Below are 56,995 nucleotides of genomic sequence, written 5' to 3' on the forward strand. Positions count from 1 at the left end.
TCGTATAGACGCGGGTGATGCAGCCGACGCCGGTCAGCGGGAAGGTGCAGCGCTCGACGAGCTTTGGCTTGCCGTCCTTTGTCACATGTTCGGTGATGACGACGACCTGTTTGGCGCCATGTACCAGATCCATCGCGCCGCCGACGGCGGGAACGCCCTTGGAGCCGACGCGCCAGTTGGCGAGGTCACCGTTTTCAGCCACCTGATAGGCGCCGAGGATCGCGACATCGAGATGGCCGCCGCGCACCATCGCGAAACTGTCGGCATGGTGGAAGAAAGCCGCACCCGGCTTCAGCGTGATCGCCTTCTTGCCGGCATTGATCAGGTCCCAGTCTTCCTCGCCGGCGGGCGGAGCTTCGCCGAAGTTCAGCACGCCGTTCTCCGTGTGGAAGATCGCCTCGCGGCCGGGCGGCTGAAACTTGGCCACCATTTCCGGAAAGCCGATCCCGAGGTTCACATAGGCGCCGTCCTCGATGTCCTGGGCGGCACGCCAGGCGATCTGGGCGTTGGAGAGCTTGATGTCTTCGCGGGTGTCGATTGCAGATGTCTCGGTCATGCGTAGGCCACTCCGGCTCGGATGAGCTCTTCTTCCTGTTGCGGCTTGGCGACTTCAACGACGCCGTCGACAAAGATGCCGGGGGTGATCACCTGCTCGGGATCGATCTCGCCGGGCTTCACAATCTTCGAGACCTGGGCGATGGTCTTGGCGGCGGCCATGCACATCAGCGGATTGAAGTTGCGGCCGGCCATCCGGTAGGTCAGGTTGCCCATGGTGTCGCCGAGATGCGCCTTGACGATGGCGAAGTCGGCCTTCAGCCAGCGTTCCTGCACGTATTTGCGACCATCGAACTCGGCAATCACCTTGCCGTTCGCCAGTTCCGTGCCGAAGCTGGTGGGCGTGTAGAAGGCCGGGATGCCTGCGCCGCCGGCACGGATACGCTCCGCCAGCGTGCCCTGGGGCACGAGTTCCAGCTCGATCTCACCGGCGAGATAGCGGTCGGTAAAGGCGCGGGGGTCGGAGGAGCGCGGGAAGGAGCAGATCATCTTCTTGACCATGCCGGCGTCGATCATCGCGGCAATGCCGATGCGACCATTGCCGGCATTGTTGTTGATGACCGTCAGACCCTTCGGGCCCTTGTCGATCAGGGCGTGGATGAGCTCGATCGGCGCGCCGGAGCCGCCGAAGCCGCCGATCATGACGGTTGCGCCATCGCCGATCCCGGCCACGGCATCCGCCAGGCTTGCAATTCTCTTGTCCATGGGAACTCCCGTTTCCTCAGACGGCATTTCAGCCGCCTCCTTGTGCTGACAAATACGTTCGCCTCAGCATCGACAGCAAGCATTTTGTGCGATAATTGATATTTATTCGATAATCGCACATTGAGGATTGCCGTATGGCTGTAGGTGAACGCGATCTGATGGGTGGTTTTGCCAAGGGGTTGAGGGTGCTCGAAGCCTTTGGACCAGAGCGTCAGCGGCTGAGCATCACCGATGCGGCCGAGCTCAGCGGACTAGACCGGGCAACCGCCCGGCGCTGCCTGCTGACGCTCGCGGAGCTCGGTTATGCCGACTATGACGGGAAGTTCTTCTCGCTGACGCCGAAGATCCTACGGATCGGCCATGCCTGGCTCTCCGCAACGCCGTTGCCTGTGCTGCTGCAGCCGCATCTCGATCAGCTGTCGGAGCGTGTGGGGCATAGCGCCTCGGCCTCCATCCTCGACGGTACCGAAATCGTCTACATCGCCCGCGCCGCGCAGAAGCGGGTTATGTCGATCAATCTGATGCCGGGATCGCGGCTGCCGGCCTACAGCGCGTCCATGGGCCGGGTGCTGCTGGCCGCCCTTTCGGATGCAGAGGTGGATGCGATACTCGCCGCCTCGCAGTTGAAGGCGCATACGCCCCGGACGCTGACCGATCCTCGTTTGCTGAAGGAGGAGATCGGCAAGGTCCGGCAGCAGGGCTATGCGGTGATCGACCAGGAGTTGGAGATCGGTCTCTGTTCGATTGCGGTTCCCATCCGCAACGACCGGGGCCGTGTGGTGGCTGCGATCAATGTCGGCGCGCCGGCTGCCATTCTGCCCGCCGCCGATCTGCCGGCCCATTGTTTGCCCGCGATGCTGGAGATGCAGGCCCGGTTGAAACCGCTGCTGCCCTGACCGTCAGGCTCTCGCAGCTTCCGCAGCGGCTTCACGGATCGTGCGCATCAGAAGGGCCAGCGGCATGGAGGGAACGGCGTCTGCCCGAACCGTCAGGCCGACAGGGCCCTTGGTTTCGCTGGTGTCAATCGGCAGGGCCGCCAGCGTACCGTCGGCAAGGTCCGCCGCCACGACGCCTGCGGAGATGATCCAGATCGCATCCGTCTGGCGCACAAAGGCACGGCCGAAGCTGTCGGAGACCGTCTCGATCTGGGTGGGCAGGCCGGAGATGCCGTTTGCAATCAGGAAACGCTCGACAAAGGGGCGGATGATCGACGCCCGCGTCGGCATCAGCACTGGATAGCGTTCGAGTTCTCCGAACAGGTCGGAGCCGGCTGACAGCAGAGGATGGCCTGCGCGCACGCAGAAGATCACCTGCTCGGAATAGAGATGCTCGAAGGAAAAGCCGGTCATCTGCTCGGGGGCTGCCAGGCGGCCGACGACGAGATCGAGGTCGCCGACCCGCAGCTGTTCCAGCAGCACGGCGTTTTCCCCGGTCACAATCTTGATGCGGGCGGGCACGTCTTCCTTCAGAAACAAGGTCATGGCCTGCGGAATGATCCGCGTAGAAACTGTCGGCAGGGCGCCGATGCGGATCGGCGGTGCATCGGCATGCAGGGCGTGGGACACGGAATCGAAGCCCTGGCGCAGCGCCGTCAGCGCCGCTCCCGCATGCTTCAGGAAGGCCTCGCCGTAGCGGGTGATGCGGATGCCGCGACCATCCTTTTCGAAGACGGCGACGCCCAGCACTTCCTCAAGTTCGCGGATGGTCTTGGTCACCGCTGGCTGGCTGACATGCAGGAGCTCTGCCGCCTTCATCACGCTTTTCTGGCGGGCCACCTCGACGAATGTCTGCAGATGGCGAAACTTGACGCGATTGTCGATCATGAAAGCATAACCTTACGGTTAGGTGTTTCGTGGAAAACATCATTTTACCTAACCAAATCGTATGAGCAATATGGGGTCAACGGAGGAGGAACCCGTGCAGTTCGTTCAGGTCAACGGCGTCAGCCTGCATCACCAGATCATCGGTGGGCCGGGCAACAAGCCGGTCATCGTCTTCATCAATTCGCTGGGAACCGATTTTCGCATCTGGCGTGATGTGATCGTCCGACTTGCGGGCGCCTATCCGCTGCTGACCTATGACAAGCGCGGCCATGGTCTCTCGGATGTCGGTCAGGCTCCCTATTCGATCGAAGACCATGTCGATGACCTTATCGGGCTGCTCGACCATTTGAAGGTCAGCGATGCCGTTGTCTGCGGGCTCTCCGTCGGCGGGCTGATCGCCCAGGCGCTTTATGTCCGCCGGCCGGATCTAGTGAAGGCGCTGATCCTTTGCGATACGGCCCACAAGATCGGTACGGCAGAGATGTGGGCAGCCCGCATCAAGGCCATCGAAGAAGGCGGGCTTGTCGGCATTGTCGACGGTGTCATGGAGCGCTGGTTCACGCCTGCCTTCCGCAACAGCGATCCTGCCTTTCCGGGCTATCGCAACATGATGCTCCGCCAGCCGGTGGAGGGCTACATTGGCACCTGTGCCGCGATCCGCGACGCTGATTATGTAGGTGCCGCTGGGCGGATTGGGGTTCCCACGCTCTGCGTTGTCGGCGACCAGGACGGTGCGACGCCGCCCGATCTCGTGCTGTCGCTTGCCAAGCTCGTCCCGGGCGCGCGCTACGAAGTCATCAAGGATGCCGGCCATATTCCCTGTGTGGAGCAGCCGGAGATGCTTACCACCATCATCGAGGCCTTTCTTGCGCCCGTCATTTCAGGAGAGGCAGCCCATGGCTGATGCCCGCAGTCCATCTGATCGCTATCGGCAGGGTATGGTCACCCGCCGCCGCGTGCTGGGCGATGCCCATGTCGATCGAGCCTCGGCCTCGGCCACATCTTTCGATCAGCCGTTTCAGGAGATGATCACCGAGGGCGCCTGGGGCACCGTCTGGTCGCGGCCCAACATCAGCCCGCGCGAACGCTCGATGATCACGATCGCGCTCTTGGCCGCACTCGGCCATGACGAAGAGGTTGCCATGCATGTGCGTGCCACCGCCAATACCGGGGCGAGCCGCGAGGACATCACCGAAGCCTTGCTGCATGTGGCCATCTATGCCGGCGTTCCCGCTGCCAACAGGGCTTTCAAGATTGCCAAACACGTGTTTGAACAGATGGATGCCGGTGAGGCCGGGGGAGGGAGCCATGACTGATCTGCCGAACAAGAAACCGGAGACCGGCGCCTTCTTTCCGCGCGACCGTGCCTGGCATCCGCCGGCCTACACTCCGACCTACAAGACCTCCGTCCTGCGCTCGCCGCAGAAGGCGCTTCTGTCACTCGATGGCACCAAATCCGAGATCACAGGTCCGGTCTTCGGCCATTCCATATTGGGTGAACTCGACAACGACCTGATTCACAATTTCGCCAAGCCCGGAGAGAGCGCGATCGGCGAGCGCATCATCGTGCATGGCCGCGTGCTTGATGAGCGCGGACGGCCGGTTCCGGGAGCTCTCGTTGAATTCTGGCAGGCCAATGCCGGGGGACGCTATCGCCATAAGAAGGAAAGCTATCTGGCAGCGCTCGATCCGAATTTCGGAGGGTGTGGGCGGACCATAACCGACGAGAACGGTTATTACGCCTTCCGAACCATCAAGCCAGGCCCCTATCCCTGGCCGAATGGGGTCAACGACTGGCGCCCTGCTCATATCCACTTCTCGATCTTCGGCCACGGCTTCTCGCAGCGGCTGATCACCCAGATGTATTTCGAGGGCGATCCGATGATCTGGAAGTGTCCGATCGTGCTGACGATCCCGGATCGCAACGCGATCGAGCAGCTTGTGGCCGCCCTCGACTGGTCGGCAACCATTCCGATGGATGCGCGGGCCTACAAGTTCGACATCGTCCTGCGTGGTCGTCGCTCGACGCTGTTTGAAAACCGGATGGAGGGGAACTGATGGTCCAGTCTCTCGGCTACCTCAAGGAAAGTGCCAGCCAAACGGCCGGCCCTTACGTTCATATCGGCCTGACCCCGAACTTCGCCGAGATCAAGGGTGTCTATCCCGTCGATCTCGGGACCAGCATGGTCAACGACAAGACGCGCGGCGAGCGCATCACGATCACCGGCCGTGTCATCGACGGCTCCGGCACGCCGCTCAAGGATGCGCTGATCGAGATCTGGCAGGCGGATGCCGACGGGTTTTACAACAGCCCATCCGAGACGCGTGGCAGCGCCGATCCCAATTTCACAGGCTGGGGACGCTGCCCTTGCGATCTCACGACGGGCGAATACCGCTTCGAAACGATCAAGCCGGGCCGTGTGCCCTTCCGGGATGGTCGCCTGATGGCGCCGCATATCTCCTTCTGGATCGTCGCGCGCGGCATCAATCTCGGCCTCAACACCCGCCTCTATTTCGCCGACGAAGAGGCGGCCAATGCCGAGGATCCGATCCTCGCCCGCGTCGAGCATCGCGTACGTGTACCGACGCTGATTGCACAGCGTGAAGGTTCGACCTATCACTTCGACATCCACCTGCAGGGGGAGAAGGAGACGGTCTTCTTCGACATCTGAGAAGGGCCTCGAGATCAGCATGACCGCATCCGTCTTCGACCATCCGATCCTGTCTGGCCTGCTGGGCGATGACGAGGTCGGTGCGCAGTTCTCGGCCGCAGCCGAGCTTTCGGCCATGCTGCAATTCGAGGCGGCGCTTGCCGAGGCGGAGGCTGCGGAGGGGCTGATCCCCGGCGAAGCTGTCGCCGCCATTGCGCTCCTTCAGGAACAGTTCGTCGCCGATCTCGATGCGCTCAAACTGTCGATCGGGCGTGACGGCGTGGTGATCCCGGATCTGGTTCGCCAATGGCGGTCGGCGCTCGGCGAACAGGGCAAACACCTGCATCTCGGCGCCACCAGCCAGGATGCCATCGACACGGGTCTGATGCTCAGGCTCGCCGGCGTGCTGTTGATCATCGATCAACGGCTCGCTGCGATCATCTCGGCCCTCGATGCTCTGAACAGTCGCTTCGGGCCCCAGCCTCTGATGGGGCGCACGCGTATGCAGGCGGCAATCCCGATCACGGTGTCGGATCGCATCGAAAGCTGGAAGCAGCCAATTGTTACGCACCGTGCTGCCGTGCAGGATATGCTCTCGGGCGGCCTTCCGCTGCAATTCGGCGGCGCCGCAGGCACGCTGGAGAAGCTTGGCGACAAAGGCCCTGCCGTACGGGCTCGCCTTGCAGGGCTCTTGCAGCTCTCGGACAGGCCGCAATGGCACAGCCAGCGGGCGGTGATCGCCGAGATCGGCGGTTTGCTGTCCCAGATCACCGGCAGCCTCGGCAAGATCGGCCAGGATCTGGCACTGATGGCGGACAATGCGTCAGCCATCATCGGCGGTGGCGGAGCCTCCTCCGCCATGCCGCACAAGCGCAATCCGGTGAAAGCGGAAGTGCTGGTGACGCTGGCGCGGTTCAATGCCGTGCAGATCTCAGGGCTTCACCAGTCGCTGGTGCATGAGCAGGAACGCTCGGGCTCTGCCTGGACGCTGGAATGGATGATCCTGCCGCAGATGACGATCGCGGCGGGTGCTGCGACACGGCTTGCCGCTGATCTCCTGACATCAATCGAGCAACTCGGCGACCGTTGATCAGGTCTCGTTGGGATCAGATGCATCGGTTGCAACGTAGCGCCGCGTCGCCTTGCGCATGATTCCGATCTGCCGGACAAATCCCGAGCAGGCGTCACAGCCGAAGAGATGCAGCCGTAGCCGCAAGGTCTCGCCGAGTGAGAGGCTTCGATCGAGCTCGTCCGAGGCGAGTTTCGTGGCGTTTTCGCACATCATGACTGTTTCTCCTCCGGCGCAAACCAATGTCCTTCGAGGCAATTGCGCAGTCGAAGGCGGGCGCGATGCATCAGAACATGCATGTTGGTGGTGGTGATGCCGACCTCTGCGCAGATGTCTGATGTCTCCATCTCGACGAATTCGCGCATCATGAAAACGCGGCCCTGATCCGGCGGCAGATGGTCGAGGCAGGCCTCGAAGACCCGCCAGAAATCCTTGCCCAGAAGTTCGACCTCCGGATTGCCCCAGTCGCTCGGCCTGTTTTCCGGCACCCAGTGGCCCTTGGCGTCGAAATAGCGAGGTTCGTCTTCGTCAGGAAAATGCCCGAGCGGCATGGCGATCATCTGCGATTGCTTGCGTTTGAAACGGATCTGGTCGGCGATCTTGTTGCGCAGGATGGCGAAGACCCAGGTGCGGAAGGCGGAGCGACCGGCAAAGGCCTTGGCGTTGCGCAGGGCGCCGGCCAGTGCCTCCTGCACGGCATCTTCGGCAAGGCCGGGATCGGCAAGTTGCAGGTTTGCAAATTTCAGCATGCGTTCGCGCAGTTGCGCCATATAGACCGCATCGGCAAGAAAGGGTGCCGCCGCACCGCTTCCGCCGTTCAAGTCATGCTCACCGGCATTCCTCATTCATGATCCCCCGGACTTCGTCCGCGCCTGCCAAACCCCTGCGCGCCGCATAGCACGCATTCGTTTGTCGCGGTTACCCGAGGGATCTTACAGCATGGAACAAAAAAATCTCATGTCAGGATCAAGACCACTGCATAGGCGGCGATCACCAGAAGCGTGACATTGCGGCGGAGCGTCAGATACCAGGCGGGTTGGCCGCCGGTTTTATGAATGCTGAGATCGGCGGCGAGCAAGGCGAGGAACACCGCCATATGCAGGACCATCGCCAGGCTCGGGATATCAGGGTGTAGCAGCAACGCGCCGATGGCTACGAGGGCCGCGACATTGCTGACGATGAGCATCCGCTGTGGTTTCTCTGCCTTTATCTGTGCCTGGCTCCACAGCGTGCCAGCCATGAAGCAGGCGATTCCCGTGCCGTAGGCGACAAATGCCTGAGCAGCCAGAGCGGGCTGATAGCCCAGCACCTGGGCAAGCCCCAGCGCCCAGAAGGGCAGCGCGCCGGAATAGGTTAGGAGTTTGGTGAGGGTCGGATCGCGATACATGGGTCAGGCTCCTTGCAGGCGGGTCATCAGCCGTTCCGAGAGGGCCGTGGCGCTTTCGACAGCGGCCTCGACGCGGTTGCCGAGGCACCAGTCGCCGCAGGCGCCGAGGCCGAGGGCTTCATCGAAGAGGAAAGACTGGCCCGCCGGCTTCTCGACATTCGCGTAGCGCCAGCGGTGCAGGTCGATCCAGGTGGCGGCAGAGAGGTCCTGGCCTAGAAGCCGCTTGAGGGACTGGAGCATCTCGGCCTGAACCTCGCTACGGTCACGCTCCAGATTGGCCTCGGCCCAATCGTTTCGGCTGTGGATGGTGAGTGCGGTCCTGTCGGATCGGCCCGGCTTGCTGGCCTCGACGGCAATCCAGCTGAGCACGGGATCTTCGATGCGCGCGGCCTCGAAGCCGAGGTCCAGCGGGTCATCAATGCCGATCATCAGGGTGAAGCAGCCGCTCATTTCGACGGTCTTCAGCGCGGCATGGCCGGCAAAGATTTCCGGCATCAGCCGGATGGTCTGCGGAGCGGGGGCGGTGGAGATGACGAGATCGAAGTGGCCAAGATCGTTGCCGTCGTGGTCGGTCAACGCCCATCCCTCCCCAGAGGCTGCAAGCCGCGCAACCGTGGTTTCCTTGCGGACATGGAGCCCATCGGCCAATCCATTGGCAAAAGCGCTCATGCCGGGAAGGCCGACATAGCGCGGCTCAGGCGGGCGAGTATCGGTCACAAGACCGTTTGCCTTGAGCCTGTGAACCGCCTTGGGCCATATGCCGGCATGCCCCTTTTCCACGGCCTGTTGCGCTGCCGCCATGAATACCGGCGAGCGGGCTGTGAAATATTGGGCGCCGTGGTCGAAGGCAAAGCCCTCCCGACGGCGATTGGCCATGCGGCCACCCAGCCCCCGGCTCTTTTCGAAGATGGTCACGTCGGCAGCCGGCGACATCGCCCGTGCGAGCGTGATGCCGGCGATGCCAGCCCCGATGATGGCAATGGAAATTTTCACGCAGTCCCTCTCTCAAGCGCTTGGCGCATCGAGCTTTACGCGGTTCAGCCATCGGTGGATTTGCCGTCTTCGCTCGCTTCCAGCAATGGCCGGATGAGCGGATTGGGAAAGCGGCGCTTCACGGTCACGGCAAAGAAGGATTCGATCATGCCGGGCAGGGCATCGAATTCCACAAGCGTGCCTGCCTCGAGCTCGCCCTTGACGACGATCGGCGGCAGAACGGCCAGGCCCGCACCTTCCCGGGCCAGAAGACGCATCATCGCCATGTCGTCGACTTCCGCCGCGATCTGCGGGGTGATGCCGAGGCGCGCGACCAGTGCTTCGAATTGCGAGCGCACACCGCTTTCGAGTGTCGGCAGGATCACCGGATGCTCGGTCAGCAGATCGCCAAGTGTGGCGCCCGGCTTGCCATAGGACGGCCTGCCGATCAGGCTGACGCGCTGCTGATAGACATGCTGGGCGATGAAGGGTGTCACCGAGTCGGCCATCGGGGCCTGGTTGAGTAGGACGATGTCGAGGTTCAATGCTTCGAGCGCGCCAAGAAGCTCGCTGGTGCTGCCGGAGCGGAGGATCATGTCGACGTCGGAGCGTCCCAGGATCGGGCGCAGGAACTCCATCTGGAAGTTGCGGGAGAGGGTGGCGAGCGCGCCGATGCGGATGGCGCGGCGGGTTCTGCCGGTCTCCTTCAAGGTTTCCACAAGTTCTTCGCCGGCTGAAAAGATCGTATCGGCATGGTCGAGCGCGATCCGGCCGGCTTCGGTGAGATAAAGCTGCCGTCCGCGACGCTCGAACAGGGAATGGCCTAGCCGTTCTTCCAGCTGCTTTATCTGAATGGAAAGCGCCGATTGCGAGAGATTTAAGCGTTCTGCCGTGCGCGTGAGGTTGCCGTCATGGGCGACGGCGCGGAAATAGCGGAGATGGTGATAGTTCAGCTCTGACATTCTTCTATTTTATAGAACGAATCTGCAGAAACAATGAATTTTTATTGCGGTCACGCCCCTGATAACAGGGTTGTGACATTGTCGCTGTCGCCTCCCAGACAGTGGCCCAGCCCGGAGACATCACGTGATCCACATGCTGCCGCTTCTCGCACCGCTGCTGCTTGCCGGTGCTTCGTTCTACGCCTTCAAGGCACCGGGCCTTCGCCCGCGTCAGGCGATCCGCATCGCTGAATTTGCCGCAATCGGCTCCATCCTCGTATCCGTCCTGTCAGGCCTGGTGCTTGTGCTGCAGGGCCCGGGCACAAGCCCGGCGATCGGTTACAGCTTCTTCGCCTTTTCCTCGCGGCTTGACCTGGTCAGCCTGGTCATGCTGCTGCTCGTTTCCTTCATCGGCTGGGTGGTGCTGCGTTATGCCGGCACCTTCCTTGATGGCGAGGAGCGGCAGGGACCGTTCACGGGATGGATGACGGCGACACTCGCCGCCGTGCTCCTGCTTGTCCAGTCCGGCACACTCCTGCAGCTCGTCGCCGGCTGGGTGGCAACGAGCCTCCTCCTGCACCAGCTGCTGCTCTTCTACCCCGAGCGGATCGCCGCCCAGCGGGCCGCGCGCAAGAAGTTCATCGTGTCGCGCATCGGCGATGCCGCGTTGATCGGCGGCGTCATCTTGCTCGCCATCTCCTTCGGGACCGGTGACATCGCAACGATCCTGGCCGAGGCGCGCGAGGGGGCCGGCCTGCCGCTGACCATCGCCGCCGCCGCCCTGCTTGCCATCGCGGCACTGCTCAAGTCTGCGCAGTTCCCGACGCATGGCTGGCTGACCGAAGTCATGGAAACGCCGACCCCTGTCTCGGCGCTGCTGCATGCCGGTGTCGTCAATGCCGGTGGCTTCCTCCTGATCCGCTTTGCCGACGTCCTGCTGCAGGCGCCTGTGGTGCTCGCGGTGCTGGTCATGGTCGGCGGCTTCACGGCGCTGTTCGGCAGTCTGGTGATGCTTACCCAGTCTGCGGTCAAGACCTCGCTCGCCTGGTCGACGGTTGCGCAGATGGGCTTCATGATCCTGCAATGCGGTCTGGCGCTCTTCCCGATCGCGCTTCTGCATATCGTCGCCCACTCGCTCTACAAGGCGCATGCCTTCCTCGCCTCCGGCTCGGCGATCGATGCCGTCGCCTCCATCCGGCGTCCTGGCCCGGTCGCAATCCCGAATGCCAAGGCTGTCGGCCGCGCCTTCCTGCTGGCCCTGACAATCTATGCGGTGATCGGTGTCCTCTTTGGCTTTGCCGACAAGCCGCCGCAGGCTCTCGCGCTTGGTGCGATCCTGATCTTCGGCGTCGCCTATCTGATCGCGCAGGGGCTCGCAGACGCGGCTCCCCGGGCGCTCACCTGGCGGACCTCGCTCTACTCCATCTCGGCAGCCACCGCCTACTTTGCCCTGCAGCGGCTTGCCGACAGCATGATGCTCGGCACCCTTCCGGCGACGCCGCAGCCAGGGCCGCTTGAATGGACGCTGATGCTGCTGACCGTGGTTACATTCGGCGTCGTCGCCGTCGCTCAGTCGCTCTTCCCGCTCTGGGCCTACCATCCGGCGGCGGCGGGCCTGCGCGTCCATCTCGCCAACGGCCTCTACGTCAATGCCATCTTCGATCGCCTGCTCGGAGGCTGGACCGTGTCCAGCTCCGCCACCGCAACCCCAGCTTCCATCAAGGAGTGAACCGATGACCGAGATGACCACGATCGACACACTTTATGGTGAAGCCCTCGCGCAAGCGGCAGACCAGGCCGTTCGGGCAATCCCGCCAGCCTGGCCGCTGACGGCCACCGTCGCAGTCAACCCCTTCCTCGGCCAAGTCACCGATACGCTGGACCAGACGGCGGCCCGGCTGGCCCGGATCAGCGGCGTGAGGCTCGCCCTGCCGCGCAAGCACTATGCCGACAAGATCGCCAAGGGCGAGATCACGGACGAGGATCTGGTGGCAGCACTCCAGTCCAGCGCGCTCTTCAACCGTGTTGATCTTCCGGCGCTGAAAGCTGCAGTCGCAGAAGAGCCGCAGCCGGTTGCAGCACTCCCGACGATTGCGGAACTTGCGGCCCGCGCCACGGGCAAGGACTGGCCCGGCCTCGTCTCCGAGCGGATTGGCACTTATGCCGCCGGCTTCTTTGATCAGGGCCAGGCGCTCTGGGCTGCGTCGCGGCGCAACGGCCTCTATGCCGCCTGGCGCGCTTTTGCGACCCATGATCTGACCCCCGAGATCCTCGGGCTGAAGGGCTTCAGCATTCATGTTGATGAAACCCCGGAGACCCCGCATGGCGCGATCGAACGGGCAGCTGTGTCTCTTGGCCTCGGAGCCGAACCCGGCACCTATTTCCACCAGCTCTTGCTGAGCCTGGGTGGCTGGGCGCAATATGCACGGCACATCCAGTTCAAGGCGGAGGTCGAAGGCCGCACGGACACGACAGCACTCGAATTGCTGGCGATCCGGCTTGTCTTCGAAGAGGCGCTTTACGCCCGCCACAAGTCGGCGATCGAGAGCGAATGGCAGCAGGTAAGGCGAACCCATGCCGAGCCCGTCATGGCGGATTTCGACACGGTGATCGATGGACTGCTGCAAATCGCTGCCGAACGGGCAGCGCAGCGGAAGCTGTCTGCGACGCTGGCTGCGCCCTCATCCGCCAAGGTTGCCGAATTGCGGCCCGTGCTGCAGGCAGCCTTCTGCATTGATGTGCGCTCGGAGGTGTTCCGGCGGTCGCTCGAACGTGTTGATCCAGGCGTCCGGACGCTGGGCTTTGCCGGCTTCTTCGGCCTTGGCGCCAGCCATAAGGGCTTTGCATCCGACGTTGCCGAACATCGTCTTCCGGTTCTCTTGAAGCCTTCCGTCTTCAGCTGCAGCGCTGTCGATCACGATCAGGATGCCGACCAGCAGGCGCGGTTCAGCGCGCGCGCCACGCGCGCCTGGGGCCGGTTCAAGCTTGCGGCGGTGTCCTCCTTCGCCTTTGTTGAGGCTATGGGACCGGTCTATGCCGGCAAGCTGATGCGGGACGGGTTGGGCTTCCACAAGAGCAAGTCACCGGATGCGGCCAAGCCGCGTTTCGCACCGAGCCTTGATCTCGACACGCGCGCCGTGGTCGCCGAAACGGTGCTGAAGGCCATGTCGCTGACCGAAGGTTTCGGCCGCTTCGTGCTGATTGCGGGTCATGGTGCCAATGTGGTCAACAACCCTTACGCCAGTGCGCTGCATTGCGGCGCCTGCGGTGGCTATGCCGGCGACGTCAATGCGCGTCTGCTTGCTGATCTCTTGAATGATCGTGCCGTGCGGGAAAAGCTGGCCGCCAACGGAATTAACATTCCAGCCGACACGATCTTCCTCGGAGGCCTGCACGACACGACAACGGACACGGTGACCCTGTTCGAGGACGATCTCGAAAAGGATATTGCGCCTCAGGATATCGTCCGCATCCGCCAGTGGCTGGCTCAGGCCGGTAGCCTGACGCGGGCGGAGCGCGCCCGGCGGCTGCCGCGGGCGACAGGGGACAGCATCATCGAGCGGAGCCGGGACTGGTCGGAAGTCCGGCCGGAGCTCGGGCTTGCGGGCTGCCGCGCCTTTATCGCGGCCCCGCGTGCCCGGACTGCCGGCCGCTCGCTGGAAGGTCAGGCCTTCCTGCACGACTATGTCTGGAGGAAGGACGAGGGCTTCAAGATCCTCGAACTCATCCTGACGGCTCCTGTTGTCGTTGCGAGCTGGATCAGCCTGCAATACTTCGGCTCTTCGGTCGCGCCGTCACTTTTCGGTGCCGGCAACAAGCTCCTCCACAATGTCGTCGGCGGCATCGGGGTGGTCGAGGGCAATGGGGGCAATCTGCGCGCCGGTCTTCCCTGGCAGTCGGTGCATGATGGCGAGGACTTCGTGCACGAGCCGCTGCGGTTGACCGTTGCCGTCGAGGCGCCAAAGGAGGCGATCATCGACATCCTGAAGCGGCATGCGCAGGTGCGCGCGCTCTTCGACAATGGCTGGCTCAGCCTCTTCACGCTCGACGAGCAGGGCCAGATGGCCTGGCGTTACGCCGGCAATCTAGGCTGGACGGACGTGCGGCAGGGGGCAGCTTCGGTTGTCGAGCAGAAGGTCGCAAGCTGACCGCAAGAAATGGAAACCGCCGGCCTGTTTGCCGGCGGTGTCGCCTTTGTCTCTCAGTCAGCGTCGACCGGCTGGAGCCGCGTCGGATCGGACGCGTCAGCGGAGGTTTTGCCCGTCGACAGCAGGTGCTCGGCCTCGGCCATCATCAGGGGGGCAACCCCTTTGATGTCATCGGGCCGGATGGCTTCGGTTAGGTAATAGGCGATGCTGCCGTCGCGGTAGATGCCCTGGAAGGGGCCGAGACCTGCGACGCAGCAGATATTCTGCAATTGACGCCGTCCCCCCTCGACGGGGCGCACTTCGAGTTCTGTCAGCGCCTTCAACGCCGATCGCCCGAGGTCCGCATGCCTGTCGATCCCCAGGCGTTCCGACTTTTGCAGCGCATAGGCGAACATGGCCGTTGCCGAGCTTTCTGCGTAATTGCCCTTCACGTCGGGTACATCGATAACCTGCAGCCAGCGATGGTCTTTCGTTACGAGGGCTGAAAGGCGCTCGTTGAGAGCGGCAAGCCTTCCCGACAGGTCGCTCCGTGGTCCGCCTTCGGGCAGACGCTCGATCACATCGACAAAGGCCATGGCCAGCCAGCCGATCGAGCGGGCCCAATGCGCAGGCGAGAGACCCGTATCCGGATCCGCCCAATCCTGCAGGCGTGACTCGTCGTAACCATGGCGATATAGGCCCGAGGCTTTGTCAAAGGTCAGGTCAAGAGCCGTCGTGAACTGTGCGATGGCGTCGTCCACGAGGGCCGGATCACCCAGGGCCTGACCCAGCTCGATCTTGAACGGCATGGCCATGTAAAGACCGTCCAGCCAGACCTGATGTGGGTAGCGCAGCTTGTGCCAATATGGGCCGCTGCGGATGCGCGGGTGGTGGGTGAGCTGTTGGCCGAGCTGTCTTGCCGCATCCACATAGCGGGACTGGCCGCTCAGACGGTGGAGATAAAGCAGCGCATGGCCGGGCTGAATGTTGTCGATGTTGAATTCCGTGATCCGATAGTCGGCAAGACCGCCATCGGCATCCACCTGGGCATCCACCAGACGTTTGAGATGATCGAGCCAGCGTCGATCACCGGTCGCCTCGTGCAGTGTGATGAGGCCGCGATATAGGCAGCCGTCCTCATAACACCAGGCGCCTGCCTTGTAGGGTTCATAATCGCGGGCGTAATCGTCGAAATAGGAAATCAGCATCGGTCTTCATGGGTCCGGGTGAATGGAAGCGGGTGACAGGCCGGAAAGCCGGCTGAATATTGTGTTCTCGGCGATGATGCCGGCATGGCGCAGTTCGGGCAGGTGGCAGGCCATTTCAGGTATCGCGGGTTTCGCATCGTCGCGATAGGCGATGCTCAAGCCATCGATCGACACGGCGTCGATCGTGGATTCCGGCAGTCCGTAAAAGACGGCGGCCGCGGTTTCGGCGCCCGAGACCTGCAGATTGCGGATATCGATCCCGTCGATCTTCGGGGTGGTGACGGAGACGGGCAGAGCGATGCGGGATTGCACGTAGTCCGAGCGACCATCGGCATCGCAGAAATAGAAGGCGTTGACGGCTATCGGGGTCGCGACATCCTCCATCCGGCAGTCCCGGACGCTGATGTTGGACACGGTGCCGCCCCGCCCGCGACGGGTCTTGATGCGCAGTCCGCGGTCGGTGCCGATGAAGTGGCAACGGCTGATGGCGACATCGCTGATGCCCTGGCTCATTTCACTGCCCATGACGACGGCCCCATGGCCGCGCTGCATCAGGCAATTGCGGATGGCGACATCGCGGGTGGGTCGGTCAGGACCGCCGCGCGGATCGCGCTTGCCAGCCTTGATCGCCACGCAGTCGTCGCCGACGGAAATGTCGAGGCCGATCAAACGGATGTTCTGGCTGGATTCGGGGTTCAACCCGTCAGTGTTGGGAGAATCAGGATGGTTGCGGATCGTCAGTCCGACCGCGAGCACGTCCTCGCAAAGGACGGGATGGACGGTCCAGGAGGGGGAGTTGCGGACCGTGATGCCGGCCAGTGTGAGCTGGCGGCAGCCGGACAGGAAGATGGTGCGTGGACGCCGGGCCCCGTCGCGGGTTTCCTTCGGCCAGGTCCACCAGTCGCCCCGGTCGCCGCCACCGTCCACGATCCCCTTGCCGCAGATGGTCAGGTTCTCGCAATCGATTGCGTTCAGGAGGCTTGCGAAGCAGGCTTCGGCCACGCCTTCCCAGGTTCCCAAAACGCGCCCATCGGCGTGCCGGGCGGGCAATATGCGCCGTCCCTCGCGGGTGCCGATGTCCTGAAGGACTGCGCCGTCTTCGAGCAGCAGCGTCATGTCACTCTTCAGGAAAAGCGGGCCTGAAGTCCAGGAGCCGGCGGGCAGCCGGAGTGTTCCACCCGCCGGCACCGCAGCGATCGCGGACTGGATCGCCGTGGTATTGTCGTTGCTGTCGATCCGAGCACCGTGATCACGGATGTCGACCACGCCCGTTTCGGACGCGGTTTTGAAGGTTGCCCCGCCGATCGCGGTCGAGAAGCGGTATTCGCGGTCCGGTTCGAGACCGTCGAGGGACAGCGCGACCGATGTCGCGCTACCTGTCTTGACCGCCGTGCCGTCATCCAGCTGCAGCACCCAGGGCAGCGCCCGGTCGAGAGCGAACAGATGTGCGTCCGCTTCGATCAGAAGGGTTGCCGTCCTTGATGACAGGTGCAGCAGCTGGATGGGGCCGTCGGTCAAGCTCGTCCCCCTCAGATGCCGGTCAGCGCGCTGTTGATGCCGTCGATGATCTCGGCGGCGGCATCCTCGGCCGAAGCCTGACCATAGGCGAAGGCTTCAAAGGTGCTGTCGAAGACATCCGTCACACGCGGATGTTCGTTGAGCGGCGAGACGCCGACGCCCGAGCTCTCCAGCACGATCTTGTTGGCCTCGACCTGCACCGGCTTGATCGCGCCGGCCTTGCTCAATTCCTCCAGCGCGATCTTGCTCGAGGGCACGCCACGGGATGCGCCGAGGATCTTGATTGCTTCCGGATCATTCAGCAGGCAGTTGATGATCTCGGCGGCGGCTTTCGGCTCCTTGCTGTTCTTGGAGATGGCGAACAGCATGGAGGGTTTGCGGTAGACGCCTTCGGTCTGGGCGCCCTCGACCTGCAGGAGCTTCACCGGAACGAGCTCCTGGCCGTCTTCCATCGGTCCGGAAATCTTGCCGTAGGTGCTATCCCACTGGTAGGTGCCGGCGATCTTGCCGCTGGCCCAGGCCGGGTTTTCATGCAGCGGCGCGTTGCCACCGGCGGCCACGTCCTTCCAGGACTTGATGACGCCCTTGTCGACCATGGTCTGGTAGAACTTCAGGCCGTCCGCCAGTTCCTCGACAGTCCAGGCGACCTGGTTGGTCGCGGGATCGATCAGGTCCTTACCCGTCTTCTGGGTGGTGCGCAGGATCACGACGAGACGTGCGTCAAGCGCCGTGCCTTCGAAGGGATAGTAATCCTGGCCGAGCTTTTCCTTCATCACCGGGGCTGCGGCGAGCAGTTCGTCCCAGGTGGTCGGGATGGCGAGGCCGGCCTTGTCATAGGTGGTCTTGTTGAACATGAAGACGCGACCGGTGGTCGAGACCGGCAACCCGTTCAGCTTGCCGTCAACGCTGCCGCTCTTCAGATCCGTCTCGGACCACTGGCTGAGGTCGATCACATCCTTGAACTGGTTGAGGTCAACGAAGCCTTCGCCGTTCTTCGAGAAGATCGGCAGCCACGGCCAGTTGATCTGCATGATGTCGGCTTCGGTCTTGCCGGCAAGCTGTGTGGTGATCTTCTCCTGGTGGCCGGTCCAGCCGGTGAATTCCGGCGAGATGGTGTGACCGTACTTGTCACCGCAGAGCTTCAGCGCTTCCTGCGTTGCCTTGTGACGGTCGTCGCTGCCCCACCAGGACATGCGAAGCTCCGCAGCATTGACACTCGTCAGGCTGGTTGCCGCAAGAAGTGCGGCGGTCATGATCAAGGTTCTCATTCTGGCTCCTCCCAAGTTAGAACGATGACGGCTTCAGTCGGCGAGCGAGATGTTCTCGCCCGTCATTCGGTTGAAGATATGCGTGGACCGGATATCCGGGCTGAGCCAGATACGGTCGTCACGGATGGCCGAACGGTCGTATTGGCTCGACGGTACGACGGCGATCACGCGTTCGCCGCCGATATTGATGTAAAGATAGACTTCGTGGCCCATGAACTCGACATGGCTCACACGCCCCGACAACGTCCCCGGCGTCTCGGGTGGCGCGATCTTGAGATGCTGCGGTCGGATGCCGATGGTCACGTCACGCGGTGCATTGCGCTCAAGCCTTTGCGCGAGGCCATCGGTGATCGAGATCGTCTGGCCGGCGGTCACCAGTTCGCCATTGCCGGTCAGTTCCGCGGCGATCAGGTTCATCTCGGGGCTGCCGATGAAGCCGGCGACGAAGGCGTTGGCCGGACGGTTGTAGAGGGTGACAGGGTCGGCCACCTGCATGATATGGCCGTCTTTCATGACGCAGATCCGGTCGCCCATGGTCATGGCTTCCGTCTGGTCATGCGTGACATAGACGACGGTTGCAGCCATGCCATCGGCCTTCAGCTGCTTGTGCAGATCGGTGATGCGCACACGCATCGAGGCGCGCAGCTTGGCGTCGAGGTTGGAGAGCGGCTCGTCGAAGAGGAAGACCTGCGGCTTCTTGATCAGCGCACGCCCGACGGCGACACGCTGGGCCTGACCGCCCGAGAGCTGTTTCGGCAACCGGTCGAGCAGGGCGCCGATCTCCAGCGTGCCCGCCACTTGGTCGGTCGCCTGGTCGATTTCATCCTGCGGCCGACGCTTCAGGCGCATCGAGAAGGACAGGTTCTTCTTCACCTTCATGTGCGGATAAAGCGCATAGTTCTGGAAGACCATGGAGATGCCGCGGTCCCCCGGTGCACGGTCGTTGACCAGTTCGCCGCCGATCCGGATCTCACCGCCTGATATCCGCTCAAGGCCCGCGATCATGCGCAGCGTCGTGGACTTGGCGCAGCCGGAGGGTCCGACCAGCACCATGAACTCCCCGTCGTCGACGTCGAGGTTGATGCCATGCACGGCACGGAAGGAACCGTAGTCTTTTTCGAGGTTTTTCAGTTGCAACCTTGCCATTGCATTATCCCTTGATGCCGCCGGCAGAGATGCCGTCGATGAAGTATTTCTGGGCGAGGAAGAAGACGGTCAGGGCCGGCAGCAGCGTCAGCACCGACATGGCGAGCACCCGGTTCCACTCGAAGGCTTCCGTCGTATCGATCGAGAGTTTCAGCGCCAGCGACACCGGGAACTTCTCGACCGAGGAGATGTAGATGAGGGGCCCCAGGAAGTCGTTCATCGTCCACATGAACTGGAAGAGGCAGACCGAGATCAGGGCCGGCATCAACAGGGGCACGACGATGAAGAGCAGGACCTGCCAGGTATTGGCGCCGTCCACCCGGGCCGCCTCTTCCATGTCACGCGGGATGGCGCGCAGGAACTGCACCAGCATGAAGACGAAGAAGGCATCACCGGCAAAGGCCGAGGGGACCCAGAGCGGCAGATAGGTATCGAGCCAGCCGAGATCGCGGAACAGCAGATATTGCGGAATGCGGGTGACCACGTTCGGCAGCAGCAGGGTTGCGATCAGGGTTGCGAAGAGCAGCTTCTTGTAGGGGAAGTCGAAGCGGGCAAAACCATAGGCGACTGCCGTGCAGGAGATCGCCGTGCCGATGATCTTCGGCAGCACGATCCACAGTGTGTTCAGGAAGAAGGTGCCGAAGGTGTAGGGCGTGGAGGTCTTCCAGCCATGGATATAGCCATCGATCGTCGGGTCATCCGGCAGAAAGCCGGGATTGGCGAAGATCTCGGAATTCGTCTTGAACGAGGCGCCGATCAGCCAGACCAGCGGATAGAGCATGATGAGGCCGACCACCGTAAGAAGGACGTAGCGGAAGACGGTCGTCATTTTCTGCCGGCGCCGATCCCGGCGATGGGCCTTGTCGACCTCGTCGATACCTGCGGCAAGTGGGGTGAGGGCGTGGTCGGTCATGATCAGCTCCGCTTGTCGCCGGCGTAGTAGACCCAATGGCGCGAGGACCAGAAGGCGATGAGGGTGAGGGCCATGATGATGACGAACAGCACCCAGGCGATGGCCGAGGCATAGCCCATGTCGAAGCGCAGGAAGGCCTCGTCATAGATGTAGATCGGCAGGAAATAGGTGGCCTTCAGCGGGCCGCCCTGCGTGATGATGTAGGGACCGTTGAACTCCTGGAATGCCTGGACCATCTGCATGATCAGGTTGAAGAAGATGACCGGCGTGATCAGCGGCAGGGTGATGTGGACGAAGCTCTTCCACTTGCCGGCACCGTCGATCGCGGCGGCCTCATAGAGGCTCTTGTCGATGCTCTGGAGGGCTGCCAGGAAGATCACCATCGCGGAGCCGAACTGCCAGACACGCAGGAGCGTGATGGTGAAGAGGGCGTTGGTCGGATCGCCGAACCAGTTGATCGGTTCAATGCCGATCGAGGCCAGGCCCATGTTGATCAGGCCGACATCGGCGAACATGTAGCGCCACAGCACCGCAATCGCGATCGATCCGCCCAGGATCGAGGGCACGTAGAAGGCCGTGCGGTAGAGATTGATGAATTTCAGCTTGTAATTCAGGATGACCGCGATGAAGAGCGCGAAACACAGTTCGAGCGGCACCGTCACGAAGACATAGAACAGGGTGACGCTGAGCGACTTGATGAAGGTCCGGTCGCTGGTGAACAGCCTGATATAATTGTCGAAGCCGGTGAAGATCGGCGCGCTCATCAGGTTGTAATCGGTGAAGCTCAGATAGAGCGACATGACGAAGGGCAGGGCCGTGAAGACCAGCAAGCCGACGATGTAGGGGGCGAGATAGAAGAGCCCTAGGTAGCGGCTGTCTCCGCTCATGCGGCACCTCCTGCACGCGCCAGTGCTTCGGGCAGGCGATGCTGGGTCGCCGTGACCATTTCGCCGAAGAGACGGTAGGCCTTGTCCTGCGGCAGGGTGGCGACCAGGGGGTCCGATACGAAGAGCGGCGGAAGAGCCTCAGCATCACCTGAAAGAACTGCCGCGACAAGTGCCGTCTGGCGCTCGGCATGAGGGCGAGCGAGAAGTTCGATGGCCAGCGGTAGGCGCCCCGCGACCACAGGCTGGACCCCGAGAGCGCTGAAACGCGTATTGGACTCGACGATCGTCCCGTCGGTAAAGCCCTCCAACTGCCCCCGGTTCGGGAGATTGACGTTGCTGACGTGTTCGGGGCCACCCATCAGCGCCTTGATCTGCTCGACGATCGCCTCGTCGGAAGCGCGCGGCGGGGGCAGGTCTGCTCCGTTGTCGAGCGCATTGGCATAATCGATCTTGGCCTTGCGCTCGCGCATGCGGAATTCGACCGGTGTGAGCCCAAATTTCCAGGCGGCATGGTCATCGAGATACCAGCTCTGGGGCAGGAACTCGACGAGATGACGGTCGCCGGCGGCAGCGGCGATGCCGAAGCGGAGCGACAGGTCGAACTTCACCCGGAAGCTGTCGGTGAAATAGCGGTCGTGTTCATTGGCAGGATCCAGCGGGGATTCCCGCCAGCCGGTCGCATGATGCTCGCGGGCAAATTCGAAATAGGCCGGCATCATGTCGACACCGCCGACGGCGGCGCGGTCCACGAAGGTGAAGTGGTTGATGCCGAGCACGTTCACCATGGCGTCGCGATAGCCGTAGATGACTTCGCCTGCCCGGCGATTTGCCAGATAGGCCATGATCTTGCGGGTCTTGATGACCTCGTGGCAGGAGCCCCATGCCCGGATCTCCGGAAAGACGGAATAGAGCGTAGCCGTCAGCACCGACATCGGGTTGGTGAGGTTGCAGACATAGGCTTCAGGGCAATGGCGGGCGATCGCGCGGCCGATCTCGGCGATCATCGGAATCGCCCGCATGGCACGGACAAAGCCGCCTGGGCCGACCGTGTCGCCGACCGACTGGCGGATACCGTAACGTTCGGGAATGGCGATGTCGTTGGCCATGTCCTCGAACGATCCCGGCAGGATCGAGATAATGACGACATCGGCGCCCGTCAGAGCGGCCTGAAGCGTCTTCTCCGCCGTATAGGTGACTGTTGCGCCGGCCCCGCTTCGGGCGGCATAGCGGGCACCGATCCGGGCATTGCGCTCGGCTGCCTCATGGTCGAGATCATAGAGCCGGACGGTCGCGGGCAGTGTGCCGTCCTGGGCGAGATCACCCATCAGTTTCGTCGCCCAGTTGAGCGAACCGCCGCCGATATAGGCGATGGTGACCGGGCGCATGTATTCCGTTTTCTGCATCGCAATATTTGGGGTCGACGAAGCCTTGACCGGCCACATGCGTGACCCGTCCCGCTGTCTACCCTACTCCTCCTGGTATCCTCCCCGGTCTTCCCAAGGAGACCGGTCCTGTGGCTAATATCTCGCCAGACGTCTCGCGCGGAAATCGACAAATAGGGGAAAAAGGATGGACAAAACTGAAGGTAGCGTGCTCGCCGGCATTCCGATGCAGGCACTGGCGCTCAACCTGACGCGCTCGACGATCCGCATGCAGCATTCGCAGACCTGGTCGATCGACAAGTCGAACCGGGTTCATGATCTCGTGATCTGCCTCAGTGGCCGCGGGATCTATGATGTCGAGGGCGAGACGGTGGAGATGGAGCCAGGAAGCGCCATGCTTCTGACCGCCGGAACCCGCTTCATCGGGCGATCTGCCTCAACGGAAGCCTATACAGGCATTGCCCAGCATTTCACGCTCGACCTTTTCGGGCGTCTCGACCTGATTTCGCAGATGGATCTGATGCGATCGATCCGGCTTGCCCGTTGGGACATGCTGGAAAAGGTCGTCATGCATTTTCGCGAAACGGCACCACCCTATTCGACGACGCTGCAGCAGCACCATGTCTTCATGTTCCTGCTGATCGAGTTCATCGAGCAGGCCTTTGTCGGCTGGCGAGAGCAGTCCGTCGGCACTGTCGCCAACCCCGATCAGCTGTCATTGGCGATCATGGTGGCCGCGAGCCAGATCGCGGCTGATCCCCTCAACGAAGGGATCACCGAGCAGGTTCTCGCTGCTGCCCCCTACAATCCGGACTATTTCAAGCGTGAGTTCCGCAAGCGCGTCGGCTGGACCATGGACAAGTTCCAGGAGTTCAAGCGCATGGAACGCGCCATGGGTCTTTTGGCCGGCGGCTGCACGGTAAAGCGGGCGGCGGCGCTCTCAGGCTATGCCGACGCCTATTACTTCTCCCGCATGTTCAAGCGCTATATCGGCATCAGTCCCCAGGGGTACCAGGAGGCGGAGCGGCGGAACCGGGAAGGGGCCTTCCCACGCGGAGAAGAGGACGGGCAGGTGGTCTACCCCTTGCCGCGTCAGTGAAAACCTGTCTTATGAGTTTCGCGCCTGAGCCATGGCTTCACGATAGGCAGCGCCTCAGTGAAAAGATTTTTTCAGCTTGTTGCTCGGTGAACAACATGTATGATAAGTTTATATAACATGTATGGGAGGAATGATGTCGCATACCGACTTCACCAATCGCTTCGCCATCGATCCATTGACCGCTGCCGGCTTTGGCACGGATGAATTGCGTTCGAATTTTTTGCTGCCGCCGCTCTTTGTGCCCGGTCGCATCCAGCTGCATTACACCAATTACGATCGGATGATCGTCGGTGGTGCGGTGCCGGTTTCGTCGACGCTGGCGCTTGAGACGATCAAGCCGGCGGGGACGCCCGAACTCCTGGCACGCCGTGAGCTGATCGCCGTCAACATCGGCGGCGCCGGTGTGGTGACGGTGGATGGTGAGAGCTTCCAGGCCGGCACCCGCGACATGGTCTATGCCGGTATGGGGTCTTCGGTCAGCTTCGCCTCCGTGTCGGCGGACCAGCCGGCCAAGTTCTATCTCTTGAGCGCGCCCGCCCACACCCGCTACCCGGCACGTCATATCGGCATCGGCGACGCCAAGCGGATTGATCTCGGCACGCAGGAGACCAGCAACGAGCGCTCGATCTTCCAATTCGTGCACCCCGAGGGCGTGAAGACCTGCCAGCTGGTGGTGGGCATGACGAGCCTTGCCAAGGGTTCCATCTGGAACACAATGCCCTGCCACATCCATGACCGTCGCATGGAGGTCTATCTCTATTTCGACATGGCGGAGAAGACCCGGGTCTTCCACCTGCTCGGTGAACCGGACGAGACGCGCCACATCATCATGAAGAACGAGGAAGCGGTTCTGTCTCCCGGCTGGTCGATCCATTCAGGTGCCGGTACGGCCAACTACTCGTTCATCTGGGCCATGGCTGGCGACAATGTCGACTATACCGATGTCGATGCGGTCGCCATTGAGGACATGCGCTGATATCCGCCCAAAGACGGATGGCGGAAACCACGTTTTAAACGACATGCGGGATTGTCCATCCCGTATGTATCGTTTGCATCATTGATTTTCAAATCAAGGTTGTAGATTTTAATTCGGCCCGACGGCGGTAAACGCTGCGGGCCGAAACTTTTTCAGGCACTGCCATTAAGTTCATCTTAGTCTTCCAGGCTCATGATCCGGTCGATTCATGCATGGACATCGGGAGACGCTAACTCGGCATCACCCGTGTCGAAGGAGACCTTTATCGTGTTTATCGATCGTATATTGTCCCGCTTTAACATCCAGACCAAGGTCCTGATCTTCATCCTGCCTTTTGTCATCAGCATCTCTGCCGTTGGCTTCACAGGTCTTTACGCCTCGGGTCTCCTGCAGGGTCGCATCGAGATCTCAAACAGCGTGCTGCAGTCTTTGAGCGGCTTCCGCGACGTGTCCGCGTCGATGACCAGCTTTCTGGCTGATACGACGGACGCCGCCAAGGCCGATCTGACAGGACGTCTGGAGCAGCAGAAGCGCGATCTGGACACGACGCTTTCGCAGCTTGCCCCCGATGCTGATGGTCGGTCGGAGCTGGAGGAAGCCGGCAAGTTGATCGATAAGGTCTTTATCCACATCGACGATCTATGGCGGCTGCATGCCAGCGAATCAACTCTTGTCGATACACTTCAGCAGGGCACAAAGCAGGTGGTTGTCGCCCAGGGGCGTGTGACGGCTGCGATGGCAACCATGGAACGCGCGGTGCAGGCAGATGATGCCGCTGCCAAGACCATGCTGCGCGACGCCGAGAGCATTCGCAGCACAGGCACCTTCCTGACCGAAACGAATTCTGCCTTTACCAAGGCCAAGACGCCGGACGAGAAGTTTGCTGTCATCACCGCCCGCGTCGATGAGATCATCGCGCGCCAGCAGGTTCTCGCCGCCGTACTGCCGAAGGCGAACCAGTCGGCTGCAAAGACGCTTGAGAAAATTGGTGGCGAACTGAAGGCGGCCGTGGCTGCTAACGACAAGTCGGAAGCAGTGATCACCGATTTGGCCGGAAAGCTCCGCAACTTTACCCAGCTCAACGCCTATCTCGGTCTGGCTGCCCAGCAGAAGATGAAGGAAGCGACGATCAAGTTCGGTGAACTCGATGCACCGCTTGCGAAGGCACAGGCCGTCATTGCCGACGGTCGTCAGGTCATGGCCGCTGGCTATGCGCTTCAGATCATGATGGCGCGCTTCCTGCTGGAGCCGACCGAGCAGAACCGCATGCTGCTTGAACAGCAGTTCAATGCCGTCAAGAAATTCCTGGCAGCGCTGGACAAGACGGCTGCCGACCAGCCGATCATGATGCAGGTGAAGAAGGAGCTGGGTCCGGCTGTGGATTCCATGATCGGTGCGAGTGCTGAGCTCGTGAAGGTCAGCCAGGAGCGCAAGGCTAGCTTCGAACAGGCGGGCGCCGATTTGAATGTCATCTGGAAGCAACTGACGACCTTTGCCGAAATGCAGAAGGTCTCGGCTGGCCAGGAGCGTCAGGAGGCGAACTCTATCTCCATCGGCGCGACCGCGCTCGGCATTCTGATCTCGATCTTCGCCGGTATCGGCCTGGTGCTGACCTTCAAAGGCCCGATCGGCCAGATCACCGGTGCCATGCGCCGCCTTGCGGAAGGCGTGCTGGACACGAAGATCAATGGCGAAGCCCGCGTTGATGAAATCGGCGAGATGGCGCGCGCGCTTGGTGTCTTCAAGCAGAACGCACTGTCGAAGATCGAAATCGAAAGCCGCAGCGAGGCCGAAAGGGCTCAGGCGGAGGAAGAGCGTCGCCGCAACGATCTCGAGAAGCAGGAGATCGACCGGCAGATCGATTTTGCCGTCAACGCACTGGCCTCCGGCCTCGGCCGTCTTGCGAAGGGCGATATCTCCGAGACCATCGACACGCCGTTCCACGGTCGCCTGGAGCAGCTGCGCAACGACTTCAACCAGTCGCTGGAGCATCTGCAGGATACGATGACGCAGATCCGCTCGAACACCTACATGATCCAGCGCAACGCCGCCGAGATGAGCAGTGCGGCCGACCAGCTCGCCAAACGCACCGAACAGCAGGCAGCTTCGCTCGAAGAAACAGCGGCTGCCGTCGATGAGATCACCGTGACAGTCAAGTCCTCTGCCGAGCGTGCCGAAGAAGCAAACAGCATCGTCGGCGAGACCAAGGGTCGTGCAGATACCTCGTCAACCGTGGTTGCCAGTGCCATTGACGCCATGGGCCGGATCGAGGATGCGTCGGGCCAGATCGTGCAGATCATCGACGTGATCGACGAAATCGCCTTCCAGACCAACCTTCTGGCCCTCAATGCCGGTATTGAAGCCGCCCGTGCGGGCGAGGCCGGAAAGGGTTTTGCCGTCGTCGCGCAGGAAGTGCGTGAGCTTGCCCAGCGTTCGGCCGGTGCCGCTCAGCAGATCAAGGACCTCATTCACAAGTCGAGCACGGAAGTTACCTCGGGCGCCAAGCTCGTGCAGCAGACAGGTGCGGTTCTGGCAGAGATTTCCGCCAGCATCATCACGGTCGCTGATCGGGTGTCGGTCATCGCCATGGCGAGCCGCGACCAGTCAAATGCGCTGGCGGGGGTCAACTCATCCGTCAACGAAATGGACCAGATGACCCAGCGCAACGCCGCCATGGTCGAGGAGACCAATGCCGCGACCCGCCAGCTGGCGGACGAGGCGGACGCGTTGATGCAGCTCGTCAACCAGTTCAAGCTCGCTCCGGAAGGACGACGCCAAGGTGGACACTCGCATAGTCGTGCCGCCTGACAGGGTCATGATGCCTCAAGCTGACGAGCCGCCGCCTTAACATGGTCGGCGGCTCTGTCGTATCCGCGCATTCGCATGCGAGAGCCGCTTGGAAAGCTTGCGACAGCCCGTTATCCTTGAACGCGGAGGAGCGAGCACTTGACGAGACCCATGGTACCCCCCGCGAGGCGATTGGCTGATGCCCGGCGCATGATCGTCGCGCTCGTCCTGGTTCTTCTGGCCGTCGTTGTGGCACTTGTCACGGTCGGCAATCGGCTTCTCACGCTGACTGTCATGGAAGAAGCCTCGCTGCAGGCGAACAGTGCCTTGCGTCTCGCAACCTCAGCTCTCACCGGTCATCTCAGCCGTTATGAGACCCTGCCCGCCCTGATTGCCGATCATGACGACATGAAGCAGCTGGTGCTCGACCCGAACAATCTGGAACTCCGAAACGCGGCAAATCTCTATCTGAAAGAGATCAACACGCTGCTCGAATCCTCGGACATCTATGTGATGACGATGGACGGGAACACGATTGCGGCGAGCAATTTCGACCGGCCGGCGACCTTCGTCGGCGAGAATTTCAGTTACCGTCCTTATTTCTACGAGGCGGCAGCGGGCCTGCAGTCACGGTTTTACGCGCTCGGCACGACGTCGGCGAAGCGTGGCTACTATTTCTCGTCGCCAATCGAGGTCGATGGCGTCGTTCGTGGTGTGATTGCCTTCAAGGTCGATATCGAGGGTATCGAAACATCCTGGCGGGGTGGCGAATACAAGATCCTCGTCCATGACCCCGAAGGCATCATCTTCATGACCGGCAATCCGGAATGGCTCTATGCCTCGGTCTTGCCACTGACATCGGAACGTCTGGAGCGTACTTCGGCATCCAGACGCTATTCCGATGCGGTGCTGCGGGAATTGCCGATCAAGCGCACGTCGTTTGACGATCACCTCCTTATGACGGTCAATCAGGACAGCGGCAAACGCGAGTATCTCGTGCTTGAGCAATACATGCCCGACGCCGATTGGACGGTGAAGGTTCTGTTTGATACCGGCACGATCCACGCTCAGGCGCGCACCATGCTCGTTGCCATCCTGCTGTTTCTCTGCCTGTTTGGATTGGGTCTCGCCGTGGTCATTCAGCGGCGCGCACGGCTGCAGGAGCGCATGCATATGCAGATCGAGGCGCAGGCCGAACTGGAGCGTCGTGTCGAGGAGCGCACGGCGGACCTGGCCCGGGTTAACCTGCAACTGCGCCAGACGCAGGCCGATCTCATCCAGGCCGGCAAGCTTGCCGGCCTTGGTCAGATGTCGGCGGCATTGTCGCACGAGTTCAACCAGCCGCTCGCTGCTGCCAAGACCTATGCCGACAGCGCGACGATGCTGATCGATCGCGACCGCATCTCGGAGGCACGCGACAATCTGGGCCGCATTTCCAATCTGATCGACAGGATGGCTTCCATTTCGCGGCATCTGCGCAATTTTGCCCGCAAACCCAACGAAAAGCTTGGCGCGATCTCCATCGAGGACGTGGTTGAGGAAACACTGGAGATCGTCTCCGCGCGATTGGGTACAGCCGATGCGACGCTTTCCCTGTCCTTCGAACCCGGCCTGCCGCCGGTGCAGGGCGGCTCGGTGCGTCTGCAGCAGGTGCTGGTCAACATTCTCACCAATGCCTGTGATGCCGTGGAAGGTCTCGAGGATCGCAAGATCGAGCTTGCGGCACGGCGGGACGAGGGGCGGGTGGTGATCGAGATCGCCGACCGTGGCCCCGGCGTGCCGCCGGCCATCGCCGAACGGATTTTCGATCCTTTCTTCACGACCAAGGGTGTGGGCAAGGGGCTTGGTCTCGGTTTGTCGATTTCCTACAATATCATCAAGGATTTTGGCGGCAGCTTGACGGTCGGGCCGCGTGAAGGCGGCGGTGCTCTGTTTCGCATCGAACTCCTGGAAGCGGAAGCTTTGAGCGAGGCGGCGGAATGAGTTCCGGACTGGTCTTGATCGTCGATGACGAGGAGGAGCTGCGTTTCTCCACCAGCCAGGCCCTCGAACTCCATGGTTTGCAGGTGAAGGCGTTTGCGACGGGCGAGGAGATCCTCTCGCGCGTTGGGTTCGGCTTCGATGGCGTCGTTGTCAGTGACATCCGCATGCCCGGCATGGACGGGATGACGCTGCTACATCGGATCCGCGAGCTCGACCACGAGATCCCGGTGATCCTTGTGACCGGTCATGGCGAGGTGCAGCTGGCGGTCAAGGCGATGCGCGAGGGCGCCTACGACTTCATCGAGAAGCCGTTTGCCAGCCAGGCGCTCGCCGGCGTGGTGCGCCATGCACTGGACCGCCGTTCCCTGGTGCTTGAGAACCGACGGCTGCGGGCCGTGGCCGGCAAGCGGGACGATATCGAGACACGTCTGCCCGGACGCACGCCCGTGATGGTCGATCTGCGCTACCGCGTTCGCGCCATCGGGGCGACGGAGGCAGATGCGCTGGTTATCGGGGAGACGGGAGTCGGCAAGGAGGTCGTGGCGCGCAGCCTGCATGACGTCAGTGCTAGGGCCAAGGGACCGTTCCTTGCGATCAACTGCGCTTCGCTGCCGGAAACATTGATCGAAAGCGAGCTCTTCGGGCATGAGGCCGGGGCTTTTCCAGGCGCGATCCGTGCCCGCTACGGGAAATTCGAACATGGCCGGGGCGGGACGATCCTGCTCGATGAGATTGGCTCGATGCCCTTCGACCTGCAGGCGAAGTTTCTAAGGGTCCTGCAGGAGCGGACCATCACCCGGCTCGGGTCGAATGAGACGGTGCCGCTCGACGTTCGTTTTCTGGCCACCAGCAAGGTGGATCTGGAAGGCGAAGTCGCGGCTGGCCGGTTCCGCGCCGATCTCTTTTACCGGCTGAATGTGGTTACGCTTCGCGTGCCCTCGCTGGCGCAACGTAGAGCGGACATCCCGCTTCTCTTCCTGCATCTGGTGCGGGAGGCCTGTGCGCGCTACGGGCGCGACGACATGGAGGTCGAGCCTGAGATCCTCTCGGAGATCGCCGAGCGGGACTGGCCGGGCAATGTGCGCGAATTACGCAATGCCGCCGATCGGCTGGTGCTTGGGCTTGAGACGGGGCTCGACAGTGCGGCGCAGCTGGAAGCTGCCAATACCCGCCTCGCGGACAAGGTTGCCGCCTATGAAAAGCAGCTGATCGCCAATGCCATCACCGCCCATGGCGGTGCGCTTCGACCGGTGTATGAACAGCTCGGCATCTCGCGGAAGACGCTTTACGAGAAGATGCAGAAGCACGGTCTCGATAAGAGCCTGGCCTTCGACACGCGTGATTGAGGCCCTATACTGCAGACCGTAGAGCGATGATGGGTGGAAATCCACACATCCGAAAAGCGTGTTGGGCGGGAATCTACCCATGGTGCGTTGCGGCAAGCCAGAAAACCTTAACACTCTCCGCCCTGGACGATTGTGACACGATCCCGCCTGACGAAGATCGGGCCATCCAATGCCGGGCGGGAGGAGCCGACCGGCAGGATCAATCAAACCGGGAGGCCTTTATGACTTTCTTCAAGTCGCTTTTCAGCGCAACCGCCATTGCGGCAACCTTCATCGCAGCAGCCGCATCGGCTCAGACCTATCCCGAGCGCTCGATCACCATGGTCGTTCCGTTCGCTGCCGGCGGCCCAACGGATACCGTGGCTCGTCTTGTTGCTGAATCCATGTCCAAGGATCTCGGCCAGCAGGTTCTCGTCGAGAATGTCGGCGGTGCTGGTGGCACGCTGGGTGCTGGCCGCGTCGCAAGCGCCGCGCCGGACGGTTATACCGTGCTGCTGCATCATATTGGCATGGCGACCAGCGCGACCCTCTATCGCAAGCTCGCCTATGATCCGCTCAATGCCTTCGACTATGTCGGTCTCGTCACAGATGTGCCGATGACCATCGTTGCCCGCAAGGACTTCGAGCCGACCGATCTCAAGGGCCTGGTTGAGTATGTGAAGGCGAACAAGGACAAGGTCACCGTTGCCAATGCCGGCATCGGTGCAGCCTCGCATCTTTGCGGCATGCTGTTCATGAGCCAGATCGAAACCCCGCTTGTGACCGTTCCCTACAAGGGCACCGGTCCGGCCATGACCGATCTGCTCGGCGGCCAGGTCGATATCATGTGCGACCAGACCACCAACACGACGAAGCAGATCCAGGGCGGCACGATCAAGGCTTATGCCGTGACCTCGGCTGAGCGTCTGCCGGTCCTTCCGGATGTACCGACCGCTGCCGAAGGTGGTCTGAACGACTTCCAGGTTGGCATCTGGCACGGTGTCTATGTTCCGAAGGGCACACCGACGGAAGCGATCGACAAGCTCAATGCCTCGCTCAACAAGGCACTCAAGGACGAGAATGTCATCGCCCGCTTCGCCGAACTCGGCACGGCGCCGTCGCCTGAAGCAGATGTCACCCCTGCGGCACTGAAGGCCAAGCTCGAAAGTGAAATCGCCCGCTGGAAGCCGGTGATTGAGGCTGCTGGCCAGTACGCCGACTGATCCTTTCACAGCTGCGCGTATCCGGTTTCCCGACCGGGTCCGCGACTTGTCGTGCCGGTCGGCGAGTGTCTCGCCGCCCGTGCTTTTTGTCGGGGGACAACATGAAATCCATACGCTTCGACACGGCCAATCTTCTCTGTGGCCTGCTGTTCATCGGGCTCGGCCTCTTCTTCGTCATTCAGTCGCTGTCGCTGGAACTCGGCACCGCCTTCCGCATGGGGCCGGGTTACTTTCCGCTGGTGCTGGCCGGTGTTCTGACCCTGCTTGGCGTCGTCATTCTCGTTCAGTCGGTGAAGGTCACCGGAGAGGTCATCGGTGCCATCGCCTGGCGCGGTATGCTTTTTATCCTGCCGGCGCCGATCGTCTTCGGCCTGCTGGTCCGTGGTGCCGGCTTCGTGCCCGCCCTCTTCGTCGCCGCCTTCATCGCGAGTTTTGCCTCTGAGCGCCTGAGGGTGCCGGCGGCGCTCGCGCTTGCGACCGGCATCACCTTCTTCTCGGTCCTCGTGTTCAGCTACGGCCTCGGCCTGCCGTTCGAACGCTTCGGCCCCTGGTTCCGTTGAGGAGGCGACCATGGATTTCATCAGCAATCTCGCCCTCGGCTTCTCGACAGCCGGTTCCATCGAGAACCTGTTCTTCTGCCTGGTCGGCGTCATCCTTGGCACGCTGATCGGCGTGCTTCCCGGCATCGGGGCGACAGCCACGATCGCCATGCTCTTGCCGATCACCTTCCAGCTCGAACCCGTCTCGTCGCTGATCATGCTCGCCGGCATCTATTACGGCGCGCAGTATGGCGGCTCGACCACGGCGATCCTGATCAATATGCCGGGTGAATCCTCCTCGGCAGTGACCGCGATCGACGGCTACCAGATGGCCCGCAAGGGAAGGGCAGGGGCAGCGCTTGCAATCGCCGCGATCGGCTCCTTCTTCGCCGGCACCGTCTCGACCTTCCTCGTCGCGATCTTTGCGCCGCCGCTCACCGCCATCGCGCTTGAGTTCGGTGCGGCCGAATACTTCTCCCTGATGATCGTCGGTCTGGTCTCGTCGATCGCGCTTGCCCACGGCTCGATCATCAAGGCGCTTGCCATGGTCGCACTCGGCCTGCTGCTCGGGCTTGTCGGCACGGACATCTATTCGGGCACGCCCCGCTTCACGATGGGCATCACCGAATATGCGGATGGTTTGAACTTCGTCGCGGTCGCTGTGGGCGTTTTCGGTGTTGCCGAAATCCTGCGCAACCTCGAAAGCGATCGCAATCGCACCGTGCTGATCACCAAAGTCAGCGGTCTGATGCCGACGCGCGACGATTTCAAGCGGATGATCGGCCCGGTGCTGCGCGGTACGGGCATTGGCTCGGCTCTCGGCATTCTGCCGGGCGGCGGCGCCATCCTCGCCTCGTTTGCCTCCTATACGGTTGAAAAGCGCATGGCCAAGAACCCGGAAGAGTTCGGCCATGGCGCGATCGAAGGTGTCGCCGGTCCTGAATCGGCCAACAATGCCGGTGCCCAGACTTCGTTCATTCCGCTGCTGACACTCGGCATTCCCGCCAATCCGGTCATGGCGCTGATGGTCGGGGCCATGATCATCCAGGGCATCGTGCCGGGTCCGAATGTTGCCACCGAGCAGCCGGCCCTCTTCTGGGGCATCATCGCCTCGATGTGGATCGGCAACTTGATGCTCTTGGTTCTGAACCTGCCGCTGATCGGGCTCTGGGTGAAGCTGCTGACGATCCCGTACTACGTGCTCTTCCCGATCATCATGGCCTTCTGCTCGATCGGGGTCTACAGCGTCAACGGCAACATCTACGACCTCTATGCCGTCGCCTTCTTCGGGCTCATCGGCTACGTGCTGGTCAAGCTGCGCTGCGAGCCGGCACCCCTGTTGCTCGGCTTCGTTCTCGGCCCGCTGCTGGAGGAAAACCTGCGCCGCGCCATGATCCTTTCGCGTGGCGACCCGTCGACCTTCGTCACCCGGCCGATCAGCGCGACACTGCTTCTGATCGCGCTTGCGGTGCTCATCATCGTCTTCCTCCCGAGCGTCAAGAAGAAGCGCGAGGAGGTTTTCCAGGACGAGGACTGATATCCCTCATCCTGTGATTTCGAGAGGCTGGCGGCGACGCCAGCCTTTTTTCATGGAAGGTTGGGGGAGAAGAGCGATGTCCAGTTGCGGATGAACTCTTCCCGCGTGGCCCTGTCCTGGGCGGCCAGCAGCGCCGGGCCGACCCTGATGGGGCGGCCGATGCCGGACTCGATCAGCGAGGCCGGCCCATCCACGCCGGGGGGCAGAGGTGCGTTTTCGGCAAAGTAGAAGGCCTTTTCGCGCGCCACCGTCTGGCCGCGCTCCGAAACGAGATAGTCGATGAAACGGGCTGCGAGATCCGGCTGCGGCGAATGCGTCGGGATCATCGCACCGCGGGTGAGGATCAGCGTATAGTCACGCGGTACGACGACCCGCATGTCGTTGTTGCGCAGGTAGCGCCCATAGGCATAGGAGCCGAGGATATTGTAGGCGATCTTCAGCCGGCCCTCCTCGATCAGGTCCAGCACTTCCTTGTTGCAGCAGCTTGTGACCACCTGGGCGCGGCTGAAGCTTTCCAGCAGGCGGCCATAGCTTGTCGGTGCCTGCTGGGCGTCGTGGAAGGCGAGCAGATAGCCAACGCCCGAGAGCTGGACATTGTAGGTGCCTATGCGGGTCCAGTATTCGTCCGGCTTGCGGCGCAGAAGTTCGGCGATCTCGACATGCGAGCGCGGCACGTCCTCGGGCGGGACCTGCGAGGCATCATAGACAATCACGGCTGGTTCGAAGGCGAAGCCGAAGATTTCGTCGCGCCAGTTGGCCCAGGCCGAGACCCGTTCGGTTTGCGCCGACCGGTGCGAACGGGCGCAGCCGTCATTGGCGAGTTTGACCAGATGATCGACGGAAGAGGATATCCAAAGGTCGCCATGGCTGCGTTGCTGGCGGCAGGCCAATTCGGCCTCGCGGAAAAGGTCGTTGCTGACATAGTCGTTGAACTCGACCGTCACGTCGCGTGCCGTCTCCTGGAAGTCGAGGATCAGCGGTGCGATTACATCGGCGTCTGTAACGCCATTAATGACCAGCCGTGTCCGCTCTTCCCCAGGCGCTGGAAAAACAGAGCGGTCGCCCTCCAGCGCAACAGCCGAAGTCGATGACAGAGCCGCTGCAACGAGCGTTGTTGTCATCCATTGCAGTGTCGTCGAAAGTCTCACGAGACGGACCTCTCCATCAGAGGAAGTTCGAGGAACACGGTGAAGCCGCTTTCCGGCGCGGGCTCGCGAAAGGCGAGGGCTCCGTTGAGTGTGGTTGCCACTTCAGACGCAATCGCAAAGCCGAGGCCGGAGCTGCCTTCACCCGTCTTCGAGGAAACGAAACGACGCGTAACCTGGGTCCAGTCCTGGGGCGGGATGCCCGGTCCATCGTCTTCGACTTCAATCAGCGCGAAATCGCCTCGCCTTACCACGCGCACGGCAAGGCTTGAAACCACGCCGTGCCGAAGAGAATTGTCGATGACGTTGACGATCGCTTCGCGCAGGCTCAGGCCATCGCCGAGCACCATCAACGGCTCAGGTGGAGCCTCGAAGGAAACCACGATGTCGGGATCGATGGTAATCGGCACGGCAGCGCGGAAGGCCTTGCGTGCGACATCGACAACATCGATCGGCGAGAGCTGAATGGAATCGAAGCGGTGGATCACCATGGCGTGGTTCAGTAGCTGTGTCGTGAAGCGCGCGAGTTCTGACGCTCTGTTGCGCACCCGGTCGAGATGGCGACGATCATTGTCTGAAAGCGCGTCTTCGTTGATCAGGCTTACCTGGGCCGAAAGGGCCGTCAGAGGTGTGCGGATCTGGTGGGCACTGTCGGCGATGAAGCGTTGCAACAGCTGCAGGCGATCGTCGAGGCGTCGCATGAAGTGGTTGATGGATTCCACGAATGGCGAGAGTTCGCGCGGCACGTCGACGGCGAGCGGTGTCAGGTCCTGGCTGTCGCGGCGGCGCAGCGTGTCGCCGAGAGCATCCAGCGGGCGCAGGGAATAGCGAACCGCAAGGATGGTGCCACCCAGTGCCAGCAGGCTCATCACGCCGACCAGTGCCAGCGCCCGCGTGGTCAATTCCGTCGTCAGTTGCTGTCTCGCCTCTGTCGTCTGGGCGATGAGAACATTTGCCCAGCCGCCGATGGCTGGATCGGCAATGGCACGGCTTGCAGCCACCATGCGAACAGGCTGTTCGCGGAAACTTGCGGTTTCAAACAGCGCTTCAGACCTGGCATTGGTGATATCAGCCGGGAAGTCCAGATCCTCGTAACCGGTCAGGGTCGAGCCGTCAGGGGCAACCACGCGGTAAAAGATCTTGTCGCGCGGTGCCAGCCCGAGCAGTTCAAAGGCGCTGGGAGGAAGGTTGACTGTGATGCGGCCCTCTTCGACCAGCAAACTATCGAGAATCTGGATTGCGGCCCCTTGCAGCAACCGGTCATAGGCTTCATCTGCCGCGGCGCGGGCATAGAACCAGGCGGCGGTCATCAGGACCGCAGCGCCGCCCGCGAGAACAACGGCGACGCGGATGACGAGGCGCGCAAAGAGGGAACGCCTAGTCCTCTGCATCGGACACCAGTTGATAGCCCACGCCGCGCACCGTCACGATCCGGGCACTTGCGCCCTCGAGCTTCTTTCTCAGTCGCCCGACATAGAGTTCGATCGCGTTCGGGCCGGCCGGCTCATCAAAACCGAAGAGCTGGTCGAGCAGCTGATCCTTGCTGAAGACGCGCCCTGGACGGCTTGCGAGGATTTCGAGCAGGGTCATCTCGCGACGCTTCAACTGCACCTCGCGATTGCCGACCTTGACGGTGCGCTGCGAGCGGTCGAGCAGGACGTCACCGCATGCAATCACATTCGTGGCTTCGCCGCCGGCGCGCCGACGCAACAGCACGCGGGCGCGGGCCTCCAACTCGCGGAAATCGAACGGTTTGACGAGATAGTCATCGGCCCCAAGGTCTAGCGCGCCGACACGATCGTCGATCTCGGAGCGCGCCGTGAGAACGAGGACGGGGACGGCACTTCCCTTGTCGCGCATGCGTTTCAGAATGGAGAAACCGTCCATCCCAGGGAGCATCACGTCGAGGATGACGAGATCGTATTCGGTGAAGTCAAGGATCTCCGCTGCCGCGCGGCCGTTCGTCTCCCAATCGACGGTGTGGCCGATGGTTTCAAAGCGACGAGAGATCGCTTCACCGACGTCGAGTGTATCTTCCACGAGCAAAATGCGCATGGCAGGACGCTCGCATGTCTGCCAACTTCGATCAAGCTGAAGACGGGCCGTCATCGCAGGCAAATGGTCTCGCGTTCACTGGCGCCACATGAACTTTGACATTGAACCCTCTGGGTTCCGGCCGCATCGTCACCATGAAAGCGGTCTGTCTGCCAGACGCGATTGACGGGGCAGGCCAGGTCTCAAGCCTGAACGTCGTTGACCATCCGCATGGCCGGAGGCGCCGCTTCCATAGCTTCGATCAGCGATGCCATGATCGCCGTCCGAAGGGCATAGGTATTGGCTGTGGTCTTCTTGTGGTCCAGTCTCTGCGCCGCGACGACCAGATTGGCACCCTGCTGCATGACGATCTGCTGAGCCCGGACCATCGCCCAGGTCTCGATATCGATCTGTTCCCTCATGTCCCGCATCCTCAGCTAAATCATTTAGCCCGCGAAGCCTTCTCGAATTGGCCTCGTATTCAAGGATATTCGATTACTTGAATTGGTTAAATCAGTTATCCAAAAAAGGTCATATGATTTGAGAGGCCCCGGTTGATTATTTGGGAAGCGCTTGCGTAGCAAACTTTCAGTCTTCTTTAAGTTCCATGATGCTTATGTGGAGGGATGGAATTTAGGAGGCACCATGAGCTGCAAGGGCTGCAAGAATGGGACGGCGTTCCAGTCTTCGTTTTCGATGGCATTCCAACCGATCATGGACATCCGTCGAGGCGAGATCTTTGCCCATGAAGCTCTCGTGCGAGGTGTAGACGGCAGCGGCGCTGGGCTGGTTTTGTCGCTGGTCGATCCGGACAATCGTTATGCGTTTGACCAGCAGTGTCGGGTCAAGGCCATCGAATTGGCGGCCAATCTCTTTCCCCGTCATGGCATGCCGCATCTGTCGATCAACTTCATGCCCAACGCTGTCTACGAGCCGAGGGCCTGTATTCGTCAGACGCTGGAGACGGCGAGGCGCACCGATTTTCCGCTCGACCGGATCATCTTCGAGTTCACTGAAGTCGAAAAGCTCGACACGGAGCATCTGCTCAACATCCTTCGAAGCTATCGAGAGATAGGCTTTAAAACCGCAATCGACGATTTCGGCGCCGGCTATTCGGGGCTCAACCTGCTCACGCGGTTCCAGCCCGATATCGTCAAGCTCGACATGGATCTGATCCGTGGCATCGACACCGATCCCATCAAACAGGTTGTCGTGCGGCGCACGCTGGATATGTTGCGGGACCTCGGGGTCACCGCCGTTTGCGAGGGCATCGAGACGGCTGGAGAATTTTCGGTTCTGACAGATTTCGGGGTCGATCTCATCCAGGGCTATTACATCGCCCGCCCCACCTTTGAAGGTCTCAGTGAGATCTCGCCATTGCTGGCGGCCTGATCGCTTCACATAGGAAGGGGCCACCTTCGACAGGCGGCCCCTGGCTTTTTTCTCTGAACGGCCCTCAGAAGTCCATGCCGCCGGCCGGCATCGCCGGGGCTGCTTCCTTCTTCGGCTTCTCGGCGATCATCGCTTCCGTGGTGATCAGGAGGCCAGCAACGGAGGCTGCATCCTGCAGCGCGGTGCGGACCACCTTGGCCGGGTCGATGACGCCCTGGGCGAAGAGGTCGCCATATTCGCCGGTCTGGGCGTTCCAGCCATAGGCGAATTCCGACTTCTCGCGCAGCTTGCCGACGATGATCGAGCCTTCTGCGCCGGCATTCTCGGCGATCTGGCGGACCGGGGCCTCGATGGCGCGACGGATGATGTCGATGCCGACGCGCTGGTCTTCATTGGCGGTCTTCAGGTTTTCGAGCGCCTTGACGGAACGCAGCAGTGCCACGCCGCCACCGGGCAGGATGCCTTCCTCGACGGCTGCACGGGTCGCATGCAGGGCGTCGTCGACGCGATCCTTCTTCTCCTTGACTTCGACTTCGGTCGAGCCGCCGACGCGGATGACGGCAACGCCACCGGCGAGCTTGGCCAGACGCTCCTGCAGTTTCTCGCGGTCGTAGTCGGAGGAGGTCTCCTCGATCTGCGCCTTGATCTGGGCCACGCGACCGTCGATCTCGGCCTTCGAGCCCGCGCCGTTGATAACAGTGGTGTTTTCCTTCTCGATCGACACCTTCTTCGAACGGCCCAGCATGTTGAGGGTGACGTTCTCAAGCTTGATGCCCAGGTCTTCCGAGATGACGGTACCGCCGGTGAGGATTGCGATGTCCTCAAGCATGGCCTTGCGGCGATCGCCGAAGCCCGGAGCCTTGACAGCTGCCACCTTCAGGCCGCCACGCAGCTTGTTGACGACGAGGGTGGCGAGTGCTTCGCCTTCGACGTCTTCCGCGATGATCAGGAGCGGCTTGCCGGACTGGACAACGGCTTCTAGGACCGGCAGAAGGGCCTGAAGGTTCGACAGCTTCTTTTCGTGGATCAGGATATAGGGGTCGTCGAGTTCGACGCGCATCTTTTCCTGATTGGTGACGAAGTAGGGCGAGAGATAGCCGCGGTCGAACTGCATGCCTTCAACGACTTCGAGTTCGGTGTCGGCCGTCTTGGCCTCCTCGACCGTGATCACGCCGTCATTGCCGACCTTCTCCATCGCTTCGGCGAGGTGGCGGCCGATCTCGGTGTCGCCATTGGCGGAGATGGTGCCGACCTGGGCGATTTCCGAGTTGTTGGAGATCTTGCGGGCGTTGTTCTTGAGTTCCTTGACGACGGCATCGACGGCAAGATCGATGCCGCGCTTCAGGTCCATGGGGTTCATGCCGGAGGCGACAGCCTTGGCGCCTTCCTTGACGATGGCCTGGGCGAGCACGGTCGCGGTGGTCGTGCCGTCACCGGCGAGGTCGTTTGTCTTGGACGCGACTTCACGCAGCATCTGCGCGCCCATGTTCTCGAACTTGTCTTCGAGTTCGATTTCCTTGGCAACCGAGACGCCATCCTTGGTGATGCGCGGCGCGCCGAAGGACTTGTCGATCACGACGTTGCGGCCCTTCGGACCCAGCGTCACTTTCACGGCATTGGCGAGGATGTCGACACCGCGCAGCATCTTTTCGCGGGCGTCGGTGTTAAATTTCACTTCTTTTGCAGCCATGGTTCACTCCTCAAAAAGCAAATGATGACCGGTGTTTCTCAGGCGGCTTTCTTCTCGGCGGCCTGGGCTTCGATGATGCCCATGACGTCGGCTTCCTTCATAATCAGCAGCTCTTCGCCGTCGATCTTGATCTCGGTGCCAGACCACTTGCCGAAGAGCACGCGGTCGCCGACCTTGACGTCGAGAGCGACGATCTGGCCCTGTTCATTGCGGGCGCCAGGACCGACGGCGATGACTTCGCCTTCCTGCGGCTTTTCCTTGGCGGTGTCGGGAATGATGATGCCGCCCTTGGTCTTTTCCTCGGACGAAACGCGGCGGACGACGATACGGTCGTGCAGCGGACGGAACTTCATGTTTTCCTCCTGGACAAACAAAATGGAACGTCCCCAAAGGCCGGACCGGATGCGGTCCGGACGGGTTGCCGGACCCTCCAACGGCATCCGGCGGGCGAAGATTTGGTTTGTCCGATTTTGTCTTTCAAGAGGGGTTCGAGAAAAAATCAGCACTCGCGCCATTGTGCTGCTAACAATCTGATTTTCAATCACAATTTGTGACGCCTTCTTGTCAGATATGGAATTTTTGTCAAACTTTTTATCGTCAGTGACCAAGAGGGAAACCGCATGAAATCTTCTGCAGACTTCACCCTCCAGATGGAGGGTTATGGCCTTACCACCGCGCATATTCTCTACCGCATGCCCGACTTCCGCTCCGTGCTTCAGACCTTCCTCTGGCAGGACTACGATCTTGCCCCCGATTTCCCACAGATGACCAAGTTCCTGAATTTCTGGCGGACCAATCTCGACGGCGATTTGCATTCGGTGCGCTTCAGCCACAAGCGGCTGATCGGGCCGAACGAATGGCGCAAGGTGGACGGAGAATTCAACCTCCACTGAGGATCCTGGATCGCCCGGGACGACGGGAACAAGGCAGGCTGGTGGGCGTTGGTCCGGGTCGGACACCCCACCTCCCAAGGATGCCAGCATGCCCTTTCCCGTTTCGACCTACCGTTTGCAGTTTCGCGGCGGCATGGATTTCGACCGCGCCATCGGGCTCGTGCCCTATCTCAAGCGCCTCGGCATCACCCATCTCTACGCGTCGCCCGTGTTTGCCGCGACGGAGGGGTCGACGCATGGCTATGACGTCACCGATGCCAACGTGATCGATCCCGTGCTTGGCGGTCGGGAAGGGTTCGAACGGCTGGCTGCCGCGTTGAGGTCCGAAGGTCTCGGCCTGATCCTCGACATCGTGCCGAACCACATGGCCGCCAGTCTTGAGAACCCTTGGTGGCGCAGCGTCATCGAACGGGGCGAGGCAAGCCGCTACGGGCATTATTTCGACATCGACTGGAGCCAGCGGCTGACGCTTCCGTTTCTCGGCAAGCCGCTCGAGCAAGCGGTTATGGACGAAGAGGTTTCGCTGGTGATCGATCCCGTGCAAGGGGTGCTCGCATTCGCCTATTTCGACAGTCTCTATCCGCTGAACCCATCGACCTATCCGGCTGCTCTGGCCAAGTGTGAGCATCCCATGGCCGCGCAGCTCTCGGATCTTGGGCGCCGGGCGAAAGCCGGTGAGGAGGCCGAATTCCATCACGCTGTTGTTTCGCTGTGCCGCGACCAGGATTGCGAAGGGTTGCTCAGGGAACTCCAGGCGAAGGCGCGAGAACGAGAGTTTCTGCTCTTTCTGCACGACCTCCAGCCTTTTCGCCTGATGGATTGGACGGAAGCCGCCAAAGGCCTCAGCTATCGGCGCTTCTTCGAAATTGCGGGGCTGGTCGGATTGCGCGTCGAGGCATCGGATGTGTTCGAAGCTGCCCATCGCACCGTTCTGGAGTTGGTTCGCGCCGGCCAGGTTGACGGGTTGCGTATCGACCATGTCGATGGTCTTGCAGACCCCGGCCGTTACTTGCAGCAGCTGCGCGACGCTGTCGGGCCGGACATTCCGATCTATGTCGAGAAGATCCTGGCGCCGGGAGAAGAGCTACCGAAGAGCTGGCCCGTGCAAGGTTCGACCGGCTATGAATTCATCGCGGCCCAGGTGCCGGTTCTGCTCGATTGGACCGGCTTCCTCGCCATTCGGCAGGCTTATGCGGGGATCGCGGGGCCTCAGGCGTCCGTTGCGGAGAAGATGCGGGAGGCGAAGCTGCGGATGATCCGGGTCAACTTCGCCGGCGAGGTAAAGGCCCTGGTCGGGCAGGGCGCCGATTTGCTGCGGCTCGACGAGGACACGATGAACCGGGCCCTCGAAGAGCTTCTTCTCGCCTTCCCGCGTTATCGGACCTATGCCGCGCACGGATACATGAGCGCCGAAGATCGGCAGCTCGTGGATCAGGTGCTGAGCGAAGCAAAAGCGCGGCTGGACGAAACGGCGGCTGATGCGGCCTGGTCCATCGCCGATCTCCTGAAGGGCGAAGGGCGCTTCGAAGATGGTGGCGTCGGAAGCGATCTCTTCCGTCGGCGTTTCCAGCAGTTGACCGGGCCGCTGATGGCGAAATCGCTCGAGGATACGTTGTTCTTCCGCCATGTTGAGTTCCTCGCCTTGAACGAGGTCGGTGGCGAGTTGGAACCGGAGGAGGGCGGCGTCAATCATTTCCATGCCGAGATGCAGCGGTGTGCGGCGACGCAACCATTTGGGCTTTCCGCCTCCTCGACGCATGACACCAAGCGCGGCGAGGATGCCCGCGCGCGTCTCTTCGCGCTTGCCGAGGATGCGCCCCGCTTTGCTGCCCTGATCGAGGGGTGGCGCAAGACGCATGGGGATGCCGTCGTCGAGGTCGATGACAAGCCCGTACCTGAGCCTCAAGTCGAATGGATGATCTTTCAGGCATTGATCGGCCACTGGCCGGTCGAGTTCATGGCCGATGATCGGGAAGGCATTGCCGACTTTGCCGAGCGTGTCCTAGCCTTCGTGGAGAAGTCCCTGCGCGAGGCAAAGCTCCGGACGGACTGGAACGCGGTGAACGAAGACTACGAGAGCGCGGTGAAGGATTATGTCCGCACGCTGCTGTTCGATAGGCCTCAATTCGTCACCGAGCTGGTGCACGAGATCCAGCCGCTGATCTGGGCGGGTCTGATCAATGGCCTTACCCAGACCATTGTCAAACTGACCGCGCCCGGCGTTCCCGACATCTACCAGGGGAGCGAAAGGCTGGATTTCAGTTTCGTCGATCCCGATAATCGTCGTCCGCCGCCTTTCGAAACCTTGGCTGCTTTCGATCCGCAAGCGCCGATCTCTTTCGGCGACGAGCGTGCGCTCGCAGAGGGGTGGCTGAAACAGGCGGTCATCGGTCGAGGTCTGGCGCTTCGCAACCGGCATCCTCAGCTGTTCCTCAAAGGGCAATATCTGCCGTTGACGATCACGGGCCCCCGCCAGTCGCACGTCTTGGCGTTTGCGCGAGAACATGAGGGCATCGCTGCAATCACTGTCGCCTGCCGTCTGCCGATCGCCATGCTTCAGGCGGGCGAGGGGCTGACGTCGGAGCAGTTCTGGGGGGATGCCCTGCTTGAAATACCGGAAGCTCTTGCGGGGCAAGGCTGGACGGAGATTTTGTCTGACCGCCAGCTTGCCGTCGGCAATGATCTTCTGCTGCGAGAGCTGATGGACGGGCAGACGATCGCCTTGCTGACCTCCGAAGCTGGTTAAGCGTGCCTCGCTTCAAGAGCTATGCCGGCGGAGAGACTGCGATGACTCCCACCGGCCACCCCTATTCGTTTGTTCCAGAATTTCAGGCCACAGCGGATCTGGCTCGCGGCAGGAAGCTAACCAGCTGCTTTTGCGGGTTTGAACATTGGCGCATACCGGCTTCGTCTGCCGCCGCGATGAATGCGCTGCGCGCCAGCTCAGTGGCACGGGGCCCACGCAAAGCGTTGCGGCAAAGCCGTAAGGCGCGTTCATAGGCAGGGCCCCGTCTGGTCGGCCACTCAGCATCGAGAAAATCGAGCGCATCATATGCATTTACGAAACGTCGCGTCAGCCCGCAGGGCAATTCGAGCTCGACGGGGATGTTCCAGGTGAAATCGGCTTCAGTCATGCCTTCCTCCGTTTGGCCCGACCAACTCGGAGAAGAGGGCGCGGGTTCCCGCCCCGCAATTAAATAAAGCTGTTATGATATTGATTTTTCTGTTGCGGAACGCGACTGCGCTTCGCGGCGCTCAAGCCAGACCGTTGTTTCATCGCCGGCAAGTTGGCTCGCTTCCACCACGTTCTTCCCGTCCAGCAGGGCGTGCAGCAGGCTGCCGCTGAAGGTGTCGCCGGCGCCGATCGTGTCGCGCACGACGATTGTTCTCGCCAGGGTCAGCATGGTTTCTTCGCAGCCGTCATAAACCGAGATTGCAGAGGGGCCGTCCGTCATCACCAGATGGGAAAGCCTATCCGTTGCGAGCGCCCGGGCCATGGCCCAAACCTCGGTCATGGGCATCCCGGGCAAATCGGCTTTCGAACCGACCATGATGTCGGCGGGACGGACCTCGCCCTCGCGCAGCGGAACCTGCGAGACGACAAGCGGCGCCCGGTTCAGCGAGGCGAGGATGGTGTCCGGCAGCTTCGGCGCGTTGACGTAGAATGCATCCGCCGCGACTTCGTGGTCGAGCACAAAGGTGCGGGAAAGGCGACGCTCGCTGGACAGGATGGTCCGCTCGCCGGTCGGGTCGAGGAGGATATCGGCAAAGTCTGTCTCGCCGTCGCGCCGTGCGATCAGCGTCGTGTCAAAACCGGCGTCCTTGAGTGCGGCATGCGCATCCTTGCCATGCGCATCGCTCATCAGGTTCGATAGCAGCGCCACGTCATGCCCGAGATCGAGCAGCCGGCGCGCGGTGAAATAGCCGCCGCCGCCGAGGCGGGTCTCGCGTGACGACCAGGCGATGCGGCCACCGGAGCGCAAAGGCTCCGTCAGACGCCAGATGCGGTCATGGTTGATGTGGCCGATGACGACCACCCGCTTTTTCTGATCGCCGCTCACTCGGTTGGATCCTTGGGCGCGGGGCGGCTGGTCTCGCGCAAGATCAGTTCCACTGGCCATAGCTCCTTGATATCGGTCGCCTCGCGGCCTGAAAGCAGTTCCAGAACAAGATCTGCGATCCGGCTGCCGGCTGCGCGGATAGAGGACCTGGTCGTCGATAGGGACGGGGCCATGTTGTCGGCAGTCAGGTAGGGAAAGACGTCGTCATGGGCGATGACGGAGATATCTTTGCCGATCGCCAAATTCATCGACCGCGCCGCGCGATAGACGCCAAGCGCCGTCATCATCGACCCGGCGACGAAGGCCGTGGGGCGCTGCCGCATCTCCAGCGCCAAACGGGCGAAGCGAAAACCAATCTCGTCCGTGAAATTGGCATGGGTGACGAGGCTCGGATCATAGTCAATGCCACGTTCGGCCAGCGCGGCCTTGTAGCCTGTCAATCGGTCCAGCGTGAAGGTGAGGCCTTCGCGGCCGTTGAGAAGTGCAATCCGGCGATGGCCAAGATCGAGCAGATGCTCGGTGCTGCGGCGGATCGCGCCTTCGTTGTCGATATCTAGCCAGGCATGCGGGACATCTGTTGCGGAGCGGCCATGCACGATGAAGGGGAGTTTGAGCTCATGCAAAAGTGCTATGCGCGGATCGTTCGGGCGAGGTGAGTGGATAACGACGGCATCGACCCGGCGGCTTTCGGCTAGCCGCCGGTAGAGCTGTAACTCGTCTCCTGCATCGTGCTCCGCCATTGGTGTAATCAGAATGTCGATGTCTTCGCTGCTCAGACGATCGGCCATGCCGCTCATGAATTCGGAGAACTGGTAATCGCCCGACTTGGTCATGACCACGCCGATGGCGCCGGCCCGGCCGGTTGCGAGGCGCACGGCATTGATATTCGGCCGATAGCCGAGGCGGGCGGCCTCTTCCATCACCCGGGCACGGGTCGCCTCATTGACCTCCGGATAGCCGCTCAGGGCGCGGCTCACCGTCGTCGGCGACAATCCGATCTCTCTGGCGAATTCCTTGAGCTTCATTCCTTTAACCGCACTCCTGCCGGAACTTCCGGTCGTGATGCCGCTTATCCCATGCTTGGGGGCGGCATGGCAATTGCAGATCCGCCAGTGTTAAAAACGGTTCAAAATGGTGCGGTGTACTTATGGCCTGGAACTGTTCGCTTCGGTCTCGTTGGAACCGTTTGACAGGTGATTTAACGATTGTATTGTTGCCTCCAAACCGTTTTCAAAAAACCTTGATCCTGCCATGGTCTTGTTCTCCTTTTTCTTTACGTCCGATGGAGCGATGCGACCTGGCAAGACAAGGTCCATGGCCGGTTGCACTGGCAAAACCTAGGGAGAATACAGATGACGATCAGAACGGTTGTCTGGGGTGAAAACATTCACGAGCGCGAAAACGCCATCGTCCGGGGGATCTATCCCGATGGCATGCATGCGACGATCGCTGCCGCGCTGAACACGGATCCGGATATCGAGGCGACAACGGCGACGCTGCAGGAGCCGGAGCATGGGCTGCCCGTCGATCGCCTGGCGGAAACCGACGTTCTGGTCTGGTGGGGGCACAAGGCGCATGGCGAGGTCTCCGACGAGATCGTCGAGCGGGTCGCACACCGAGTCTGGGAAGGCATGGGGCTTTTGGTCCTGCATTCCGGCCATTTCTCCAAGCCGTTCAAGCGACTGATGGGAACACCCTGCGCGCTGAAGTGGCGCGAGGCGGGCGAGCGCGAGCGGATCTGGACGGTCAATCCGGGCCACCCGATTGCGGCTGGCATTCCGGAAAACTTCGTGCTGGAAAACGAAGAGATGTATGGCGAGTTCTTCTCGGTTCCGGAGCCGCTCGAGACGGTGTTCATCTCCTGGTTCGCCGGTGGCGAGATCTTCCGTTCCGGCCTTACCTGGCGTCGCGGTGCTGGCAATATCTTCTACTTCCGCCCGGGTCATGAGACCTATCCGACCTATCACGATGCGACGGTGCAGCAGGTCATCCGCAACGGCGTGAAATGGGCTTATAATCCCATGCCGCGTTATGCCGCCGTGCATGATGCCCCGAATGTGCCGGTCGAACAGGCCCTGGAGCCGATCACCGAACGCGGCCCGCGTCTGCATCAGGCCGGCGAGGAAGGCTACAAATGAGTGTTTCTCCCATTCGTCTCCTGATCCTCGGGACCGGGGGCATGGCCAATACCCATGCCATGAACTTCTCCACGATTGCCGGTGTCGAACTGGTTGCAGCCGTCGATCTCGACATGGCGACGGTGCGCGCCTTCGCCGCCCGCCACAACATTCCCAACACGTTTACTTCGCTCGACGAGGCGATCGCCTGGGGTGAGTTCGATGCCGTCACCAACGTGACGCCCGATCGCGTGCACCATCCAACCACCTTGAAGCTGATTGCCGCCGGCAAGCATGTCATGTGTGAAAAGCCCTTGGCCGAGAACTATGCCAAGGCCGACGAGATGGCGACGGCGGCGGAAATGTCCGGCCTCGTGAACATGGTCAACCTCACCTATCGCAACGTCGCGCAGGTGCAGAAGGCCCGGCAGATGGTCATCGGTGGCGAGATCGGCAAGGTTCGCCATATCGAGGCCTCCTACCTGCAGAGCTGGCTGGTCTCCAAGGCCTGGGGCGACTGGTCGACGGAGAGTCAGTGGCTCTGGCGGTTGTCGACCAAGCACGGGTCGAATGGCGTGCTCGGCGATGTCGGCATCCATATTCTCGATTTCGCAGGCTATGGTGCGGCGACCGACATCGACCATGTCTTCGCGCGTTTGAAGACCTTCGAGAAGGCGCCGGGCAACAAGATCGGCGAATATGATCTCGATGCCAATGACAGCTTCACCATGACCGCCGAGTTCACTAACGGTGCGATGGGTGTCATCCATGCCAGCCGCTGGGCGACAGGTCATCTCAACGAGCTCAGGCTTCGCGTGCATGGCGACAAGGGTGCGCTTGAGGTCATCCACCGCCTCGACGGTTCAAGTCTTCGGGCCTGCCTGCAGGAGGATGTCGAAAAGGCCGTGTGGCGCGAGATCGAGGTCGATCCGGTCGAGACGAACTATCAGAAGTTCATCACCGCGATCCGCTCCGGCTATGGCCAGGAGCCGAGCTTCCGGCATGCAGCCAGCCTGCAGAAAATCCTGGATCTAGCCATGCTGACGGAAGTCGAGCGGCGCGAACTGGCGGTTTGATATCGTACATTTGTAAAGGTTCAGCAGAATGATTGCTGAGCGGCCCAGTACCAATCCGCTTGGTACTGGGCCCCGTTCCACGTTGGCTTACCGTTATCGTTGGATACTTTTTACTGCGGCTATCGCAGCATCAAGTTCGCAGATTTCGACTTTAAGTTCTTTGCTAACCTCTAGCCTGTAGGTAGGGTCTTCTAATTCATGGAGGAGCACGCCTATAGCTGGCTGACTGCCTTGGCGGGTCCTTTCTGGGTCATACAAATGGATCGGTATGTAGTGTCTCTCCCCACCCGGATTTTTCAACGTGATACTCATCTGTGAATTTTGAAGGAACTTGGCACTGAGTTTATACATGCAATTTTATCCCTATATGATTGCCGAACATAGTAGTGCGCTCGCAACTAAATCATTAGTAATGCGGGCCATGGATTGATTGTTTGTGGATGGACGCAAACTTGTGCCGAGCCAGCGGACGCACAACGAATCGTTTCTCTATTAATACATTAGCTTTAACAGATAGGCAATAAAAGATATTTGGCCTGTCTGAAGAAAAGGCGCCATAAAACTTGGTTTTCAGAACTTAGTCTCAAACGAAAACGCCGCCCGAGGAGGTTCGGGCGGCGTTTCCATTTTGCGCTGACCTCATCGGACAGCGCGGGAGCTCTTGCGTGTCAGTAGCTTACGGTGACGGCAGACTTGTCTTTCGCCGACTTCACTGCGGCATCGGCGAGTGCGAGCGCGATCAGGCCGTCTTCAGCCGACGGCGACATTGGTGTGCCGTTGTCGAGGGCGTCGATGAAGGCGGAGATTTCGGCTGCATAGGCTGCCGTATAGCGGGTCATGAAGAAGTCGTGCAGCGGCGGGCGGGTATAGCCGTCCTTGTTGGCGACTTCGATCGAGACCGGGCGCTGGTTCTCGGCCGAGACAGAACCGAGCGAGCCATGCACCTCGATGCGCTGGTCGTAGCCGTAAGACGCACGGCGGGAGTTGGAGATGATCGCCTGGCGGCCGCTCTTCGTCGTCAGGATCAGCGAGGCGCTGTCGTAGTCGCCGAGTTCGCCGATCTTGGGATCGACCAGAACGGAGGCCGAGGCCTGCACCGTTTCGATCTCTTCGCCGAGCAGGAAGCGGGCCATGTCGAAGTCATGGATGGTCATGTCGCGGAAGATGCCGCCGGAGACCTTGATGTATTCGGCCGGCGGTGCGCCCGGGTCGCGGCTGGTGATCGTCACCATCTCGACCTTGCCGATCGAGCCCTTGTCGATTTCCTTGCGAACGGCCTGGAAATGCGGGTCAAAGCGGCGGTTGAAGCCGAGCATGACCTTGCCGCCGACGGCGCGCACGGTCTCGAGGCAGGCCTTGGCGCGTGCGACGTCCAGGTCGATCGGCTTTTCGCAGAAGATCGCCTTGCCGGCCTTGGCGAAGCGTTCGATCAGGTCTGCATGGGTGTTGGTGGGCGTGCAGATGATGACGGCGTCGATGTCCTTGTCGGCCTCGATCTCCTCGATCGTCTTCACCGCGCAGCCGGTCTGGGCCGCGATGGCGTTTGCGGCGTCCGCGAAGGCGTCGGCAACGGCGACGAGTTTCGCGCGCTTGTCTTCGGCGATTGCCTTGGCATGCACTTTGCCGATGCGGCCGGCGCCCAGAAGTGCCAGTCTCGTGACCATGTTCATTTCCTCCCTATGCGCCTTGTTCCCTCGTCAAAGGGCGGCGATTGTGATGTGTTTGGGGGCTCCGAGGCGGAGCCAAGCTGATCGAGGTTCCATTTGTCGCTGGCAAATGCCGCGTTTTGGAATATATGTTCTATTTTGCTAGATTGTGACACGGTTTCTGTCAAGCGTGACGAGGTGCTTGATGACGGGAGGGGGAGACTGCATGGGCGAGAATGGCGGACCGCAGACGATCAAGGCCTTCGAAGATCGTCTGCTGGAGGTCTCCGGCAGCCTGCCGAAGCGGTTGAAGCAATGCGCCGATTATGTCGCGGCCAACAAGGACCGGATCGCCGTGTCCACGGTTGCCGAGATGGCGGAGGGTGCTGGCGTGCAGCCGTCCGCCTTCATGCGCTTCTGCCAGATCATGGGTTTCTCCGGCTTTTCGGAGATGCAGAAGCTGTTTCGCGAGAGCTTCGTGGGAGGCTGGCCCGACTATTCCACGCGCCTCCAGCACTTGCGGGAAAAGGCCGAAGGCTCGCCCTCGGCGCTTCTCGCGGAGTTCGTCGAGGCAGGGCGGCTTTCGCTGGAAAATCTCGTCAAAACCGTTGATCCCCAGGCGCTTGAGGTCGCCGTCAAGCAACTGGCCTCGGCGCGCATGATCCACATCATGGGCCTGCGGCGGTCTTTTCCTGTGGCGAGCTACATGGCCTATGCATTCGAGAAGATGGGCGTGCCCGCCATGCTGCACAGCGTGGTTGGCCGGCTCGACAATCATCACGCGATCCGTCCGGGGGATGCCCTGCTTGCCGTCACCTTTTCTCCCTATTCTGCCGAAACGCTTGAGCTGGTCGAGCAGGTCCGGGCGCGCGGCGTTCCCGTTGTCGCCGTCACCGATACGGTGGTCAGTCCACTCCGACGGATGGGGGCGACACTGCTTTCCGTTTCCGAAGTCGATTTCGGCGCGTTCCGCTCTCTCTCGGCCACGCTCTGTCTGGCGATCACGCTCTCCGTAGCCGTCGGTACGGCACGTCGGGATGACTGAACGTCCGTATTGAAATTCTTCAAAATAGAATTTATAGTCCATTTTATGAATGGCTGTTCCAAAACTGGAGCGGTCGCGAGGCGGGGCGTCAGATCCCGCATCACAGGGAGGACATCGCTTGGCTTCGCTCGATCTGATCACGATCGGTCGCTCGTCCGTGGACCTTTACGGTGCCCAGGTCGGCGGTCGGCTGGAGGACATGGCCTCCTTCAACAAGTATATCGGGGGCTCGCCGACCAATATCGCGGCGGGCACAGCGCGGCTCGGCTTGAAGTCGGCGCTGATCACCCGCGTCGGCGACGAGCATATGGGCCGCTTCATCCGCGAGCAGCTGGTGCGCGAGGGTGTGGATGTGCGCGGCGTCAAGACGGACAAGGAGCGGCTCACCGCGCTGGTGCTGCTCGGCATCCGGGACGAGCATCAGTTCCCGCTGATCTTCTACCGCGAAAACTGCGCCGACATGGCGCTGTCGGAAGAGGATATCGATCCGGATTTCATCGCCCAGGCGCGCTGCGTCTGCGCCACGGGCACGCATCTGTCGCATCCGCGGACGGAGGCCGCCGTACTCAAGGCTCTGAAGATCGCCCGCGAGAAGGGCGGCCTGACGGCGCTCGATATCGACTATCGCCCGAACCTCTGGGGTCTCGCCGGCCATGGCGACGGCGAAAGCCGCTTCATCGAATCCACTCAGGTGACGGCGAAGCTGCAGTCGACGCTGCATCTCTTCAACCTGATCGTCGGTACGGAGGAGGAATTCCACATTGCCGGCGGTTCGACGGACACAATCGAGGCGCTGAAGGCGGTTCGCAAGGTCTCGTCGGCAACGCTGGTTTGCAAGCGTGGCCCGATGGGCGCTGTCGTTTTTGACGGTGCGATCCCCGACAGTCTCGATGCCGGCCAGACCGGCCAGGGTTTCCCGATCGAGGTGTTCAACGTGCTCGGCGCCGGCGATGGCTTCATGTCGGGCCTGCTCAAAGGCTGGCTCACCGGTCAGGATTGGCCGACCAGCCTGAAATATGCCAATGCCTGCGGCGCCTTTGCCGTCTCCCGCCATGGCTGCACGCCGGCCTATCCGAGCTGGGAAGAGCTGCAATACTTCTTCCGCACTGGCATCAAGAACAAGGCGCTGCGCAAGGACGAAGCCCTGGAGCAGGTGCACTGGTCGACCAACCGCAAGAATGATTGGTCGACGATGCGGGTCTTTGCCTTCGATCATCGCATGCAGCTCGAAGCCATGGCCAAGGAAGCCGGCGTTGCCGACGAGAAGATCGGTGCCTTCAAGAACCTCTGCCTCGATGCGGCGCTCAAGGTGTCCGGCGGCAATGCCGGTTACGGCCTGCTCTGCGACAGCCGTCTCGGTCGCGAGGCACTGTATCGCGCGGCTGGCACGGGTCTCTGGATCGGTCGTCCGGTCGAATGGCCGGGTTCGCGCCCGCTGACGCTGGAGCCGGAAATCGGCCCGGATTTCGGCGGCCTGGTCGAATGGCCGCTTGAACATGTGGTGAAGGTTCTCTGCTTCTATCACCCCGATGATACGTCGGAGATGAAGGCCGAGCAGGAAAAGACCGTGCAGCGGCTCTTCCATGCCGCCCGCCGCAACCGGTTGGAATTCCTGCTGGAGGTCATCCCCTCCAAGGTCGGCGCCTGCGATGACGAGACGGTGGCCAAGATCATCGAGCGTTTCTACGAAATCGGCGTTTATCCCGACTGGTGGAAGCTTGAGCCGATGAAGACCACGGCGTCCTGGGCCAATGCCTGCAACGCCATCGACCGCAACGACCCGAACACGCGCGGCATCGTGGTGCTCGGTCTCGATGCGCCACAGGCGGAGCTTGAGGAGAGCTTCCAGCTTGCTGCCGGCTTCGATCTGGTCAAAGGTTTCGCCGTCGGCCGCACCATCTTCGGGGATGCCGCGCGCAAGTGGCTCGCCGGTTCGCTGAGTGATGCCGCTGCCGTCGAGGATATGGCTGCGCGTTACCAGAGCCTCTGCGTGATCTGGGATGCGGCGCGCCAGAAGGCGGTTTCCGCCAAGGGAGGAAAAGCATGAAGACGATCCGGCTGACCGCCGCCCAGGCGATGGTGCGCTACCTCGCCAACCAGCTGAACGAGGATGGCGTTCCCTATATCGCCGGCATGTGGGCGATCTTCGGTCACGGCAATGTCGCCGGCATTGGCGAGGCGCTTTATGGTATCCGTGAGGAACTGCCGACCTATCGCGGCCAGAACGAGCAGTCGATGGCGCATGCGGCGATCGCCTATGCCAAGCAGCTCGGCCGTCGTCGCGCCATGGCGGTGACCTCATCCATCGGCCCCGGCGCGCTCAACATGGTGACGGCGGCGGCGCTCGCCCATGTCAATCGTCTGCCGGTGCTCTTCGTGCCCGGCGATGTCTTCGCCAATCGCGGCCCCGATCCGGTTTTGCAGCAGATCGAGGATTTCGGCGACGGCACGATGTCGGCGAATGACTGCTTCCGGCCTGTCTCGCGCTACTTCGACCGCATCATGCGGCCGGAACAGCTGCTGACAGCGTTGCCGCGCGCCATGCGGACGCTGACCGATCCTGCGGATTGCGGCCCCGTCACGCTTGCCTTCTGCCAGGACGTGCAGGCTGAGGCCTATGATTATCCCGAGAGCTTCTTTGCCAAGAAGACCTGGCGCTTCCGTCGTCCGGAGCCGGATGTCGTGGAGTTCGAAGCGGCGGTTGCGGCGCTGAAGGCGGCGAAGAACCCTGTGATCGTCGCCGGTGGCGGCGTGCATTTTGCAGGCGCCACAGACACGCTGAAGGCCTTTGTCGAGAAGCACCAGATCCCTGTTGTCGAGACCCAGGCCGGCAAGTCGGCACTATCATGGGACCATGGCCTGAACTTCGGCCCCGTTGGCGTTACCGGTGCCGAGAGCGCCAATGTCGTCTCGGAGAAGGCCGACCTCGTCATCGGCGTCGGCACGCGCTTCCAGGATTTCACCACGGGGTCCTGGGCGCTGTTCAAGAACCCCAACCGCAAAATTCTGGCGCTCAACGTGCAGCCTTACGACAGCGCCAAGCATGATGCGATCCCGCTGGTGGCGGATGCTAAGATCGGCCTTGAAAAGCTTTCGGCCGCGCTCGGTGATCACACGTATGCCGCACCGGATGCCGGTCTCAAGGCCTCCTGGTTTGCCAAGGCGGATGCCGTGACGGCGGCTCCCAAGGACAGCAATTCGCTGCCGACGGACATGCAGGTGATCGGCGCCGTGCAGCGCGCGTCGCGGGATAACACGGTTGTCATGTGTGCGGCGGGCACCATGCCGGGCGAGCTGCATCAGCTGTGGAAGTCCAAGCTGCCGCTCTCCTATCACATGGAATACGGCTTCTCCTGCATGGGCTACGAGATCGCCGGCGGTCTCGGCATCAAGATGGCGGAGCCCGATCGCGACGTCATCGTCATGGTCGGCGACGGCTCCTACATGATGATGAATTCGGAACTGGCAACCGCTGTTGGCATGGGCGTGAAGATCACGCTGGTGATCACCGACAACAGGGGCTACGGCTGCATCAACCGGCTGCAGATGGGCACCGGCGGCGCGCAATTCAACAACCTCTACGCCCATTCGAATGTGAGCCCCATCGCCATCGATTTTGCCGCTCATGCGGCCTCGATGGGGGCGCGGTCCCACAAGGTGTCGTCGATTGCGGAGCTGGAAACAGCCCTAGATGCCGCCCGCGAGGCGACCGAGACCACTGTCATCGTCATCGATACCGATCCTTATCCAACCACCGGAGCCGGCGGCTACTGGTGGGATGTCGCGGTGCCGGAAGTCTCCGCCCGCGCCGAAGTCAATCAAGCCCGCACTGCCTATGAAGCGGCTCTGAAGGAAAGAACCTGATCATGATCCTTTTCGGAACCAACCCGATCGCCTGGTCGAACGATGACGATCGCCGTCTCGGCGCCCATATCAGCCTCGAACAGTGCCTGGACGAAACCGCCAAGATCGGTTTCGACGGCATCGAAAAGGGCCACAAGCTGCCGACAGATCCTGCGGGTCTCAAGTCGGTGCTGGAGCCGCGCGGCCTGAAATTCGTCTCCGGTTGGCATTCGCTGAACCTGCTGACCAACTCCATCGAGGAAGAAAAGGCCGCCATGCAGCCCTTCCTCGATGTGCTGAAGGCCATGGGCTGCAAGGTCATCATCGTCTGCGAAACCTCCAACGCCATCCATGGCGCCGATGATCTGGCGCTGGCCTATCGTCCTGTCCTGTCCGATGTCGAATGGGCCAAGTTCGGCGCCGGCGTCGAGGTGCTCGCCGAGTTTTCCGCTTCGCAGGGCATCTCGCTGGTCTACCACCATCACATGGGCACGGTCGTCGAGACCGAGGCCGAGATCGACAAGCTGATGGAGCATACCGGCCCGCATGCCAAGCTGTTGCTCGACACCGGCCATTGCTATTTCGGCGGCGGCGATCCGGAAGCGGTTGCGAAAAAACACATGCACCGCGTCGGCCATATCCATGCGAAGAACGTTCGTCCCGTCATCGCCGATCAGGTCCGCCAAGAAAAGCTCTCCTTCCTTGAAGGCGTTCGCCGCGGTGTGTTCACCGTTCCCGGCGATGTCGAAGGTGGCGTGAACTTCCCGCCGGTGCTGAAGATCGCGGCCGAACATGGATACCAGGGCTGGATCGTCATCGAGGCCGAGCAGGACCCGGATGTGCGCAATCCCTTTGAGTATCAGAGCCTGGGTCTCAAGTCGCTCAAGGGCTTCGCCAAGGAAGCCGGCCTGATCTAATAATGTCCACGGGGCGGAGCAGACCCTCCGCCTCGTGTTTTGACAGATCGCGGATTTGGGCTCTATTGCAGGCGACGTTCAACACTCTGACTGCCGGGAGCAGACCTTGAAGTTCCAGATCCTCGATCCGACCCACCCCTTCTTCAAGCCGCTGTGGATCCGCATCCTCTGTGTCGTGGTGCCACTCGCCTGGGCCGGGGTGGAGTATTCGAATGCTGCCACAGGCTGGGCCTTGATCTTCGCCGCTTGCGGTCTCTATGCCGGCTACGAACTGCTGTTCATGTACGACCATACGATCAAGAAGGCCGAAGCCAAGGCAGAGGCCGAGCGTGCCAGGATCGCGGCAGAGGCCGAGCGCTCCGACGACGATTGAGAAAAAAACACGGGAGACGAGGAATGACCGATCTGTTGCGCAAGCCTGCCGGCAAATCCGGCAAGGTGCATGACATCACGCCGGCCAGCGCGGGCTGGGGTTATGTCGGCTTCGGGCTTTATCACCTGAAAGCGGGCGAGCAGGCGGCGGAGCAGACCGGCGAGACGGAGGTCATCCTGGTTCTCGTCGAGGGCAAGGCGACGATCAGCGCGTCGGGCAAGGATTTCGGCGAACTCGGCCAGCGCATGTCCGTGTTCGAGAAGACGCCGCCGCATTGTGTCTATGTGCCAGCCGGCAGCGACTGGACGGCGGAAGCGACGACCGACTGCGTGCTTGCGGTCTGCACGGCTCCGGCCATGCCGGGCCGCGAGGCACAGAAGATCGGGCCTGAGGGCATTTCCTTCGTCGAGCGCGGCAAGGGTGCCAATACAAGGCATATCTATCCGATTGCCATGGAAGATCGCGACGTCGCCGACAGCCTGCTGGTGACGGAAGTCTTCACGCCCTCGGGCAACTGGTCGTCCTATCCGCCGCATCGGCATGACGAGGATAACTATCCCGAGATGACCTATCTCGAGGAGACCTATTACCACCGTCTCAACCCGGCTCAGGGTTTTGGCTTCCAGCGGGTCTTTACCGAAGACGGCTCGCTCGATGAGACCATGGCGGTGTCTGATGGGGATGTGGTGCTGGTGCCGAAGGGGCATCACCCCTGCGGTGTGCCGCATGGCTACGAGATGTA

Annotated in this window: 52 protein-coding genes (2 of these 52 only partly in view); 27 read left to right on the top strand and 25 right to left on the bottom strand. The window is 61.6% G+C overall.

From position 1 onward, the window contains the following. On the bottom strand, positions 1-556 hold the 5' portion of the coding sequence (locus tag AC1PUL_RS01070) for a 3-oxoacid CoA-transferase subunit B (protein WP_480466205.1). It extends 146 nt beyond the left edge of the window; only the first 556 of its 702 coding nucleotides appear in the window; its start codon is at positions 554-556; its stop codon lies beyond the left edge, outside the window. After that, entirely contained in the window at positions 553-1,260 is a 708-nt protein-coding gene (locus AC1PUL_RS01075) for a 3-oxoacid CoA-transferase subunit A (RefSeq protein ID WP_480466206.1), read from the bottom strand. The genes AC1PUL_RS01070 and AC1PUL_RS01075 overlap by 4 nt, the downstream gene beginning before the upstream one ends. Before the next feature lie 134 nt (positions 1,261-1,394). Between AC1PUL_RS01075 and AC1PUL_RS01080 the strand changes: the two genes are divergently transcribed. Beyond that, positions 1,395-2,156 carry an IclR family transcriptional regulator gene (locus AC1PUL_RS01080; protein ID WP_480466207.1) on the top strand — a complete coding sequence of 254 codons (762 nt, stop codon included), beginning with the start codon at positions 1,395-1,397 and terminating at the stop codon, positions 2,154-2,156. A 3-nt stretch (positions 2,157-2,159) separates the two neighbouring features. Here AC1PUL_RS01080 and pcaQ read toward each other — a convergent pair whose 3' ends face one another. Then, on the bottom strand, positions 2,160-3,083 hold the full coding sequence (gene pcaQ, locus AC1PUL_RS01085; RefSeq protein WP_480466208.1) for a pca operon transcription factor PcaQ: 924 nt from the start codon (positions 3,081-3,083) through the stop codon (positions 2,160-2,162). Positions 3,084-3,177: 94 nt separating this feature from the next. On the opposite strand from pcaQ, the gene pcaD reads away from it, so the two are divergent. Genes pcaD through AC1PUL_RS01110 form a run of 5 tightly spaced genes read left to right on the top strand, consistent with a single transcriptional unit; the run spans position 3,178 to position 6,824 of the window. Next, positions 3,178-3,987 carry a 3-oxoadipate enol-lactonase gene (gene pcaD / locus AC1PUL_RS01090; RefSeq protein ID WP_480466209.1) on the top strand — a complete coding sequence of 270 codons (810 nt, stop codon included), beginning with the start codon at positions 3,178-3,180 and terminating at the stop codon, positions 3,985-3,987. Beyond that, the gene (gene pcaC, locus AC1PUL_RS01095) at positions 3,980-4,399 is read left to right on the top strand and encodes a 4-carboxymuconolactone decarboxylase (protein WP_480466210.1); all 420 of its coding nucleotides are present in this window, start codon (positions 3,980-3,982) and stop codon (positions 4,397-4,399) included. The genes pcaD and pcaC overlap by 8 nt, the downstream gene beginning before the upstream one ends. Beyond that, complete coding sequence (pcaH, locus tag AC1PUL_RS01100; protein WP_480466211.1) at positions 4,392-5,141, top strand: protocatechuate 3,4-dioxygenase subunit beta; 750 nt, start codon at positions 4,392-4,394, stop codon at positions 5,139-5,141. The genes pcaC and pcaH overlap by 8 nt, the downstream gene beginning before the upstream one ends. Further along, positions 5,141-5,755, top strand: a complete 615-nt coding sequence (gene pcaG / locus AC1PUL_RS01105; RefSeq protein WP_480466212.1) for a protocatechuate 3,4-dioxygenase subunit alpha — start codon at positions 5,141-5,143, stop codon at positions 5,753-5,755. Before pcaH ends, pcaG begins: the two co-directional genes overlap by 1 nt. Before the next feature lie 19 nt (positions 5,756-5,774). Continuing rightward, positions 5,775-6,824: a 3-carboxy-cis,cis-muconate cycloisomerase gene (locus tag AC1PUL_RS01110; protein WP_480466213.1), complete on the top strand. Its 1,050-nt coding sequence runs from the start codon at positions 5,775-5,777 to the stop codon at positions 6,822-6,824. Here the strand turns inward: AC1PUL_RS01110 and AC1PUL_RS01115 are convergent, their stop codons facing one another. The 5 genes from AC1PUL_RS01115 to AC1PUL_RS01135 form a co-directional block, all read right to left on the bottom strand. Then, complete coding sequence (locus tag AC1PUL_RS01115) at positions 6,825-7,019, bottom strand: zf-HC2 domain-containing protein (RefSeq protein WP_480466214.1); 195 nt, start codon at positions 7,017-7,019, stop codon at positions 6,825-6,827. Then, positions 7,016-7,648: a sigma-70 family RNA polymerase sigma factor gene (locus AC1PUL_RS01120; protein ID WP_480466215.1), complete on the bottom strand. Its 633-nt coding sequence runs from the start codon at positions 7,646-7,648 to the stop codon at positions 7,016-7,018. The genes AC1PUL_RS01115 and AC1PUL_RS01120 overlap by 4 nt, the downstream gene beginning before the upstream one ends. A 110-nt stretch (positions 7,649-7,758) precedes the next feature. Continuing rightward, positions 7,759-8,190 (bottom strand): DUF3429 domain-containing protein, encoded by a 432-nt coding sequence (locus AC1PUL_RS01125; RefSeq protein WP_480466216.1) that lies wholly within the window; start codon positions 8,188-8,190, stop codon positions 7,759-7,761. A gap of 3 nt (positions 8,191-8,193) precedes the next feature. Further along, the gene (locus AC1PUL_RS01130) at positions 8,194-9,183 is read right to left on the bottom strand and encodes an NAD(P)/FAD-dependent oxidoreductase (RefSeq protein ID WP_480466217.1); all 990 of its coding nucleotides are present in this window, start codon (positions 9,181-9,183) and stop codon (positions 8,194-8,196) included. Between the two features lie 44 nt (positions 9,184-9,227). Beyond that, a complete protein-coding gene (locus AC1PUL_RS01135; protein WP_480466218.1) occupies positions 9,228-10,124 on the bottom strand; it encodes a LysR family transcriptional regulator in 897 nt (298 codons plus the stop codon). 133 nt (positions 10,125-10,257) lie between these two features. Here AC1PUL_RS01135 and AC1PUL_RS01140 point away from each other — a divergent pair, with 133 nt between their 5' ends. Both AC1PUL_RS01140 and AC1PUL_RS01145 read left to right on the top strand, forming a co-directional pair. Beyond that, positions 10,258-11,832: a proton-conducting transporter transmembrane domain-containing protein gene (locus tag AC1PUL_RS01140; protein ID WP_480468450.1), complete on the top strand. Its 1,575-nt coding sequence runs from the start codon at positions 10,258-10,260 to the stop codon at positions 11,830-11,832. A gap of 4 nt (positions 11,833-11,836) precedes the next feature. After that, on the top strand, positions 11,837-14,251 hold the full coding sequence (locus AC1PUL_RS01145; protein ID WP_480466219.1) for a YbcC family protein: 2,415 nt from the start codon (positions 11,837-11,839) through the stop codon (positions 14,249-14,251). Positions 14,252-14,304: 53 nt separating this feature from the next. Here the strand turns inward: AC1PUL_RS01145 and AC1PUL_RS01150 are convergent, their stop codons facing one another. Genes AC1PUL_RS01150 through AC1PUL_RS01180 form a run of 7 tightly spaced genes read right to left on the bottom strand, consistent with a single transcriptional unit; the run spans position 14,305 to position 22,555 of the window. Further along, positions 14,305-15,438 (bottom strand): glycoside hydrolase family 88/105 protein, encoded by a 1,134-nt coding sequence (locus AC1PUL_RS01150; protein WP_480466220.1) that lies wholly within the window; start codon positions 15,436-15,438, stop codon positions 14,305-14,307. 6 nt (positions 15,439-15,444) lie between these two features. Next, entirely contained in the window at positions 15,445-16,956 is a 1,512-nt protein-coding gene (pglA, locus tag AC1PUL_RS01155) for a polygalacturonase PglA (RefSeq protein WP_480466221.1), read from the bottom strand. 11 nt (positions 16,957-16,967) lie between these two features. Beyond that, the gene (locus tag AC1PUL_RS01160) at positions 16,968-18,224 is read right to left on the bottom strand and encodes an ABC transporter substrate-binding protein (protein WP_480466222.1); all 1,257 of its coding nucleotides are present in this window, start codon (positions 18,222-18,224) and stop codon (positions 16,968-16,970) included. A gap of 33 nt (positions 18,225-18,257) precedes the next feature. Continuing rightward, the gene (locus AC1PUL_RS01165) at positions 18,258-19,370 is read right to left on the bottom strand and encodes an ABC transporter ATP-binding protein (RefSeq protein WP_480466224.1); all 1,113 of its coding nucleotides are present in this window, start codon (positions 19,368-19,370) and stop codon (positions 18,258-18,260) included. 4 nt (positions 19,371-19,374) lie between these two features. Continuing rightward, on the bottom strand, positions 19,375-20,283 hold the full coding sequence (locus AC1PUL_RS01170; RefSeq protein WP_480466225.1) for a carbohydrate ABC transporter permease: 909 nt from the start codon (positions 20,281-20,283) through the stop codon (positions 19,375-19,377). Positions 20,284-20,285: 2 nt separating this feature from the next. After that, positions 20,286-21,170 carry a carbohydrate ABC transporter permease gene (locus AC1PUL_RS01175; protein ID WP_298463507.1) on the bottom strand — a complete coding sequence of 295 codons (885 nt, stop codon included), beginning with the start codon at positions 21,168-21,170 and terminating at the stop codon, positions 20,286-20,288. Then, positions 21,167-22,555 carry a family 4 glycosyl hydrolase gene (locus tag AC1PUL_RS01180; RefSeq protein WP_480466226.1) on the bottom strand — a complete coding sequence of 463 codons (1,389 nt, stop codon included), beginning with the start codon at positions 22,553-22,555 and terminating at the stop codon, positions 21,167-21,169. Before AC1PUL_RS01180 ends, AC1PUL_RS01175 begins: the two co-directional genes overlap by 4 nt. A 184-nt stretch (positions 22,556-22,739) precedes the next feature. Between AC1PUL_RS01180 and AC1PUL_RS01185 the strand changes: the two genes are divergently transcribed. From AC1PUL_RS01185 to AC1PUL_RS01220, 8 genes are all read left to right on the top strand, one after another. Further along, on the top strand, positions 22,740-23,651 hold the full coding sequence (locus AC1PUL_RS01185) for an AraC family transcriptional regulator (RefSeq protein WP_298463510.1): 912 nt from the start codon (positions 22,740-22,742) through the stop codon (positions 23,649-23,651). A 133-nt stretch (positions 23,652-23,784) separates the two neighbouring features. After that, on the top strand, positions 23,785-24,627 hold the full coding sequence (gene kduI / locus AC1PUL_RS01190; RefSeq protein WP_480466227.1) for a 5-dehydro-4-deoxy-D-glucuronate isomerase: 843 nt from the start codon (positions 23,785-23,787) through the stop codon (positions 24,625-24,627). A 267-nt stretch (positions 24,628-24,894) separates the two neighbouring features. Beyond that, positions 24,895-27,435, top strand: a complete 2,541-nt coding sequence (locus AC1PUL_RS01195; protein WP_480466228.1) for a methyl-accepting chemotaxis protein — start codon at positions 24,895-24,897, stop codon at positions 27,433-27,435. 189 nt (positions 27,436-27,624) lie between these two features. Further along, a complete protein-coding gene (locus tag AC1PUL_RS01200; RefSeq protein WP_480468452.1) occupies positions 27,625-29,397 on the top strand; it encodes a sensor histidine kinase in 1,773 nt (590 codons plus the stop codon). Continuing rightward, on the top strand, positions 29,394-30,743 hold the full coding sequence (locus tag AC1PUL_RS01205) for a sigma-54-dependent transcriptional regulator (RefSeq protein WP_480466229.1): 1,350 nt from the start codon (positions 29,394-29,396) through the stop codon (positions 30,741-30,743). Before AC1PUL_RS01200 ends, AC1PUL_RS01205 begins: the two co-directional genes overlap by 4 nt. A gap of 221 nt (positions 30,744-30,964) precedes the next feature. After that, positions 30,965-31,945: a tripartite tricarboxylate transporter substrate binding protein BugD gene (locus tag AC1PUL_RS01210; protein ID WP_480466230.1), complete on the top strand. Its 981-nt coding sequence runs from the start codon at positions 30,965-30,967 to the stop codon at positions 31,943-31,945. Positions 31,946-32,046: 101 nt separating this feature from the next. Continuing rightward, on the top strand, positions 32,047-32,505 hold the full coding sequence (locus AC1PUL_RS01215; RefSeq protein WP_480466231.1) for a tripartite tricarboxylate transporter TctB family protein: 459 nt from the start codon (positions 32,047-32,049) through the stop codon (positions 32,503-32,505). 10 nt (positions 32,506-32,515) lie between these two features. Next, the gene (locus tag AC1PUL_RS01220) at positions 32,516-34,021 is read left to right on the top strand and encodes a tripartite tricarboxylate transporter permease (protein WP_480466232.1); all 1,506 of its coding nucleotides are present in this window, start codon (positions 32,516-32,518) and stop codon (positions 34,019-34,021) included. Positions 34,022-34,071: 50 nt separating this feature from the next. Here the strand turns inward: AC1PUL_RS01220 and AC1PUL_RS01225 are convergent, their stop codons facing one another. The 4 genes from AC1PUL_RS01225 to AC1PUL_RS01240 form a co-directional block, all read right to left on the bottom strand. Beyond that, entirely contained in the window at positions 34,072-35,169 is a 1,098-nt protein-coding gene (locus AC1PUL_RS01225; RefSeq protein WP_480466233.1) for an ABC transporter substrate-binding protein, read from the bottom strand. Further along, entirely contained in the window at positions 35,166-36,557 is a 1,392-nt protein-coding gene (locus AC1PUL_RS01230) for a sensor histidine kinase (RefSeq protein ID WP_480466234.1), read from the bottom strand. The genes AC1PUL_RS01225 and AC1PUL_RS01230 overlap by 4 nt, the downstream gene beginning before the upstream one ends. Then, on the bottom strand, positions 36,544-37,221 hold the full coding sequence (locus AC1PUL_RS01235; RefSeq protein ID WP_480466235.1) for a response regulator transcription factor: 678 nt from the start codon (positions 37,219-37,221) through the stop codon (positions 36,544-36,546). Before AC1PUL_RS01235 ends, AC1PUL_RS01230 begins: the two co-directional genes overlap by 14 nt. A gap of 182 nt (positions 37,222-37,403) precedes the next feature. After that, positions 37,404-37,622, bottom strand: coding sequence for a hypothetical protein (locus AC1PUL_RS01240; RefSeq protein WP_480466236.1), 219 nt, complete (start codon positions 37,620-37,622; stop codon positions 37,404-37,406). Between the two features lie 223 nt (positions 37,623-37,845). Between AC1PUL_RS01240 and AC1PUL_RS01245 the strand changes: the two genes are divergently transcribed. Then, complete coding sequence (locus AC1PUL_RS01245; protein WP_480466237.1) at positions 37,846-38,592, top strand: EAL domain-containing protein; 747 nt, start codon at positions 37,846-37,848, stop codon at positions 38,590-38,592. 64 nt (positions 38,593-38,656) lie between these two features. On the opposite strand, the gene groL is transcribed toward AC1PUL_RS01245, so the two are convergent. Beyond that, positions 38,657-40,282: a chaperonin GroEL gene (gene groL / locus AC1PUL_RS01250; RefSeq protein ID WP_480466238.1), complete on the bottom strand. Its 1,626-nt coding sequence runs from the start codon at positions 40,280-40,282 to the stop codon at positions 38,657-38,659. 38 nt (positions 40,283-40,320) lie between these two features. Then, positions 40,321-40,635, bottom strand: a complete 315-nt coding sequence (gene groES / locus AC1PUL_RS01255) for a co-chaperone GroES (protein ID WP_113461902.1) — start codon at positions 40,633-40,635, stop codon at positions 40,321-40,323. 267 nt (positions 40,636-40,902) lie between these two features. On the opposite strand from groES, the gene AC1PUL_RS01260 reads away from it, so the two are divergent. Further along, positions 40,903-41,175, top strand: a complete 273-nt coding sequence (locus tag AC1PUL_RS01260) for an usg protein (RefSeq protein ID WP_480466239.1) — start codon at positions 40,903-40,905, stop codon at positions 41,173-41,175. A gap of 88 nt (positions 41,176-41,263) precedes the next feature. Beyond that, positions 41,264-43,921 carry a malto-oligosyltrehalose synthase gene (treY, locus tag AC1PUL_RS01265; protein ID WP_480466240.1) on the top strand — a complete coding sequence of 886 codons (2,658 nt, stop codon included), beginning with the start codon at positions 41,264-41,266 and terminating at the stop codon, positions 43,919-43,921. An 82-nt stretch (positions 43,922-44,003) separates the two neighbouring features. On the opposite strand, the gene AC1PUL_RS01270 is transcribed toward treY, so the two are convergent. From AC1PUL_RS01270 to AC1PUL_RS01280, 3 genes are all read right to left on the bottom strand, one after another. Then, the gene (locus tag AC1PUL_RS01270; protein WP_480466241.1) at positions 44,004-44,309 is read right to left on the bottom strand and encodes a DUF982 domain-containing protein; all 306 of its coding nucleotides are present in this window, start codon (positions 44,307-44,309) and stop codon (positions 44,004-44,006) included. 72 nt (positions 44,310-44,381) lie between these two features. Continuing rightward, positions 44,382-45,236: a PfkB family carbohydrate kinase gene (locus AC1PUL_RS01275; protein ID WP_480466242.1), complete on the bottom strand. Its 855-nt coding sequence runs from the start codon at positions 45,234-45,236 to the stop codon at positions 44,382-44,384. Further along, positions 45,233-46,261, bottom strand: a complete 1,029-nt coding sequence (locus AC1PUL_RS01280) for a substrate-binding domain-containing protein (protein WP_480466243.1) — start codon at positions 46,259-46,261, stop codon at positions 45,233-45,235. The genes AC1PUL_RS01275 and AC1PUL_RS01280 overlap by 4 nt, the downstream gene beginning before the upstream one ends. 327 nt (positions 46,262-46,588) lie before the next feature. Here AC1PUL_RS01280 and AC1PUL_RS01285 point away from each other — a divergent pair, with 327 nt between their 5' ends. Both AC1PUL_RS01285 and AC1PUL_RS01290 read left to right on the top strand, forming a co-directional pair. Beyond that, on the top strand, positions 46,589-47,374 hold the full coding sequence (locus AC1PUL_RS01285) for a ThuA domain-containing protein (protein WP_480466244.1): 786 nt from the start codon (positions 46,589-46,591) through the stop codon (positions 47,372-47,374). Next, positions 47,371-48,429, top strand: coding sequence for a Gfo/Idh/MocA family protein (locus AC1PUL_RS01290; RefSeq protein ID WP_480466245.1), 1,059 nt, complete (start codon positions 47,371-47,373; stop codon positions 48,427-48,429). The genes AC1PUL_RS01285 and AC1PUL_RS01290 overlap by 4 nt, the downstream gene beginning before the upstream one ends. 668 nt (positions 48,430-49,097) lie before the next feature. Here the strand turns inward: AC1PUL_RS01290 and iolG are convergent. After that, positions 49,098-50,093 carry an inositol 2-dehydrogenase gene (gene iolG / locus AC1PUL_RS01295; protein WP_480466246.1) on the bottom strand — a complete coding sequence of 332 codons (996 nt, stop codon included), beginning with the start codon at positions 50,091-50,093 and terminating at the stop codon, positions 49,098-49,100. A 208-nt stretch (positions 50,094-50,301) separates the two neighbouring features. On the opposite strand from iolG, the gene AC1PUL_RS01300 reads away from it, so the two are divergent. The 6 genes from AC1PUL_RS01300 to iolB form a co-directional block, all read left to right on the top strand. Next, entirely contained in the window at positions 50,302-51,120 is an 819-nt protein-coding gene (locus AC1PUL_RS01300; RefSeq protein ID WP_480466247.1) for a MurR/RpiR family transcriptional regulator, read from the top strand. Positions 51,121-51,238: 118 nt separating this feature from the next. Then, positions 51,239-53,167 carry a bifunctional 5-dehydro-2-deoxygluconokinase/5-dehydro-2-deoxyphosphogluconate aldolase gene (locus AC1PUL_RS01305; protein ID WP_480466248.1) on the top strand — a complete coding sequence of 643 codons (1,929 nt, stop codon included), beginning with the start codon at positions 51,239-51,241 and terminating at the stop codon, positions 53,165-53,167. Continuing rightward, complete coding sequence (gene iolD / locus AC1PUL_RS01310) at positions 53,164-54,984, top strand: 3D-(3,5/4)-trihydroxycyclohexane-1,2-dione acylhydrolase (decyclizing) (protein ID WP_480466249.1); 1,821 nt, start codon at positions 53,164-53,166, stop codon at positions 54,982-54,984. Before AC1PUL_RS01305 ends, iolD begins: the two co-directional genes overlap by 4 nt. A 2-nt stretch (positions 54,985-54,986) precedes the next feature. Beyond that, on the top strand, positions 54,987-55,880 hold the full coding sequence (gene iolE / locus AC1PUL_RS01315; RefSeq protein ID WP_480466250.1) for a myo-inosose-2 dehydratase: 894 nt from the start codon (positions 54,987-54,989) through the stop codon (positions 55,878-55,880). A gap of 106 nt (positions 55,881-55,986) precedes the next feature. Next, positions 55,987-56,253, top strand: a complete 267-nt coding sequence (locus tag AC1PUL_RS01320) for a hypothetical protein (protein ID WP_480466251.1) — start codon at positions 55,987-55,989, stop codon at positions 56,251-56,253. 23 nt (positions 56,254-56,276) lie between these two features. Further along, on the top strand, positions 56,277-56,995 hold the 5' portion of the coding sequence (iolB, locus tag AC1PUL_RS01325; RefSeq protein WP_480466252.1) for a 5-deoxy-glucuronate isomerase. The gene runs 91 nt beyond the window's last position; the window shows 719 of its 810 coding nt (coding positions 1-719); its start codon is at positions 56,277-56,279; its stop codon lies off the right edge, out of view.

Source organism: Rhizobium sp. P43 (genome assembly GCF_056730705.1).

Excerpts from the sequence above, each read along its gene's own strand:
- AC1PUL_RS01075 (WP_480466206.1), bottom strand. The coding sequence starts at position 1,260 with ATGGACAAGAGAATTGCAAGCCTGGCGGATGCCGTGGCCGGGATCGGC.
- AC1PUL_RS01080 (WP_480466207.1), top strand. The coding sequence starts at position 1,395 with ATGGCTGTAGGTGAACGCGATCTGATGGGTGGTTTTGCCAAGGGGTTG.
- pcaQ (WP_480466208.1), bottom strand. The coding sequence starts at position 3,083 with ATGATCGACAATCGCGTCAAGTTTCGCCATCTGCAGACATTCGTCGAG.
- pcaC (WP_480466210.1), top strand. The coding sequence starts at position 3,980 with ATGGCTGATGCCCGCAGTCCATCTGATCGCTATCGGCAGGGTATGGTC.
- pcaH (WP_480466211.1), top strand. The coding sequence starts at position 4,392 with ATGACTGATCTGCCGAACAAGAAACCGGAGACCGGCGCCTTCTTTCCG.
- pcaG (WP_480466212.1), top strand. The coding sequence starts at position 5,141 with ATGGTCCAGTCTCTCGGCTACCTCAAGGAAAGTGCCAGCCAAACGGCC.
- AC1PUL_RS01110 (WP_480466213.1), top strand. The coding sequence starts at position 5,775 with ATGACCGCATCCGTCTTCGACCATCCGATCCTGTCTGGCCTGCTGGGC.
- AC1PUL_RS01115 (WP_480466214.1), bottom strand. The coding sequence starts at position 7,019 with ATGATGTGCGAAAACGCCACGAAACTCGCCTCGGACGAGCTCGATCGA.
- AC1PUL_RS01120 (WP_480466215.1), bottom strand. The coding sequence starts at position 7,648 with ATGAGGAATGCCGGTGAGCATGACTTGAACGGCGGAAGCGGTGCGGCG.
- AC1PUL_RS01125 (WP_480466216.1), bottom strand. The coding sequence starts at position 8,190 with ATGTATCGCGATCCGACCCTCACCAAACTCCTAACCTATTCCGGCGCG.
- AC1PUL_RS01135 (WP_480466218.1), bottom strand. The coding sequence starts at position 10,124 with ATGTCAGAGCTGAACTATCACCATCTCCGCTATTTCCGCGCCGTCGCC.
- AC1PUL_RS01140 (WP_480468450.1), top strand. The coding sequence starts at position 10,258 with ATGCTGCCGCTTCTCGCACCGCTGCTGCTTGCCGGTGCTTCGTTCTAC.
- AC1PUL_RS01145 (WP_480466219.1), top strand. The coding sequence starts at position 11,837 with ATGACCGAGATGACCACGATCGACACACTTTATGGTGAAGCCCTCGCG.
- AC1PUL_RS01150 (WP_480466220.1), bottom strand. The coding sequence starts at position 15,438 with ATGCTGATTTCCTATTTCGACGATTACGCCCGCGATTATGAACCCTAC.
- AC1PUL_RS01160 (WP_480466222.1), bottom strand. The coding sequence starts at position 18,224 with ATGAGAACCTTGATCATGACCGCCGCACTTCTTGCGGCAACCAGCCTG.
- AC1PUL_RS01165 (WP_480466224.1), bottom strand. The coding sequence starts at position 19,370 with ATGGCAAGGTTGCAACTGAAAAACCTCGAAAAAGACTACGGTTCCTTC.
- AC1PUL_RS01170 (WP_480466225.1), bottom strand. The coding sequence starts at position 20,283 with ATGACCGACCACGCCCTCACCCCACTTGCCGCAGGTATCGACGAGGTC.
- AC1PUL_RS01175 (WP_298463507.1), bottom strand. The coding sequence starts at position 21,170 with ATGAGCGGAGACAGCCGCTACCTAGGGCTCTTCTATCTCGCCCCCTAC.
- AC1PUL_RS01180 (WP_480466226.1), bottom strand. The coding sequence starts at position 22,555 with ATGCGCCCGGTCACCATCGCCTATATCGGCGGCGGTTCGCTCAACTGG.
- AC1PUL_RS01185 (WP_298463510.1), top strand. The coding sequence starts at position 22,740 with ATGGACAAAACTGAAGGTAGCGTGCTCGCCGGCATTCCGATGCAGGCA.
- kduI (WP_480466227.1), top strand. The coding sequence starts at position 23,785 with ATGTCGCATACCGACTTCACCAATCGCTTCGCCATCGATCCATTGACC.
- AC1PUL_RS01200 (WP_480468452.1), top strand. The coding sequence starts at position 27,625 with ATGATCGTCGCGCTCGTCCTGGTTCTTCTGGCCGTCGTTGTGGCACTT.
- AC1PUL_RS01205 (WP_480466229.1), top strand. The coding sequence starts at position 29,394 with ATGAGTTCCGGACTGGTCTTGATCGTCGATGACGAGGAGGAGCTGCGT.
- AC1PUL_RS01210 (WP_480466230.1), top strand. The coding sequence starts at position 30,965 with ATGACTTTCTTCAAGTCGCTTTTCAGCGCAACCGCCATTGCGGCAACC.
- AC1PUL_RS01215 (WP_480466231.1), top strand. The coding sequence starts at position 32,047 with ATGAAATCCATACGCTTCGACACGGCCAATCTTCTCTGTGGCCTGCTG.
- AC1PUL_RS01220 (WP_480466232.1), top strand. The coding sequence starts at position 32,516 with ATGGATTTCATCAGCAATCTCGCCCTCGGCTTCTCGACAGCCGGTTCC.
- AC1PUL_RS01230 (WP_480466234.1), bottom strand. The coding sequence starts at position 36,557 with ATGCAGAGGACTAGGCGTTCCCTCTTTGCGCGCCTCGTCATCCGCGTC.
- AC1PUL_RS01235 (WP_480466235.1), bottom strand. The coding sequence starts at position 37,221 with ATGCGCATTTTGCTCGTGGAAGATACACTCGACGTCGGTGAAGCGATC.
- AC1PUL_RS01240 (WP_480466236.1), bottom strand. The coding sequence starts at position 37,622 with ATGAGGGAACAGATCGATATCGAGACCTGGGCGATGGTCCGGGCTCAG.
- AC1PUL_RS01245 (WP_480466237.1), top strand. The coding sequence starts at position 37,846 with ATGAGCTGCAAGGGCTGCAAGAATGGGACGGCGTTCCAGTCTTCGTTT.
- groL (WP_480466238.1), bottom strand. The coding sequence starts at position 40,282 with ATGGCTGCAAAAGAAGTGAAATTTAACACCGACGCCCGCGAAAAGATG.
- groES (WP_113461902.1), bottom strand. The coding sequence starts at position 40,635 with ATGAAGTTCCGTCCGCTGCACGACCGTATCGTCGTCCGCCGCGTTTCG.
- AC1PUL_RS01260 (WP_480466239.1), top strand. The coding sequence starts at position 40,903 with ATGAAATCTTCTGCAGACTTCACCCTCCAGATGGAGGGTTATGGCCTT.
- treY (WP_480466240.1), top strand. The coding sequence starts at position 41,264 with ATGCCCTTTCCCGTTTCGACCTACCGTTTGCAGTTTCGCGGCGGCATG.
- AC1PUL_RS01270 (WP_480466241.1), bottom strand. The coding sequence starts at position 44,309 with ATGACTGAAGCCGATTTCACCTGGAACATCCCCGTCGAGCTCGAATTG.
- AC1PUL_RS01280 (WP_480466243.1), bottom strand. The coding sequence starts at position 46,261 with ATGAAGCTCAAGGAATTCGCCAGAGAGATCGGATTGTCGCCGACGACG.
- AC1PUL_RS01285 (WP_480466244.1), top strand. The coding sequence starts at position 46,589 with ATGACGATCAGAACGGTTGTCTGGGGTGAAAACATTCACGAGCGCGAA.
- AC1PUL_RS01290 (WP_480466245.1), top strand. The coding sequence starts at position 47,371 with ATGAGTGTTTCTCCCATTCGTCTCCTGATCCTCGGGACCGGGGGCATG.
- iolG (WP_480466246.1), bottom strand. The coding sequence starts at position 50,093 with ATGGTCACGAGACTGGCACTTCTGGGCGCCGGCCGCATCGGCAAAGTG.
- AC1PUL_RS01300 (WP_480466247.1), top strand. The coding sequence starts at position 50,302 with ATGGGCGAGAATGGCGGACCGCAGACGATCAAGGCCTTCGAAGATCGT.
- iolD (WP_480466249.1), top strand. The coding sequence starts at position 53,164 with ATGAAGACGATCCGGCTGACCGCCGCCCAGGCGATGGTGCGCTACCTC.
- iolE (WP_480466250.1), top strand. The coding sequence starts at position 54,987 with ATGATCCTTTTCGGAACCAACCCGATCGCCTGGTCGAACGATGACGAT.